The 52,338-nt window shown below is 73.1% G+C and carries 48 protein-coding genes (1 of these 48 cut by a window edge); 24 read left to right on the top strand and 24 right to left on the bottom strand.

From position 1 onward, the window contains the following. The coding region (locus tag ABD296_RS13125) for an integrase core domain-containing protein (RefSeq protein ID WP_344265628.1) at positions 1-283 on the top strand (283 nt) is incomplete at its 5' end. On the opposite strand, the gene ABD296_RS13120 is transcribed toward ABD296_RS13125, so the two are convergent. Continuing rightward, complete coding sequence (locus tag ABD296_RS13120) at positions 280-1,704, bottom strand: sugar porter family MFS transporter (protein WP_344265625.1); 1,425 nt, start codon at positions 1,702-1,704, stop codon at positions 280-282. The genes ABD296_RS13125 and ABD296_RS13120 overlap by 4 nt on opposite strands. Positions 1,705-1,793: 89 nt before the next feature. Then, positions 1,794-4,109: an ATP-binding protein gene (locus ABD296_RS13115; protein ID WP_344265622.1), complete on the bottom strand. Its 2,316-nt coding sequence runs from the start codon at positions 4,107-4,109 to the stop codon at positions 1,794-1,796. A 501-nt stretch (positions 4,110-4,610) separates the two neighbouring features. Between ABD296_RS13115 and ABD296_RS13110 the strand changes: the two genes are divergently transcribed. Further along, on the top strand, positions 4,611-5,417 hold the full coding sequence (locus ABD296_RS13110; protein ID WP_344265619.1) for a mycofactocin-coupled SDR family oxidoreductase: 807 nt from the start codon (positions 4,611-4,613) through the stop codon (positions 5,415-5,417). A gap of 2 nt (positions 5,418-5,419) precedes the next feature. On the opposite strand, the gene mftF is transcribed toward ABD296_RS13110, so the two are convergent. The 6 genes from mftF to mftA are packed head-to-tail and all read right to left on the bottom strand — an operon-like array spanning position 5,420 to position 10,591. Then, entirely contained in the window at positions 5,420-6,910 is a 1,491-nt protein-coding gene (gene mftF / locus ABD296_RS13105; protein WP_344265616.1) for a mycofactocin biosynthesis glycosyltransferase MftF, read from the bottom strand. Further along, positions 6,907-7,662: a mycofactocin biosynthesis peptidyl-dipeptidase MftE gene (mftE, locus tag ABD296_RS13100; protein ID WP_344265613.1), complete on the bottom strand. Its 756-nt coding sequence runs from the start codon at positions 7,660-7,662 to the stop codon at positions 6,907-6,909. Before mftE ends, mftF begins: the two co-directional genes overlap by 4 nt. A gap of 1 nt (position 7,663) precedes the next feature. Further along, positions 7,664-8,866: a pre-mycofactocin synthase MftD gene (gene mftD / locus ABD296_RS13095; RefSeq protein WP_344265610.1), complete on the bottom strand. Its 1,203-nt coding sequence runs from the start codon at positions 8,864-8,866 to the stop codon at positions 7,664-7,666. A 54-nt stretch (positions 8,867-8,920) separates the two neighbouring features. Continuing rightward, positions 8,921-10,174, bottom strand: a complete 1,254-nt coding sequence (gene mftC, locus ABD296_RS13090; RefSeq protein ID WP_344265607.1) for a mycofactocin radical SAM maturase — start codon at positions 10,172-10,174, stop codon at positions 8,921-8,923. Next, positions 10,171-10,458: a mycofactocin biosynthesis chaperone MftB gene (mftB, locus tag ABD296_RS13085; RefSeq protein WP_344265604.1), complete on the bottom strand. Its 288-nt coding sequence runs from the start codon at positions 10,456-10,458 to the stop codon at positions 10,171-10,173. The genes mftC and mftB overlap by 4 nt, the downstream gene beginning before the upstream one ends. Before the next feature lie 10 nt (positions 10,459-10,468). After that, positions 10,469-10,591: a mycofactocin precursor MftA gene (gene mftA / locus ABD296_RS13080; RefSeq protein ID WP_344265601.1), complete on the bottom strand. Its 123-nt coding sequence runs from the start codon at positions 10,589-10,591 to the stop codon at positions 10,469-10,471. Between the two features lie 114 nt (positions 10,592-10,705). On the opposite strand from mftA, the gene mftG reads away from it, so the two are divergent. After that, positions 10,706-12,247: a mycofactocin dehydrogenase MftG gene (mftG, locus tag ABD296_RS13075; RefSeq protein WP_344265598.1), complete on the top strand. Its 1,542-nt coding sequence runs from the start codon at positions 10,706-10,708 to the stop codon at positions 12,245-12,247. On the opposite strand, the gene mftR is transcribed toward mftG, so the two are convergent. Further along, positions 12,248-12,889: a mycofactocin system transcriptional regulator gene (mftR, locus tag ABD296_RS13070; RefSeq protein ID WP_344265595.1), complete on the bottom strand. Its 642-nt coding sequence runs from the start codon at positions 12,887-12,889 to the stop codon at positions 12,248-12,250. A 145-nt stretch (positions 12,890-13,034) separates the two neighbouring features. Here mftR and ABD296_RS13065 point away from each other — a divergent pair, with 145 nt between their 5' ends. The 3 genes from ABD296_RS13065 to ABD296_RS13055 all read left to right on the top strand — a co-directional run bounded on the left by ABD296_RS13065 (position 13,035) and on the right by ABD296_RS13055 (position 15,269). Further along, the gene (locus tag ABD296_RS13065) at positions 13,035-13,517 is read left to right on the top strand and encodes a DUF3237 domain-containing protein (RefSeq protein ID WP_344265592.1); all 483 of its coding nucleotides are present in this window, start codon (positions 13,035-13,037) and stop codon (positions 13,515-13,517) included. Positions 13,518-13,685: 168 nt separating this feature from the next. After that, positions 13,686-14,444 carry an SDR family oxidoreductase gene (locus tag ABD296_RS13060; protein ID WP_344265589.1) on the top strand — a complete coding sequence of 253 codons (759 nt, stop codon included), beginning with the start codon at positions 13,686-13,688 and terminating at the stop codon, positions 14,442-14,444. A gap of 54 nt (positions 14,445-14,498) precedes the next feature. Continuing rightward, complete coding sequence (locus ABD296_RS13055; RefSeq protein WP_344265586.1) at positions 14,499-15,269, top strand: class I SAM-dependent methyltransferase; 771 nt, start codon at positions 14,499-14,501, stop codon at positions 15,267-15,269. 10 nt (positions 15,270-15,279) lie between these two features. Here the strand turns inward: ABD296_RS13055 and ABD296_RS13050 are convergent, their stop codons facing one another. After that, positions 15,280-15,978, bottom strand: a complete 699-nt coding sequence (locus ABD296_RS13050; RefSeq protein WP_344265583.1) for a FadR/GntR family transcriptional regulator — start codon at positions 15,976-15,978, stop codon at positions 15,280-15,282. Between the two features lie 135 nt (positions 15,979-16,113). Between ABD296_RS13050 and ABD296_RS13045 the strand changes: the two genes are divergently transcribed. Genes ABD296_RS13045 through ABD296_RS13000 form a run of 10 tightly spaced genes read left to right on the top strand, consistent with a single transcriptional unit; the run spans position 16,114 to position 26,075 of the window. Then, positions 16,114-17,100, top strand: coding sequence for a substrate-binding domain-containing protein (locus ABD296_RS13045; RefSeq protein ID WP_344265580.1), 987 nt, complete (start codon positions 16,114-16,116; stop codon positions 17,098-17,100). Between the two features lie 19 nt (positions 17,101-17,119). Next, positions 17,120-18,616: a sugar ABC transporter ATP-binding protein gene (locus ABD296_RS13040; protein ID WP_344265577.1), complete on the top strand. Its 1,497-nt coding sequence runs from the start codon at positions 17,120-17,122 to the stop codon at positions 18,614-18,616. Positions 18,617-18,653: 37 nt separating this feature from the next. Continuing rightward, the gene (locus ABD296_RS13035) at positions 18,654-19,676 is read left to right on the top strand and encodes an ABC transporter permease (RefSeq protein ID WP_344265574.1); all 1,023 of its coding nucleotides are present in this window, start codon (positions 18,654-18,656) and stop codon (positions 19,674-19,676) included. A gap of 18 nt (positions 19,677-19,694) precedes the next feature. After that, positions 19,695-20,795, top strand: coding sequence for a zinc-dependent alcohol dehydrogenase family protein (locus ABD296_RS13030; RefSeq protein WP_344265571.1), 1,101 nt, complete (start codon positions 19,695-19,697; stop codon positions 20,793-20,795). Further along, the gene (locus tag ABD296_RS13025) at positions 20,792-21,760 is read left to right on the top strand and encodes a DUF4380 domain-containing protein (RefSeq protein ID WP_344265568.1); all 969 of its coding nucleotides are present in this window, start codon (positions 20,792-20,794) and stop codon (positions 21,758-21,760) included. The genes ABD296_RS13030 and ABD296_RS13025 overlap by 4 nt, the downstream gene beginning before the upstream one ends. Continuing rightward, on the top strand, positions 21,757-22,506 hold the full coding sequence (locus ABD296_RS13020; RefSeq protein WP_344265564.1) for an SDR family NAD(P)-dependent oxidoreductase: 750 nt from the start codon (positions 21,757-21,759) through the stop codon (positions 22,504-22,506). Before ABD296_RS13025 ends, ABD296_RS13020 begins: the two co-directional genes overlap by 4 nt. Next, positions 22,503-23,648, top strand: coding sequence for a galactonate dehydratase (dgoD, locus tag ABD296_RS13015; protein WP_344265557.1), 1,146 nt, complete (start codon positions 22,503-22,505; stop codon positions 23,646-23,648). The genes ABD296_RS13020 and dgoD overlap by 4 nt, the downstream gene beginning before the upstream one ends. Further along, on the top strand, positions 23,642-24,277 hold the full coding sequence (locus ABD296_RS13010; RefSeq protein ID WP_344265554.1) for a bifunctional 4-hydroxy-2-oxoglutarate aldolase/2-dehydro-3-deoxy-phosphogluconate aldolase: 636 nt from the start codon (positions 23,642-23,644) through the stop codon (positions 24,275-24,277). The genes dgoD and ABD296_RS13010 overlap by 7 nt, the downstream gene beginning before the upstream one ends. Further along, complete coding sequence (locus tag ABD296_RS13005; protein ID WP_344265552.1) at positions 24,274-25,212, top strand: sugar kinase; 939 nt, start codon at positions 24,274-24,276, stop codon at positions 25,210-25,212. Before ABD296_RS13010 ends, ABD296_RS13005 begins: the two co-directional genes overlap by 4 nt. Further along, positions 25,209-26,075, top strand: coding sequence for an SMP-30/gluconolactonase/LRE family protein (locus ABD296_RS13000; protein ID WP_344265550.1), 867 nt, complete (start codon positions 25,209-25,211; stop codon positions 26,073-26,075). Before ABD296_RS13005 ends, ABD296_RS13000 begins: the two co-directional genes overlap by 4 nt. Before the next feature lie 46 nt (positions 26,076-26,121). On the opposite strand, the gene ABD296_RS12995 is transcribed toward ABD296_RS13000, so the two are convergent. Both ABD296_RS12995 and ABD296_RS12990 read right to left on the bottom strand, forming a co-directional pair. Beyond that, on the bottom strand, positions 26,122-27,615 hold the full coding sequence (locus ABD296_RS12995; RefSeq protein WP_344265547.1) for a carboxylesterase/lipase family protein: 1,494 nt from the start codon (positions 27,613-27,615) through the stop codon (positions 26,122-26,124). Further along, positions 27,612-28,499, bottom strand: coding sequence for an MBL fold metallo-hydrolase (locus ABD296_RS12990; RefSeq protein WP_455363856.1), 888 nt, complete (start codon positions 28,497-28,499; stop codon positions 27,612-27,614). The genes ABD296_RS12995 and ABD296_RS12990 overlap by 4 nt, the downstream gene beginning before the upstream one ends. Before the next feature lie 271 nt (positions 28,500-28,770). Between ABD296_RS12990 and ABD296_RS12985 the strand changes: the two genes are divergently transcribed. Both ABD296_RS12985 and ABD296_RS12980 read left to right on the top strand, forming a co-directional pair. Continuing rightward, positions 28,771-31,485, top strand: a complete 2,715-nt coding sequence (locus ABD296_RS12985) for an ATP-binding protein (protein ID WP_344265542.1) — start codon at positions 28,771-28,773, stop codon at positions 31,483-31,485. A gap of 41 nt (positions 31,486-31,526) precedes the next feature. Then, positions 31,527-34,991, top strand: a complete 3,465-nt coding sequence (locus ABD296_RS12980; RefSeq protein ID WP_344265540.1) for a protein kinase domain-containing protein — start codon at positions 31,527-31,529, stop codon at positions 34,989-34,991. Between the two features lie 18 nt (positions 34,992-35,009). Here the strand turns inward: ABD296_RS12980 and ABD296_RS12975 are convergent, their stop codons facing one another. Beyond that, positions 35,010-35,612: a CGNR zinc finger domain-containing protein gene (locus ABD296_RS12975; RefSeq protein WP_344265537.1), complete on the bottom strand. Its 603-nt coding sequence runs from the start codon at positions 35,610-35,612 to the stop codon at positions 35,010-35,012. A 41-nt stretch (positions 35,613-35,653) separates the two neighbouring features. On the opposite strand from ABD296_RS12975, the gene ABD296_RS12970 reads away from it, so the two are divergent. Next, positions 35,654-36,043 (top strand): RidA family protein, encoded by a 390-nt coding sequence (locus ABD296_RS12970; RefSeq protein ID WP_344265534.1) that lies wholly within the window; start codon positions 35,654-35,656, stop codon positions 36,041-36,043. Between the two features lie 41 nt (positions 36,044-36,084). On the opposite strand, the gene ABD296_RS12965 is transcribed toward ABD296_RS12970, so the two are convergent. Further along, complete coding sequence (locus ABD296_RS12965) at positions 36,085-37,164, bottom strand: hypothetical protein (RefSeq protein ID WP_344265531.1); 1,080 nt, start codon at positions 37,162-37,164, stop codon at positions 36,085-36,087. 337 nt (positions 37,165-37,501) lie between these two features. On the opposite strand from ABD296_RS12965, the gene ABD296_RS12960 reads away from it, so the two are divergent. Continuing rightward, positions 37,502-37,708 (top strand): hypothetical protein, encoded by a 207-nt coding sequence (locus ABD296_RS12960; protein WP_344265528.1) that lies wholly within the window; start codon positions 37,502-37,504, stop codon positions 37,706-37,708. Positions 37,709-37,731: 23 nt separating this feature from the next. Here ABD296_RS12960 and ABD296_RS12955 read toward each other — a convergent pair whose 3' ends face one another. Together ABD296_RS12955 and ABD296_RS12950 are read right to left on the bottom strand one after the other, a co-directional pair. Then, a complete protein-coding gene (locus tag ABD296_RS12955) occupies positions 37,732-38,598 on the bottom strand; it encodes an SDR family NAD(P)-dependent oxidoreductase (protein ID WP_344265525.1) in 867 nt (288 codons plus the stop codon). Between the two features lie 22 nt (positions 38,599-38,620). Beyond that, the gene (locus tag ABD296_RS12950; RefSeq protein WP_344265522.1) at positions 38,621-39,268 is read right to left on the bottom strand and encodes a TetR/AcrR family transcriptional regulator; all 648 of its coding nucleotides are present in this window, start codon (positions 39,266-39,268) and stop codon (positions 38,621-38,623) included. 109 nt (positions 39,269-39,377) lie between these two features. Here ABD296_RS12950 and ABD296_RS12945 point away from each other — a divergent pair, with 109 nt between their 5' ends. From ABD296_RS12945 to ABD296_RS12935, 3 genes are read left to right on the top strand one after another with little or no spacing between them, the layout of a single operon-like run. Continuing rightward, positions 39,378-40,727, top strand: coding sequence for a hypothetical protein (locus ABD296_RS12945; RefSeq protein ID WP_344265519.1), 1,350 nt, complete (start codon positions 39,378-39,380; stop codon positions 40,725-40,727). Further along, positions 40,724-42,139, top strand: a complete 1,416-nt coding sequence (locus ABD296_RS12940) for an acyl-CoA reductase (protein WP_344265516.1) — start codon at positions 40,724-40,726, stop codon at positions 42,137-42,139. The genes ABD296_RS12945 and ABD296_RS12940 overlap by 4 nt, the downstream gene beginning before the upstream one ends. Before the next feature lie 31 nt (positions 42,140-42,170). Beyond that, positions 42,171-42,797 (top strand): nitroreductase family protein, encoded by a 627-nt coding sequence (locus ABD296_RS12935; protein WP_344265513.1) that lies wholly within the window; start codon positions 42,171-42,173, stop codon positions 42,795-42,797. A gap of 25 nt (positions 42,798-42,822) precedes the next feature. On the opposite strand, the gene ABD296_RS12930 is transcribed toward ABD296_RS12935, so the two are convergent. Beyond that, entirely contained in the window at positions 42,823-43,485 is a 663-nt protein-coding gene (locus ABD296_RS12930) for a TetR/AcrR family transcriptional regulator (RefSeq protein WP_344265510.1), read from the bottom strand. 120 nt (positions 43,486-43,605) lie between these two features. On the opposite strand from ABD296_RS12930, the gene ABD296_RS12925 reads away from it, so the two are divergent. Beyond that, positions 43,606-44,514, top strand: coding sequence for an alpha/beta hydrolase (locus ABD296_RS12925; RefSeq protein ID WP_344265507.1), 909 nt, complete (start codon positions 43,606-43,608; stop codon positions 44,512-44,514). A 40-nt stretch (positions 44,515-44,554) separates the two neighbouring features. Here ABD296_RS12925 and ABD296_RS12920 read toward each other — a convergent pair whose 3' ends face one another. The 7 genes from ABD296_RS12920 to ABD296_RS12890 all read right to left on the bottom strand — a co-directional run. Beyond that, positions 44,555-45,538 carry a TolB-like translocation protein gene (locus ABD296_RS12920; RefSeq protein WP_344265504.1) on the bottom strand — a complete coding sequence of 328 codons (984 nt, stop codon included), beginning with the start codon at positions 45,536-45,538 and terminating at the stop codon, positions 44,555-44,557. Then, entirely contained in the window at positions 45,535-46,830 is a 1,296-nt protein-coding gene (locus ABD296_RS12915) for an MFS transporter (RefSeq protein ID WP_344265502.1), read from the bottom strand. The genes ABD296_RS12920 and ABD296_RS12915 overlap by 4 nt, the downstream gene beginning before the upstream one ends. A gap of 71 nt (positions 46,831-46,901) precedes the next feature. Continuing rightward, positions 46,902-47,813, bottom strand: a complete 912-nt coding sequence (locus ABD296_RS12910; protein WP_344265500.1) for an alkaline phosphatase family protein — start codon at positions 47,811-47,813, stop codon at positions 46,902-46,904. Positions 47,814-48,044: 231 nt separating this feature from the next. Further along, on the bottom strand, positions 48,045-48,971 hold the full coding sequence (locus ABD296_RS12905) for a TIGR03564 family F420-dependent LLM class oxidoreductase (protein WP_344265497.1): 927 nt from the start codon (positions 48,969-48,971) through the stop codon (positions 48,045-48,047). 93 nt (positions 48,972-49,064) lie between these two features. Then, the gene (locus ABD296_RS12900) at positions 49,065-50,951 is read right to left on the bottom strand and encodes a PKD domain-containing protein (protein ID WP_344265494.1); all 1,887 of its coding nucleotides are present in this window, start codon (positions 50,949-50,951) and stop codon (positions 49,065-49,067) included. Between the two features lie 119 nt (positions 50,952-51,070). Next, the gene (locus ABD296_RS12895; RefSeq protein ID WP_344265491.1) at positions 51,071-51,652 is read right to left on the bottom strand and encodes a nuclear transport factor 2 family protein; all 582 of its coding nucleotides are present in this window, start codon (positions 51,650-51,652) and stop codon (positions 51,071-51,073) included. After that, a protein-coding gene (locus ABD296_RS12890; RefSeq protein WP_344265489.1) for a TauD/TfdA dioxygenase family protein crosses the window boundary here: on the bottom strand, positions 51,652-52,338 show its 3' portion. Its footprint extends 147 nt past the window's final position; the window shows 687 of its 834 coding nt (coding positions 148-834); the start codon falls outside the window, past its right edge; it ends in the stop codon at positions 51,652-51,654. Before ABD296_RS12890 ends, ABD296_RS12895 begins: the two co-directional genes overlap by 1 nt.

Raw genomic sequence — 52,338 nt, 5'->3', positions numbered from 1 at the left:
CTCCTGCTACCGCTCCAGACTCTGGCGCGACACCCTGCACGCGGCCGGCATCACCCACAAACGCACCCGCCCCTACCGGCCCCAAACCAACGGCAAAGTCGAACGCTACAACCGCACCCTGCTGGACGAATGGGCCTACAACCAGCCCTACCGATCAGAAGCCGAACGCCGCCGAGCACTCCCGCAATGGCTGCACACCTACAATCACCACCGCGGCCACACCGCACTCGGCGGCCAACCACCCACCACCCGCGTCCCCAACCTCACGGGACAGAACACCTAGCCGGTCCCGGCGGGGGCGCGCCGTCCGAACCGGGACCGCAGTTCGGCGTCGACCTCGGTGAAGTCGCGCTCCTTCGTCTCGGGGACGAACCGGCCCACGAAGACCCAGCCGAGCGCCGCGATCACGGCGAAGATCCAGAACGTCTCGCCCTGGCCGAGGGCGCCGGCGATCGGCAGGAAGATCAGGCTGACCACGAAGTTCGCCAGCCAGTTCACCGCGGTGGACGCGCTGGACCCGGCGGCGCGGGCGCGCGGCGGGAAGATCTCTCCGATCAGCGTCCAGAACACCGGTCCGGTGCCGACCGCGTAGCCGGCGATGTAGAGCACCATGAACACCAGCGACAGGCCGGACGACCAGCCCGCGACGAACGACAGGCCGAGCAGCGCCATCATGACGGCCATCGCGCCGAGCGAGAACAGCAGCAGCGGCCGGCGCCCGGCCCGGTCGATGACGCGGATCGCGACCAGCGTCATCACCAGGTTGATGACGCCGATGGCGATGGAGTAGACGATCGAGTTCGACGCGGTCAGCCCGGTCTCCTCGATGATCGTCGGAGCGTAGTAGATGATCGTGTTGATCCCGCCGAACTGCTGGACGGCCGCGAGCGTCAGCCCGACGACCAGCGCCGGGCGCACGCCGGCGCCGAGCAGCGTCCGCCAGCCGGCCCGCTCGTCCCCGTCGCCCGCGTCGCGCGCCCTGCCCTGGTCGTAGCGCTCCAGGAGCCGGTCGGCGGTCGCCTCGTTGGTGACCGAGGCGACCAGCCCGCGCGCCTCGTCCCGGCGGCCGCGCGCGACCAGCCACGCGGCCGACTCGGGCAGGACCCACAGCGACGCGGCGACGATCACCAGCGCGGGCACCGCGCCGACGCCGATCATGGCCCGCCAGTCCTCGGCGCCGGAGAACGCGAGGTTGGTCAGGTAGGCGGTGAGGATGCCGATGGTGATCATCAGCTGGTTGAGGGTCAGGGCACGGCCCCTGATCTCCTTGGGCGAGATCTCCGAGAGGTACACCGGGACGGTCGCCGACGCGCCGCCGACCGCGAGGCCCAGCACGAGCCGGCCGGCGACCAGCATCGCGTAGCCGGTGGACAGCACCGCGATCACCGTGCCGATCAGGAAGACCAGCCCCTCCAGGCCGAGGATCCGGCGGCGGCCGATCCGGTCGGCGATCCGCCCGGATCCGAGGGCGCCGGCCATGGCGCCGAGCACCAGCACGCTGACCACGCTCGACTGCTCGAACGAGTTCAGCCCGAAGTCGGTCTTGATGTACAGCAGCGCTCCGGAGATCACCCCGGTGTCGAACCCGAACAGGAACCCGCCGACCGCGATCAGGACCGCCCAGACCCAGATCCTGCGCAGCCCGTCCGGCGGCACCTCCGACAGCGGGCCCTCGTAGACCGTCGCGGTGGCGAACCCCTGCATCCCCGGTGCCTCCCCGATCGGCGTCGCGCGTGCAGATCCGGCCTTACCCTCTGTGATCGTCAGCACACGCACCGGGCTCGGAGGCGGGGTCAGGCGCCCTGTTCGGTGATCCAGACGGCGATCTGCGCGCGGGAGGAGAACCCGAGCTTGGCGAGGATGTGCTCGATGTGGGAGTCGGCGGTGCGCTTGGCGATGGTCAGCCGGCCGGCGATGTCGCGGTTGGACAGCCCCTCGGCCACCAGCGCCGCCACCTCCAGCTCGCGTTCGGTGAGCGGGGAGGCGTCCTGCCCGGACGCGCCCGCGGGCGCGCCGGACGCCGGGGGTTCGCCCAGCGCGTCCTGGATCGCGTGCGCCGGGGTCAGGCGCTCGCCCTCCTCGAAGGCCGCGCGGTACCGCCGCTCGCCCAGCGCCCGCACCGCCTCGCCGATGTGGGTCTCCCGCAGCATCGCGTGGTGCGGGCCGAACCAGGCCGTCTGGGTGGACTCGCGCATCCGGTCGGCGGCGCCGAGCAGCCGAGCGGCGCGGACGTACTCGCCGCCGCTGCACAGGCACCCGGCGATCGCCTCCAGCCCCAGCGTCATGCCCAGCTCGTCGGCGAGGTCGCGCTTGATCCGCAGCGACCGGCGGAGCCGTTCGAGGGCGGCCTCGAGGTCGCCGGCGAGCCACAGCGCGAGCCCGCAGACCAGCATGCCGTAGGAGCGCACCCACAGCTCGCCGTGCTCCTCGCCGGCCCGCGCGCCCCGTCCGGCGTGCTCGACGGCCGCCGGGTGGTCGCCCTTGAACAGGTGCGCGACGCCGCGGAACACCTCCACGAGCAGCAGGAGGACGTCGTCGGCGGCGTGCTCGCCCAACTCGTCGGCGGCGCCGAGCAGCCGCAGCGACCGGTCGACGTCGCCGGCGAACAGCGCCGTGACGCCCTCGCAGCAGGTGACCAGCGCGATCGCGTTCCGGTCGCCCTCCGCCCGCGCCTGCGCCGACGCCCGTTCCAGCAGCTCACCGGCGGCGCCGAGGTCGTCCTGCAGCGTCATCGTCAGGGCGGCGAGGCCGAGGAGGCACGCCCAGCCCTCGCCCGTCGTGTCGCGGGCCTCCAGCAGCCGGTCCATCCAGTGCCGACACTCGCCCGCCATGCCGTGCAGCATCCAGAGCCGGCCGAGGGCGTCCATCGCGTCCCGGGCGGTCGCCGTCTCGGCCGTGGTCATGACGTGGCCGAGCAGCGCCCGGATGTTGGCGCGCTCGCGGTCGAACCAGTCGAGCCACCGGGCCTGCTCCGCGCCCGCCAGCTCCGCCCGGGCGAGCCGCAGCCGCCCGGCGTACCAGTCGAAGCAGCGCCGCCTCAGCCGGGCCTCCCCGCCGCCCGCGGCGAGCCGTTCGACGCCGTACTCCCGCAGGCTGTCGAGCATCCGGTACCGGACCCGGCCGCCGCGGTCGGCGCGCTGCACGACGGACTTGTCGACCAGGCCGGTCAGCACGTCCACGACGTGCTCGGCGGGCAGGCCGTCGCCGGAGCAGACGTGCTCGGCGGCGTCGAGGTCGAAGTCGCCGGCGAACACCGACAGCCGCGCCCACAGCAGCCGCTCCTCGGCCGAGCACAGCGCGTGGCTCCAGTCGATCGCCGCGCGCAGCGTCTGGTGCCGCGGCACGCTGGTGCGCGCGCCGCGGGCCTGGAACAGCCGGGTGCCGAGCCGGCTCAGCACCTGGTCGGCCGAGAACGTCCGCAGCTGCACCGCGGCGAGCTCGATCGCCAGCGGGATCCCGTCGAGGCGGTGGCACAGCCGGGCGACGGCGTCCCGGTTGCCGTTGGTGAGCGTCCAGCCCTGGACGGCCGCGGCGGCGCGCTCGGCGAACAGCCGGACCGAGTCGCACTCCTCGCCGTCCGGGGCGTCCGGCCCGCCGGGCTCCGGCCGGCCCAGCGGGGCGACGCTGACCGTGTGCTCGCCCAGCACGTCGAGCGGCTGCCGGCTGGTCGCCAGCACGCGCAGCCCCGGGGCGCAGCGCAGCAGCGCCTCGGCCAGCGCCGCGCACGCGTCGAGCAGGTGCTCGCAGGTGTCGAGGACGAGCAGCACCCGCCGGTCGGCGAGATGGTCGGCGAGCCGGGAGGCGGCCGGCCCGCCGCCCTGCCCGGCGAGCCCGAGCGCGTCGCAGATCGCCTGCGCCAGGAGCGAGGGCTCGGTGAGGCTCGACAGGCCGACGAAGTACACGCCGCCGTCGAAGGCGTCGCGCGCCCGGGTCGCGGTGCGCACGGCGAGCCGGGTCTTGCCGACCCCGCCCGGCCCGGTCAGCGTGACCAGGCGGTGCCCGTCGATCAGCCTCCGGACCTGGTGCAGCTCCGTCTTCCGCCCGACGAAGCTGGTGAACTCCGCGGGCAGTCGTCCCGTCTGCCGCTCCAGCGTCATTTCCAGCGCCACGCCGTCTCCGAGTCAGCTCCCGCCGGACGTCCGGCGACCTGGGGTACGCCTGAATTGTAATTGCGGTGCTACGGAAGGCGACCGGAAATCGGTACGCGGATCGGTTCATCTACCGATGCCCGTCCCGTCCCGGCCCGGTGAGGATGGGCGTCGCGCGGCGGTGCCTCCGGCGGCCCGCCCGCACCGGCGTTCCCGCGCGGTCCGCCGGTCCGGCGGCCGGGGATCCGGGGGGAACCCCCGGCCGCCGGGGCCCTCGGTCCCCGCCGCCGTCACCGTGCTGTCGGCGCCGGTGGCGGCGGGGGGCTTCAGGGAGCCGGGCGAGCCGGATGAGCCGGGCGCAGGGGGACGAGCAGGGGGATGAGCAGGGTCTTGCTCCTTTTGGCACTGAGTGCCACTATGGCGGTGACCGCTTATCGGCCCGATGGCGGCGCAGCCGTCGTCCGGCCGAAAAGGCCCTCCGCCCTGCGCCGCCGGGTCTGACCAACGTGGAGGAAGAACCCCATGGCGCGTTTGACAGGCAAGGTCGCTTTCATCACCGGCGCGGCGCGCGGGCAGGGGCGCGCGGAGGCCGTCCGGCTGGCCTCCGAGGGCGCGGACGTCATCGCGGTGGACCTCGTCGGAGCGGTCAGCTCCTACGTCCCCTACGAGCCGCCCACCCAGGACGACCTCGACGAGACCGCCAAGCTGGTAGCCGAGCAGGGGCGCCGGATCGTGGCACGGAAGGCCGATGTCCGGGATCTGGCCGCGCTGCAGGCGGCCGTCCAGGAGGGCGTCGCCGAACTCGGCCGGCTCGACGTGGTGGTGGCCAACGCGGGGATCGTGAACTACGGCCGCACCTGGGAGCTCGACGAGGAGCAGTGGCAGGACGTCATCGACACCAACCTCACCGGGGTGTGGAAGACGGTCAAGGCCACCGTGCCGACGCTCATCGAGCAGGGCCAGGGCGGTTCGATCATCATCACCAGCTCGGTCGCGGGCCTGAAGGGGCTGCCCTTCCTCGCGCACTACGCCTCGTCGAAGCACGGCGTGGTCGGCCTGGCGAAGGTCCTCGCCAACGAGCTGGGCGAGCACGACATCCGGGTCAACACCGTCCACCCGCACGGGGTGCGGACGGGCATGACCAGCGGGACGATGACCGAGCTCCTGGAGCAGAGCCCGATGCTCGGGCCCATCTACATGCCGGCGCTGCCCTACGAGATGGTCGAGCCGGAGGACATCGCGAACATCGTCGCGTTCCTGGCCTCCGACGAGGGCAAGTACATCACCGGCGCCCAGCTGCCCGTCGACCTCGGTGCGCTGAACCGCTGACCTCAGCGCGGATCGCGGCCGGCCGCACGGACGGCCGCGGTCCACCGTCCGGCGGCGGTGCGGGCCCGCTCGCGGACGGAGGAGAACGACTCCGGGAAGCGGACGTCCGGGAGCAGGGGAGCGGCAGAGCGCGCGCGGGCCGACGCCGCCGTCACGCCGGACCCGTAGGCGACGTCCTCGGCGAGCCGCAGGACGGTGTAGCGCACGGGGTCGATGGACGGACGCTGCCGCAGCCATTCCAGCGCGACCGGCGCGAGCATGGCCACGGCCGCCGCGCGGGCGAGGCGGCTGCGGCGGCAGGCGGCGAGCGTGAGCAGGCCGAGCGGCCACCACTCGCGGCGCAGCGCGTGCCCGATCGCGGCGGCGTCGGCGACGGCGCCCTTGCCGACGATGGCGGCGGCCAGGCTCCAGTCGGCGGGCAGCTCGGACAGGCGCCGGGCCAGCAGCGCCGCCGTCACCCCCGCGACGCCGGCGGCCGCACCCGGACGGCCCCGGGCGAGCAGGCCGAGGACGGCGAGGTTCCACATCGACGGGCGGGCCGGCGCCAGCCTGCCGGGATGCCGCCGCGCCAGGTCGGCCGCGGACGTGCCGTACTCGTGGCGCCGCCGCGCCCACGCGACCGGATGCAAGCGGGGCGTGTGGGCGACCCGCGCGGCGGGCTCGTAGCGGACGTTCCACCCCTGGTCGCCCAGCCGCCAGACGAAGTCGACGTCCTCGCCGAGCCGCAGGTCCTCGTCGAACGGCGCGTCCGCCACGGCCGCGACCCGCACCAGCAGCGTCGCGGTCGGTACGAACCCGAGCCTGCCTCCCGGACGCACCAGCGCCGGCCGCATCCCCATGTCCAGGGCCGACCGGGCGGTCTCGTAGCGGGCCAGCAGCCCGGTGTCGTCCGACAGCGGGACGATCCGGGGGGCGACGGCGGCGACGCGCGGATCGTCGAAGTGCGGGACGAGGACGTCGAGCCAGCCCTCCATCGGGCGGCAGTCGGAGTCGACGAACGCGGCGAAGGACGTCTCCACCAGGCGCAGCCCGGTGTTGCGGGCCGCCGCGGGGCCCCGGTTGCGGGCATGCCGGACCAGCCGCGCGGCGTACGCCTCCGCGACCCGCCGCAGCGGTTCGGGGTCGGGCGACGCGTCGTCCACGACGATCACCGGCACGTCCCCGACCGCCGCCAGGGACCGTTCCAGCTCGCCGGCCCGCTCGTAGGCCGGGATCACGACGGTCACGTCGTGCGGTCCGGGACGCGGCGCCGGGAGCGGGTCGGCCATGCCGAGGTCGAGGAGCTTGCGGGCCAGCGCCCGGCCGACCGGCGAGGGATCGGCGAGACCGGCCGCGCCGGCCCGGCGCAGCGCCGCCAGGTGCGGGCGCGCCGCGTCCGCCAGACGCACCACCTTCCAGGGTGAGCCGCCGGTGGCCACGCGTCCGCCCGACCAGAGCGAGGTGTCCCGGGCGAGTGTGACGGGGAAGCCGTCGGGCAGCCGGAACCGGCTCATGACAGGGGAGCCGTCGTGTCGAGGAGCCGTCCGCGCTCGTCCGCGCTCCCGCCGCCGATCCGGCGGACGACCGACGCGACCATGGCGTCCACGATCTCGCGGCCCGCGTCCGCGGAGGCCCCGGACGGGTCGCCGAGCACCCCGGACGGCGAGACGGCGCGGACCCCGCCCGCGACCAGCTCCGGCATGATCGCGGCGAGCGGCCGGGTCTCCCCGGCGACCGCGCCGAACGGCCGGACCAGGCCGGGGGCCAGGTGGAGCATGGCGGAGGTCTCGGTGGACCCGGCGTGCGCGTCGCCGCCGGGAACGCCACAGCCGACCCAGGCGGCGTCGTGCCCTTCGGCCCGCATCCGGCCGGCGGCGGCGTCGAGCGTGGGCACGTTGCCGCCGTGCCCGTTGACGAAGACGACCCGACCCGCCCACAGCGCGAGCGAGCGCACGGTCTCCACGAGCACCGCGTTCAGCGCCTCGTGCCCGATCGAGACGGTGCCGGGAAAGCCCGCGTGCTCGCCGCTCGCGCCGAACGCGATCGCGGGGGTGACGAGCACCTGCCCCTCCATGTCCGGGCGCAGCGCGTCCGCCGCGCGCCCGGCGACGGCCTCGGCGATCACCGTGTCGGTGGACAGCGGCAGGTGCGGCCCGTGCTGCTCGCACGACCCCACCGGCACCAGGACCAGCGGGGCCGCCCGGACGTCCGTCCAGGCGGCCCCGGCGAGGTCACCGGAACCGATCGGGTCACCGGCAGCGGGCACGTCAGCCCGCCGGCGCGTCGGCGACCGAGCCGCCGCCGAGCGTCAGCGCGAAGCCGGGCGGGATGACGAGGTCCTCCGGGTTGAGCTCGCGGACGGAGGAGTGGCCCAGCCCAAGGACGGCGGAGTCGAGGCCGCCGCGCATGATGTCCAGGACGTTCTCCACCCCGGCCTGCCCGTTGGCCGCGAGGCCCCACAGGTAGGCGCGGCCGATGAGCACGGCCCGCGCGCCGAGCGCGAGGGCCTTGGCGACGTCGCCGCCGCGCCGCACGCCGCCGTCCAGCAGCACCTCGATCTGGTCGCCGACGGCCTCCGCGATCGCCGGCAGGACGCGGATCGTGGCGGGCGTGGTGTCGAGGTTGTTGCCGCCGTGGTTGGACACCGACAGCGCCGTCACGCCGGCGTCCACCGCGCGCTTGGCGTCGTCCACCCGGGTGACGCCCTTGAGCAGCAGCGGCCCGCCCCACTCCTCGCGCAGCCACTCGACGTCCTCCCAGGTGGGAGGCGGCGTCTGCATCCACTCGCCGTAGGCGCCGAAGAACGTCGGCGCGGGGCCGTTCGGCGGCTTGAGGTTCGGGGTGGTGAGGTCCGGGATCCGGCCCTCCTTGGCGAACTTCCACAGCCACCCCGGGTGGGGCAGCACGCCCGGCGCGAGCTTCGCCGCCGTCCTGAAGTCGATCTTCTCCGGGATCATGGGGCTGCCCCAGTCCCGGCCGTTGGAGAACGACCAGTCGAGCGTGGCGATCAGCGCCTTCGCCCCGGCCTTCTTCGCGCGGTCGAGGCGCTGGATCATCGCGTCGCGGTCGCCGCTCCAGTACATCTGGAAGAAGACGTTCGGGTTGGCCTCCGCGACCTCCTCCACGGGCTTGCTCGCGAACGAGCTGAGCCCCATGATGACGCCCCGGTTCGCGGCGGCGCGCGCCACCGCCACCTCCCCGTCGGGGTGCACGGCCTGCACGCCGGTGGGGGAGATCAGCACGGGCATGGAGGTCTCCACGCCCATCACGGTGGTGGACAGGTCGCGCTCCGCCTTGTGCCCGACGACGCGCGGCGCGAAGCCGAGGTCGCCGAACGCCTTCGTGTTGGCGTCGATCGTCCGGCCGCGCTCCGAGCCCGCGACCAGCGCCCCGTAGACCATGTGCGGCAGCCGCCGCTTGGCCCGGCGCTGCGCCTCGGCCACGGTCTCGAACCACGGGTTCTTGAACATCTCGATGTCTCCTGGATGGATGGGCGGGCCGCTGAGGGGCCTCTGGCGGAACCGCTAGGGGAGCCGCAGCCCGGCCAGCGGGTTCTCCTCGCAGGCGCTCACCGGCGGGCGCTCCGGCCGGCTGGTCATCAGCGTGACCGGCACCGGCTTGCGGCGCGGCGGCGAGGTGCGGTGGGAGTGGTCGGCGGACGGCTTGGGGAGTCCCGCCCGGTCCTCGGGACGCTGCGCGAGCAGCTTCTCGCCGTACCCCTGGACGCACTCGGGGTCGGGGCCGTCCAGCGGCAGGCCGGTGAAGAACTTGGCGGCCATGCAGCCGCCCTTGCACGTGTCGTAGAAGCCGCAGGACGCGCACGCCCCGCCGGTCTGCGGCTCGCGCAGGTTCCGGAACAGGTCCGACTCCCGCCAGACGCGGGCGAACCCGCCCGGCTGCCGGATGTTGCCCGCGAGGAACTCGTCGTGGATCGCGAACGGGCAGGCGAACACGTCGCCGACCGGGTCGATGAGGCACACCACGCGTCCGGCGCCGCACAGGTTCAGGCCCGGCAACGCCTTGCCGTAGGCGGACAGGTGGAAGAACGAGTCGCCGGTCAGGACGCTGTCGCCGTGCGCGACGAGCCAGTCGTACAGCTCGCGCTGCTGCTCCTGGCGCGGGTGCAGCTCGTCCCACACGTCGGCGCCGCGGCCGGACGGGCGCAGCCGGGTCAGCCGCAGCTGCGCGCCGTACTCGTCGGCGATCGCCTTGAACGCGTCCATCTGCGGGATGTTGTGCCGGGTGCACACCACCGACAGCTTGAAGTTCTTCATCCCCGCGTCGCGCAGGTTGCGCATCGCGCGCAGGGCGGTGTCGTAGGAGCCGGCGCCGCGCACCGCGTCGTTGACCTCGGGGGTCGCGCCGTCCAGCGAGATCTGCACGTCCACGTAGTCGTTGGCCGCGAGCCGCTCGGCGACCTCCGGGGTGATCCGGACGCCGTTGGTGGAGAACTTCACGCCCACGTGGTGGGCGGTGGCGTAGTCCAGCAGCTCCCAGAAGTCGGGCCGGACCGTCGGCTCGCCGCCGCCGATGTTGACGTAGAAGACCTGCATGGCCTCCAGCTCGTCGATGACGGCCTTGGCCTCAGCGGTGCTCAGCTCGCGCGGGTCGCGCCGTCCGGAACTGGACAGGCAGTGCGCGCACGACAGGTTGCAGGCGTAGGTGAGCTCCCAGGTCAGGCAGATCGGCGCGTCGAGCCCGTACTCGAACAGGTCGACCAGCCGCGTCCCCTGCCGTGCGGGGCTCTGCGGGCCGGGCCGGTTCGTCGTGATGGTCATGGGGTCCTTTCCACGAGCATGGAGGAGCCGGCGAGGGCGCCGAGCGCCGCGCCGAACCTCGGCAGGTCCGCCGCGGGCACGCCCGCCCGGGTGCACGCCTCCCTGGCGGTGGGCGCGTCCCCGAGGGAGCGCACGACGTCCAGCAGCCGGCGGTCCTTGAGGAACGACAGCTTGCGCGTCCCGAAGTGGTACAGGAGCGCGCCGAAGGGCTCGGGCCGCACCGAGACCTGCGGATGCAGGTCCCAGGCGCGGTCGAGGTCGAGGTCCGGCACGGGCTCGGTCATCGCGTGCGGCCTAGTAGACGCCGCACATGCCGTCGATCGAGACCTCCTCGATCAGCGACTCGGCGACGTCGACGTCCTGGGCCCGCTCGTCGGCCCGGTCCGCGTCCTGCTGCTGCGGAGCGTCGGTCTCCATGGGTCCTCCTTCCGGCGGCATGCCGCGCGGCTCGTACCATCGGTCCTGGACGGATACTAAATGCATCGAGTGCCAAAAAGGAAGGCTCCGCCCCATGATCCGCCGGAAACCCGCGTGATCACCCCCTCCGGGCGCCGCCCCGACGTCCTCGTGGTGGGCGCGGGCGGCAGCGGCGCCGTCCTGGCGGCCCGGCTCAGCGAGGACGCCGGATGCGAGGTGCTGCTCGCCGAGGCCGGGCCTGCGCCGCGGGCCCTGCCGGACTTCCCCGCCGGGCTGCTGGACGCGCGCCTCGTCCCGGGTGCGCAGCCGGGCCACGCCGCCGTCCGGACGTTCCCGGCCCTGCTCACGCCCGGACTGCCGTACGCGGCGGCGCGCGGGCGGTTCCTCGGCGGCTCGACCGCCGTCAACGGCGGCTACTTCGTCAGGGCGCGGCGCGCGGACTTCGACCGCTGGTCGGCCCACGGCGACATCTGGTCCTACGACCGGGTGCTGCCGGTCATGCGCGCGCTGGAGACCGACCTCGACCTCGGTGCGACGGCGCTGCACGGCGGCGACGGTCCCATTCCTGTCCAGCGGACGGATCTGGGCCATCCCGCCGCCGCCGCGTTCCAGGCCGCCGCCCGCTCGCTCGGATATTCGGACGATCCCGACAAGAACGACCAGGGGCGGCCCGGCTTCGGGCCGGTGCCGACGAACACGGCCGGCGGCCGGCGGATCAACACCGGGGTGGCCTACCTGCTCGGTGAGGCGGCCCAGCGGCCCAACCTCACCGTGCTGGGCGAGTGCGTGGTGCGGTCAATCGTCATCAGCCGCGGCAGGGCGACGGGTGTCGTGGTCGAACGCGGCGGGCGGCGGACGGTCCTGGACGCGGGCGAGATCATCCTGTGCGCGGGCTCGCTGTCGTCGCCGCACCTGCTGCACCTGTCGGGTGTCGGCCCCGCCGACGACCTGGCCCGGCACGGCATCGCGGTCGTCCACGACCTTCCCGCCGTCGGTGCCGCCCTCAGCGACCACCCGCAGACCGTTGTGGAGTGGACGCCGCGGCGGCCGATGCCCGTGCCGTCCGGCGGCTGGCTCGGCGGCGTCCTGCACCTGCCGTCCTCCTCCGGCGGCGACGCGGCGGGCGACCTGGAGATCCTCCAGTCCCTCGTGCCGACCATGGGCCTCGTCGGCGGGGAGGCGGCGGCGCCCGGCGCGCCGCTGCCGTTCCTGGTGTCGGTGCAGACGCCCCGGACGTCCGGGGGACTCCGCACCGTCTCCGCCGACCCGGACGTCCCGCCGCGCATCGCCTACGGCTACCTGGACACCGGCGCCGACCGGCGCCGGATGCGCGAGGCGGTGCGGGCGGCGGCGGCCGTCGTGGCGACCGGCGCCTTCGGCGAGGTCCGCGAAGGACTCGCCGATCCGGAGCCCGGGCTGCTGGACGACGACGGCCTGCTCGACGCGTGGATCCGCGCCCGGCTCGGCACGTCCCAGCACACCTGCGGCACCGTGCCGATGGGCGGCGCGGTCGACGGGCACGGCCGGGTGCACGGCCTGGAGGGTCTGCGCGTGGCCGACACGTCCATCCTGCCGACGGCCCCGCTGCGCGGCCCGGCCGCCACGGCCGTCCTCATCGGCGAGGTGATCGCCGGTGCCGTCCGCCGGGGCGGCTGATCAGCTCGGGACGGGGCCGGCGCCGTCCGGCACCGCCGACAGGCCGGTGCTCACCCGCCGGAGCGCCTCGTCCAGCACGTCGGCCAGCACCGTCTCCTCCCCGGACGCCAGCCACAGCTCGTACGCCGAGACCGCGGCGGCCAGCACGACGTTCCCGGTGAGCCGGGGGACCAGCGCGGACGCCGGTTCGCCGGTGCGCTCGGCCGCGAACGCTGTGATGACCGATCGCCAGGACGAGTACCGCAGCGTCGCGTCCGCCTGCAGGGTCGGCACCCCCAGGATGAGCTGCATGCGCTGCCGGTGCCACGGCACGTCCTGCGGGTCGAACCGGTTGAACTCGACCACGGCCCGGCGCACCGCGTCCATCATCGGCGTGTGCGGGTCCGTCTCGTCGAGCAGGGCGCGCAGCCTGCGCAGTTGGCCTTCGAAGTCGCCCCACACCAGGTCGTTCTTGGACGAGAAGTAGCGGAAGAACGTGCGCCGCGCGATCCCCGCGGCCCCCGCGATGTCGTCCACGGTGGTCTCGTCGAAGCCCTTGCGGGCGAACAGCTCGAACGCCAGCCGCTCCAGGACGGCCGGCGAGGTCGCGCGCGGCCTGCCCATGGCCCGCTGGGAAGCGGCCGTCCCACCTTCCGAGGTCACGGCTCAAGGTTCCCACGCCCCGCACGGCCCCGCACCCGGAAGGCGGGCACGCCGGCCGGCGCCGGCGACGGCGCGTTCCCGCGGATGTACAACAGTGATGTACAACGCTGTTGTATTTCCTCGCCTCCCTCGCTAGCCTGCCGCCATGCCCGAGACTCAGACCTCCGCGTTCACCCCGGCCCTGACCTTCGCCTTCGAGATCCGCGCCGACCTTTCCCCGAGCCTCCACGTCGGACACGGCGACGGCGAGAAGACCGAGTTCACCCCCATCACCGGCGGCACGGTGGAGGGCCCGCTGCTGCGCGGGACCGTCCTGCCGGGCGGCGGCGACTGGTCGAACACCCGGGGCCGCGTCTGCGAACTCGACGCGCGCTACCTCATCCAGGCCGAGGACGGCGCGGTCATCGACATCGTCAACCGCGGCTACTACCACGAGGAGGAGGCCAAGAGCCCCGAGCAGTACGACGGGGACCTCCAGGTGAGCTGGCCGGGCGTGTACTACCGCACCTCGCCCGCCTTCCGCACCGACGCGCCGGCGCACCGGTGGCTCGCGCAGACCGTCTTCGTCGGCCTGGCCCGCGGCGTGGCGGAGGACGCCGTCGCCATCCGCATGTACGCCCTGCTCTGAGCATCCCCGCAACGCCGCGCCGTCCGGCCCGGCCCGCCGCCTGACGCCGGAGGTCCGATAGGGCCGGTTTGGCGAATCTTTTGGCGGAGCTGTCACAGAACGGGAAGGAGCCCTGTCTTAGCCGGTGACCGGGCGGCAAGGGATGCCCAGAGGAGAAGGAGACCCCACATGAAGATCGTGGTCATCGGCGGTACCGGCCTGATCGGTTCGAAGGCCGTGGAAATGCTCCGGGAGCACGGGCACGAGGCGGTTCCGGCCGCGCCGAGCACCGGCGTCGACACCCTCACCGGCGAGGGACTGGCCGACGTCCTGGAGGGCGCGGACGTGGTGGTCGACGTGTCGAACTCCCCGTCCTTCGAGGACGCGGCGGTGCTGGAGTTCTTCCGGACCTCCACCGGCAACCTGCTGGCCGCCGAGCAGAAGGCCGGCGTGGGCCACCATGTCGCGCTGTCGATCGTGAACACCGACCGGCGGCCCGACATCGGCTACTTCCGGGCGAAGGTCGCGCAGGAGAGGCTGATCGAGGAGTCGCCGGTCCCGTTCTCGCTCGTGCACGCGACGCAGTTCTTCGAGTTCGGGCGCAGGATCGCCGACGAGGCCGCCGCCGGCGGGAACGCGGTGCCGATGCCGCCGGTGCTCTTCCAGCCCATCGCGGGCGAGGAGGTGTCCCGGACGGTCGCCAGGACCGCGGCGGGCGCGCCGCTGAACGGCCGGATCCAGATCGCCGGCCCCGAGCGCTTCGGGATGGACGAGTTCTTCCGCAAGGCCCTGGCAGCGTGGGGCGACCCGCGCGAGGTGGTCACCGACCCGCACGCGCACTACTTCGGCGCCGAGATGCACGAGCGCGACCTCGTCCCGGACGACGGCGCCGCGACCCTCGGCGCAATCAAGTACGCCGACTGGCTGGCGGCGAATCCCGTCAGGTGATCCGCCGTCCGCTCCGGTGAGCCGAGCGGCGCATTCGACCGTGGGGAGTCCGCCATGACCGAACCGGCGATGACCGCGGAGTTCGATGATGTCGCCGGGTGGACCGCCGACGCGGTCGAGCAGTTGGGGGAGGGGTACGCGATTCCGGCGGCCTGCCGGGGGAGTGCGAATCCGGCGGCGCTGGCGTGGTTGGCGGAGGCGTGCGAGCTGCGCGCCGGGACCAGGCTGCTGGATGTAGGCGCCGGCATCGGTGGTCCGGCGGCGTGGGCGGCCGAGCGGTTCGGGGTCCGGCCGGTCCTGTTGGAGCCGATGCCGGCCGCGTGCCGGGCCGCCGCCCGGTTGTTCGGACTGCCGGTGATCGCGGCGGACGGCCGCCGGATCCCGCTGCGGGCTGGTTCGGTCGACGCCGTCTGGTGCCTGGGGGTGCTGGACACCGTCGCGGACAAGGCCGCCCTGCTCCGCGAAATCCACCGGGTGTTGCGGCCCGGCGCACCCCTCGGGCTCCTGGCCGTCGTGGCCCGGAGCCCGCGGGCCTTGCCGGCTCCCGAGGGCAACCTCTTCCCCACCCGGCGGCGGCTCGCCTCGCTGCTCGACGGAACGGGATTCGACCTGGTCGAGCAGACCGGCCTGCCCGGCGGCGTGCCCCTGTCGTGGTCGCGGCGCGCCGAGCAGGTTGCCGCCGTCGTCGCGGCCGGGCACGCGGCCGACCGCGCGCACGCGCTGGCGGCCCGCCAGGCCGAGAGCCTCACCCGCCTGTTCGCCTCCGGGCAGATCTCCATGCGGCTCGTCCACGCGGCCAAACGCCCGGTCCCCTGCGCGCGGTGACGGCCGGTGGTCAGTCGGGGCCGATGTCGTCGAGGTCGCGCGCCGCCTTGGAGAGCAGGTCGTGCATGGCCTGCTCCGCCCGGTCCGGGTCGGCGTCGCGGACGGCGTCGAGGACGGCGCGGTGGCTCGGCACCGGGTCGTCGTGGGGGCGGACGCCGTGCACGAGGCGGTCGCGTTCGGCGAGGCCGACCTCGATCACGACCTCCATCCGCTCCAGCAGCTCGTTGTGGGTGGCGGTGAGCAGGCCCCGGTGGAAGTCCAGGTCGGCCTGGACGGCGCGGGATAGGTCGCCGTCAGCGGCCTTCATGGCGATGAGGGCGTCGTCCAGGGCGGCGAGGTCGTCGGGGGTGCGGCGCAGGGCCGCGTAGCGGGCCGCCTGGGGCTCGATGATGCCGCGCACCTCCGCCAGGTTCTGCAGGAACGCCTGGTCGTCGCGGTTGGCGAACTGCCAGCGGATCACGTCGGGGTCGAGCAGGCTCCAGTCGGAGCGGGGGCGCACGAACGTGCCGCGCTTCTGCCGCGAGGCGACCAGCCCCTTGGCGGCCAGCACCTTCAGCGCCTCGCGCAGCGCGGTCAGGCTGACCTCCAACTCGGCGCCGAGGGCCGCGACGTCGATGGTGTCGCCGGGGCTCAGCTCCCCGCCGAGGACGCGTCGCGCGATCTCCTGCACCGTCTGGCCGTGCAGCCCGCGCTCCGAGTAGCGCACCACGGATGGCCCCCTTCGCTCGTCCGCCGAGTAACCCTAGCCCTCACAGAGTAATCATAAATTAGGAATTAATATTGACAGCACCGGGTCGGGGGCATTAGACAAGGTCAGCAGGTTGCCGGAACGAGGAGTACGTCGATGAAGCAAGCCAAGCGCCGTCTGGTGGCCGTGCTCATGGCGGTCGCGGCGGTCCTGGCGGTCACCGCGGCCTGCGGCAGGGTGGGCGAGCACGGGCGCATCGGCGTCGTCTACCTGAACGCCGAGGGCTACTACGCGGGCGTGGAGCGCGGGCTGCGCTCGACGCTCGGCCATGGGGACGGCGATCCGCAGCTCGTCCAGACCAACATCCAGTCGGACCCCGCCAAGGAGAGCTCGTTCATCAACACGATGAGCTCGGCGAAGGTCGACGCGCTGATCGTGTCCCCGGCGTCGGCGACGGCGTCGATCCCGGCGCTGCGCCTCGCCAAGGAGAGCGGTGTCCCCGTGATCTGCTACAACACCTGCATCGAGGACGCGCAGGCGCGCAAGTACGTGCACTCGTTCGTGCTCGGCGACCCCGCCGAGTTCGGCCGGGTCAGCGGCGAGCAGATGGCCGCCTACTTCCTGGCCGCCGGCAAGCGCGCCCCGAAGGTCGGCGTGATCAACTGCGAGCAGTTCGAGGTCTGCATCCAGCGCCGCCAGGGCTTCGAGAAGGCGCTCAAGGCCAAGGTGCCCGGCGCCAAGATCGTGGCGAACCAGCAGGGCCTCGCGCTGGACGAGGCCGTCGAGCGGGGCGAGCAGCTGCTCACCGCCCATCCCGAGATCGACGCCTTCTACGGCGAGGCCGGGTCGCAGATGCTGGGCGCGGTCAAGGCCGTCGAGGCGCGCGGCAAGGCCGGCAAGATCGCCGTGTTCGGCGGCGACATGTCGGTCGAGGCCGCCAAGAAGCTCCAGGACGGACGGGTCCTGAAGGGCGTCGCCGACATCTCCGGCATCAAGGTCGGGCGGCTGGCGGGCCAGGCCGCGCGGGACGTGCTGGCGGGGCGGCCTACCGACAAGTTCGTCGTCCCCGCCCCGATCGACCGCTACCTCGGCGCCAAGGACGGTTCGCGGTGGCTCCAGGAGCACTCCGATGGCATCCCGTAACCCCGAGAAGAGGAGCCGCATGAGCACGCCGCTGGTACGCGTCGCCGACGTCACCAAGCACTACCCGGGCGTCCGGGCGCTGACGGGGGCGGACCTGGAGATCGCGGCGGGCGAGGTCCGCGCGCTGCTCGGCCGCAACGGCGCCGGGAAGTCCACCCTGATCAGGGTGCTGTCCGGCGTGGAGCGCGCCGACGCGGGCACCGTGGAGATCGGCGGCGCCCCGCTCGGCGACGGCGGCGTCCGCCGCGCGAACGAGCTCGGGGTGCGGACCGTCCACCAGGAGCTCAGCCTGGTGCCGGGGATGACGGCGGCGGAGAACCTGTTCCTCGGCGCGTGGCCGCGGTCGGCGGCGGGCCGGGTCGACCATCCCGCGATGCGCCGCGCGGCCCGGGAGATCTTCGACCGGCTCGGCCTCGATATCGCCCCGGACGCGCAGGTCGGCGCGCTGCCGCTGGCCGAGCAGCAGCTCGTGGAGATCTGCCGGGCGGTGCGCCGGGAGCCGCGGCTGGTGATCCTGGACGAGCCGACCAGCGCCCTCGCCGCGGCGGAGGTCGAGACGGTGCTGGAGGCGGTCCGGCGGATCGCGGAGAGCGGCGTCGCGGTGATCTACGTCAGCCACCGGCTCGACGAGATCCGGCGGATCGCGCGCACCGCGACCGTCATGCGGGACGGCGAGGTCGTCGGGACCGTCGACATGGCGACCACGTCCACCGAGGACGCCGTCGCGATGATGCTCGGCTCTGCGTACGAGGCGGCCGTCCGCCCGCGGGCCCGCACCGTGGACCGCGGCGGCACGCCGCTGCTGTCGGTGTCCGGGCTGAGCGTCCCGCCGAAGGTCGCCGACGTGTCCTTCGACCTGTACCCGGGCGAGATCCTCGGGCTGGCCGGGCTGATGGGGTCGGGCCGCACCGAGGTGCTGCGCGCGATCGCCGGGTTCGAGCCGGCCGCCGCCGGGACCGTCCGGGTCGACGGCCGCGAGGTGCCGCGGGTGACCGCGGCCGGGATGAAGCGCCGCGGTGTCGGGCTGACGCCGGAGGACCGCAAGAGCGAGGCGATCGTCCCGCTGCTCGGCGTCGGGGAGAACATGGTGATGTCGGACTTCGGGGCGGTGAGCAGCGGCACGTCCGTGGTGCCGGCGAAGGTCGACCGGGCCGCGCGCGGGCTGATCGAGCGGCTGTCGATCGCCACCGCGTCCACCCGCACCCCGATCGCCGCGCTGAGCGGCGGCAACCAGCAGAAGGCCGTGATCGGCCGGTGGCTGCACGCGGGCAGCCGGATCCTGCTGCTGGACGAGCCGACCCGCGGCGTGGACGTGGAGGCCAAGGAGGGCATCTACCGGCTGGTCAGGGAGCTGGCCGACCGGGGCGCCGCCGTGCTGTTCGTGTCCGGCGAGCTGGAGGAGCTGCCGCTGGTGTGCGACCGCGTCATCGCGCTGCGCGGCGGGACGGTCGCCGCCGAGTTCACCGGCGACGGGGTGACCGTCGACGCCGTCCTGTCCGCCGCGATGGCCGCCTGAGAAACCGCGATGGCCGCCTGAGAAACGAGGAGAGACCATGACCACCACTCGGACCGTCCCGCCGCCCGGCGGGACGCGCGGCGCCGGCGTGGCGGCGCGGCTGCTGAACGGCCGGTCGCACCAGCTGAACGAGATCGGCCTGCTGGTGGCGATCATCGCGCTGTACGTGGCGCTCGGCGCCTCGGCCGCCGGGTTCCTGTCGGTGCACAACCAGCTCGGCATCCTGCGGGACGCCGCCACCGTCGGCATCGCCGCCTGGGGCGTCACGCTGGTCATCATCGCCGGGGAGATCGACATCAGCATCGGCCCGGCGACGGCGTTCTCCTCGGTGCTGGTCGCCAAGGGCGCCACCGAATGGGGCCTCGGCGTCGGCGGCGCGATCGTCGTGACCCTGCTGCTCGGCGTGGTGTGGGGCGCGATCGCGGGATGGCTGCGCGCGATGTTCGACGTGCCGTCGTTCATCACGACGCTCGGCCTGTGGAGCATCCTCGGCGGACTCGGGCTCTACCTCACCGACGCGCTGCCGGTGACGCTGCCCGACAGCGGCGTGTTCGACGTGCTCGGCGGCGACGTCGCCGGCATCCCGACCTCGGCGATCGTGATGCTGGTGCTGTTCGCGGTGTTCGCCTACGTCGCCCGGTTCACCGCGTACGGGCGGTCGGTCTACACGATCGGCGGCAACGCGGGCGCGGCGCGGCTGGCGGGCATCAACCTCACCCGGATCCGGGTGCTGCTGTTCGCCACGACCGGGCTGCTGTCGGCGGTCACCGGAATCCTGCTGGCGGCGCGGCTCGGCTCCGGCAGCGGCGGCGCGGCGTCCGGGCTGGAGTTCGACGTGATCGCGGCGGTGGTGATCGGCGGGACGGCGCTGTCCGGGGGCCGCGGCGGGATGCTCGGCACCCTGCTCGGCGTCGTGTTCATCACCGTGATCGGCAACGGCCTGGTGCTGCTCGGCGTGGACTCCTTCCTGCAGAACGTGGTGCGCGGCGTGATCATCGTCGGCGCCGTACTGATCAACGTGGTGGTCGCGCGGCGCGGACGCGCCGGCGCGGCGGCCTGAGAGGGGGCGGTGGTGACCGTGACTTCGACGACGCGGCCGGCGGTTCCGGGCGGGAAGCCCGAGCGGATGGAGGGCGTGTTCCTGCCCGGGGACTCCACGGCGGTGCTGCGCGGGTTCCCCGTGCCGGAACCCGGCCACGGGCAGGTGCTGATCGAGGTCGGCGCGTCCGGGATCTGCGGCAGCGACATCGGCTACATCTACCGCGAATACAAGGGGTACCGCGGTGTGGACGGCCCCGCCTACCGGGGCGTGATCGCGGGGCACGAGCCGTCCGGCCGGATCGTGGCCGCCGGGCCGGGAGTGCGGCGGTTCGGCGTGGGCGACCGCGTCATCGTGTACCACATCGTGGGCTGCGGGCTGTGCGACAACTGCCGCCGCGGCCACTACATCAGCTGCAACTCCGGCCGCGAGTCCTACGGGTGGCAGCGCGACGGCGGGCACGCCCCGTTCCTGCTCGCCGAGGAGCGGACGTGCGTGCCGCTGCCGGACGAGCTGTCCTACGTCGACGGTGCGCTGATCGCCTGCGGGTTCGGCACGGCCTACGAGGGGTTGCGCCGCGCCGGGGTCAGCGGCGACACCGACCTGCTGGTGGTCGGGCTGGGCCCCGTCGGGCTCGCCGCCGGGATGATCGGACGCGGCATGGGGGCGCGGAAGGTCATCGGCGTCGAGCCGTCCGGGGCGCGCCGCGAATGGGCCGGGACGCTCGGCGTGTTCGACGCGACCCTGCCCGCGGGCGACGGCGCCGCCGAAGCGGTCGCGGACCTCACCGGACGCGGCGGCGCAGGCGTGACGATCGACTGCTCCGGGACGCGCCCCGGACGGAGCCTCGCCCTGGAGGCGGCTGCCGAATGGGGGCATGTCTCGCTGGTGGGCGAGGGCGGCGACCTGCGCACCGAGGTCTCCGACACGCTGCTGCACAAGCAGCTCACGATCCACGCGTCCTGGGTGACGTCGCTGCCCGCGATGAGCGAGCTGGCGCGCAACCTCGTCGACTGGGGACTGCGGCCGGAGAAGGCCGTCAGCGACGTCTTCCCGCTGTCGCGGGCGGACGAGGCGTACGCGCTGGCCGCCGGCACGAGCAAGGGCAAGGTCGTGCTCGTCCCGGACGCGGCACAGTGACGGCGAGTGCGGCAGGAGTCGTCCGCGTCGAGACCGACACCTCCGGCCCGTACGAGGTGGTGTGGCTCGGCAACGGGATGCTCCGGCTCGGGATCGTCCCGGCGCTGGGCGGGCGGCTGCTGAGCCTCGTCCACGACGGCGGGGAACTGCTGTGGCGCAACCCGGCGCTGCTGGACGACCGGCTGCACCCGGTCGGCGGGCACCGGCCGGAACGCACCTCGGGGCCGATGGCGAACTGGCACAACTACGGCGGCGACAAGACGTGGCCCGCGCCGCAGGGCTGGTCGTCGGCGGGGGAGTGGGCGGGGCCGCCCGACCCGGTGCTCGACTCGGGCCCGTACACGTGTGACCTGCATTCCGGGGATGCGGCGGTGGTCCTGGAGAGTGAGCACGATCCGCGCACCGGGCTGCGGCTGCGCCGCGAGATCCGGCTGCGTGCCGATGAGGCCGGGTACGACCTGCGGGTCTCGGCCGTCAACGCGTCGTCCGTGCCGGTGCGGTGGGCGGTGTGGAACGTCGCCCAGTACCCGGGCGGTGGAACGATCCACGTCGCGGTGGGGCCGGGCTTCCGCGAACCGGTGGAGCTCGCGGTCGGCACGGCCGCGCCCGCCTGGACGTGGCCACGCCCCGACACGGTCGAGGTCCCCGCGCAGGACGCCGTCGGCAAGCTCGGCTTCCCGCAAGCCGCCGGACGGCTGACCTACACGCGGGCCCGGCATCGCCTGACCATGGAGTTCGACGTCCACGACGACGCCCCGTACCCCGACGGCGGCTCGCGCGCCGAGGTGTGGATGGAGCATCCCCTCGACCATCCGTTGGAGCACCTCGGCGGGCTGGCTCCGCCCGCCCGGATCGTCGAGTGCGAGGCGCTCGGCCCGTGGGAGACACTCGCCCCGGGCGCGCAGACCGCCCTCGGCATCCGGGTGACGGTGGAGCGGGCCGGCGAAGGAGGTGGGACGCCGTGACCGCGAAACGACCCGTCGCCGTCGTCAGCGGCGCCGCGCAGGGCATCGGCGCGGCCACCGCCCGCCGGCTCGCCGCCGACGGATACGCGGTCGCGCTCCTCGACGTGTCCGCGCAGGTGGACGAGGTCGCCGAGGCACTGTCCGCAGACGGCGCGAAGGCGCTCGGGCTGCGATGCGACGTGAGCGACCCCGGCGACTGGGAACGCGCCGTCCGCGCCTGCCGCGCCGAACTCGGCCCGGTGGACGTCCTGGTGTCGAACGCGCTGCGCTACGACCCGGGCCCGGCGGACGAGATCTCGCTGGAGTCCTGGCGGGCCCAGCTCGACGTCAGCCTCACCGGGGCCTTCCTCGGCGTCCGCGCGACCCTCGACGACCTGCGCGCCAGCGACCGCGCCGCCATCGTGATCGTGTCGTCCGTGCACGCCGCGTTCGGGCTGCCGGGACGCCCGGCGTACGCGGCGGCGAAGGCGGGGCTGACCGGCCTGACCCGGCAGCTCGCCGCCGAGTACGGACCGGGCGTGCGGGTGAACGCCGTGCTGCCCGGCCCGGTCCTCACCGCGCAGTGGGACGGGATCGGCGAGGAGGACCGGCGGCGCAGCGCCGCCGAGACCGCGGCGGGACGCCTCGGCCGCCCGGAGGAGGTCGCGGCGGCGATCGCGTTCCTCGCCGGTCCGGACGCCTCGTTCGTCACCGGCGTCTCGCTGCGGGTGGACGGGGGCTGGAGCATCACCAAGGGATCCGCATGAAGATCACGAGAGTCGAGACGTTCCTCGTCCCGCCGCGCTGGCTGTTCTGCCGCGTCGAGACCGACGACGGCCTCGTCGGCTGGGGCGAGCCGGTCGTGGAGGGCCGGGCCGAGACGACCCGCGCCGCCGTGCACGAGCTGGCGGACCTGCTGCTCGGCGCCGACCCGCGCCGCGTCGAGGACCTGTGGCAGACCATGACCAAGGCGGCGTTCTACCGGGGCGGCCCGGTGCTGTCCAGCGCGGTCGCCGGGCTCGACCAGGCGCTGTGGGACATCCTCGGCCGCTCGCTCGGCGTCCCGGTGCACCAGCTGCTCGGCGGCGCGGTCCGCGACCGCGTCCGGGTGTACGGCTGGGTCGGCGGGGACGAGCCCGGCGAGGTCGGCGACGAGGCCGCCGCGCAGATCGCCGCAGGCCTGACCGCCGTGAAGATCAACGCCTCCGGGCGGGCCGCGGCGCTGCCGCCGGTCGCCCAGATCGACGCGATCGTGCGGCGGGCCGCGACCGTGCGGGAGGCGATCGGCGACGACGCGGACTTCGCCGTCGACTTCCACGGCCGGATCACGCTGCCCGCCGCGCGGCGGCTCATCCCGCTGCTGGAGCCGTACCGCCCGATGTTCGTGGAGGAGCCGGTACTGCCGGAGCTCACGCACCGGCTCGGCGACATCGTCGCGTCCACCACCACGCCGATCGCGTGCGGGGAGCGGCTGTTCTCCCGCGCCGAGTTCCTGCCCGCGCTGCGGGCAGGGGTCGCGGTCGTCCAGCCCGACCTGTCGCACGCCGGCGGGATCTCCGAGGTGCGGCGGATCGCGTCGCTGGCCGAGGTGTACGGGGCGCTGTTCGCCCCGCACTGCCCGCTCGGCCCGCTGTCGCTCGCCGCGAGCCTGCAGGTGGCGTTCGCGACGCCGAACTTCCTGATCCAGGAGCAGAGCATCGGCATCCACTACAACCACGGCGCCGAGGTGCTCGACTACCTGGCCGACCGGTCGCCGTTCGCGTTCGTGGACGGTTCGATCGAGCGCTGGGACGCGCCGGGCCTGGGCATAGAGATCGACGAGGACGAGGTGCGCCGCGCCGACCGGACCGGGCACCGGTGGCGCCCGCCGGTCTGGCGGCACCCGGACGGAGGGCACGCGGAATGGTGAACACGACGATCGCGGAGGAACTGGAGCGGCGCCGGCTGGTCGCCATCGTCCGGGGCCCGGACCCGGCGGCGGCCGCCCGCACCGTCCTCACCCTCGCCGAGGAGGGCGTCGCGCTGATCGAGGTGTCGCTGAGCGGCGCCGACGCCCTGCACGTCATCGAGGAGGTCGCGGGCAAGGCCGCCGGCTCCGCGCGGATCGGCGCCGGCACGGTGCTGACCGCGGACGATGCGCGCCGCGCCCGTGACGCGGGCGCCGAGTACGCCGTCACGCCGGCGCTCGGCGCGGGCGTCGACGAGGCGCTGCGGCTCGGCCTTCCCGTGCTCGCCGGGGCGGTCACCCCGACCGAGGTGGCCGCGGCCGTCGCCGCCGGCGCGACGGCCGTCAAGCTGTTCCCCGCGAGCGCTTACGGCCCCGGCTACCTCACCGCGCTGCGCGACCCGTTCCCGGGCGTCCCGTTCGTCCCGGTCGGCGGCGTGGGGGAGGCCGAGGCCGCCGAGTACCTGCGGCGCGGCGCCGTCGCGGTCGGCGTCGGCTCGCCGCTGTGCGGGGACGCGCCGCGCGGCGGCGACCTCGCCGGACTGCGGCGCCGCGCCCGCGCGTTCCTCGCCGTCTCGGGCGGGCCCGCGTGACCCGGGTGGACGTCCTGGCCGCCGGCGAGGCGATGATGGCGCTGCGGGCCACCGGCCCGGTGCGGCTCGGCTCCGGCTTCACCACCAGCATCGCCGGCGCCGAGAGCAACGTCGCGATCGGCCTCGCCCGTCTCGGCCACACCGCCGCCTGGGCGGGACGCGTCGGAGAGGACGAGGCCGGGCACCTCGTCACCCGCACGCTGCGCGCCGAGGGCGTGGACGTCTCGGCGGTCCGCCGCGACGGCACCGCGCCCACCGGCGTGATCATGTTCGAGCAGCGGCTGCCGGACGTCACCCGCGTCCACTACCTGCGCGCCGGGTCCGCCGGGTCCCGGCTGTGCGCCGAGGACGTCGAGGCGCTGCCGTTCGAACCGCGGATCGTGCACGTCACCGGGATCACCCCGGCACTCGGCGCGTCCTGCCGGGACGCCGTGACCGCGCTGTGCCGCCTCGCCCGGTCCCGGAACGCGCACATCAGCCTCGACCTCAACCACCGGCCGCGGCTGTGGAGCCGGGAGGCCGCCGCCGAGGCGCTCGCCCCGCTCGCCGCCGCCGCGGACCGCGTCATCGCGTCCCCCGACGAGCTCACCCTGCTCGGCGACGGCCCCCCGGACCGGATCGCCGCCCGACTGCTGGACGGCGGCGCCGCCGAGGTCGTCGTCAAGAACGGCGACGAGGCCCGCTCGTACACCGCGGACGGCACGCGTACCGTGCCCGCCCGCCGCGTCAGCCCCGTCGACTCGATCGGCGCGGGCGACGCGTTCGTCGCCGGGTACCTGTCCGGCCTGCTGGACGGCCTGGACGCCGAGGCCCGGCTCCGCCGCGCCCACACCGTCGGCGCGTTCGCGGTGCTGACCCGCGGCGACTGGGAGGGGCTGCCCCGCCGCGACGAACTCGACCTCATCGGCCTTCCCGAAGGAGTCGCGCTGCGATGACCTGGACCGTCCTGGAGAACGCCGGCCCGTGGGAGCTCGGCGAGGGGCTGCGCGCCACGGCCGACGGCTTCGTCGCCGTCGACCTCCTGGCCGGAAGGCTCTACCGCCTGGAGCCCACCACGCTCCTGGCATCGGTGCCGTTCCCGCTGGGCGCGGTCGCCCCGATCCAGGACTCGGACGCGTGGATCGCCGCCGCCGACACCGGCATAGCCCTCCTGAACGGCGACGGCACCGTCGACTGGCTCGCCCGCCCGGAGGACGGCGCGCCCACGCCCATGCGCATGAACGACGGCACGGCCGACCCGTCCGGACGCTTCTGGGCGGGCTCGATGGCCTACGACGGCACACCGGGAACGGGCTCCCTATACCGGGTGGACCACGACGGCACCGTCCATACCGCCATGGACGGCCTGAACATCCCCAACGGCCCGGTCTTCACCCCCGACGGCCGGACCATGTACCTGGCCGACAGCGCCCAGGGCGTCATCTACCGCGTCCCGGTCGACCCGTCCTCCGGCGAGCCGGGCGAGCGCGAGGTGTTCGCCCGAGTGCCAGACGGATCGCCGGACGGCATGGCCGTCGACACCGAGGGGTGCCTGTGGTCGGCGGTCTGGGGCGCGTCCGCCGTGCACCGCTACGCCCCGTCCGGCGACCTGCTGACGGTTTTCCCCCTCCCCGCAAGCCAGCCCACCAGCGTGTGCCTCTCGCCGGAACCGCCGTACCGGGTCCTGGTGACCACCGCCACTCATGGCCTGAAAGCCCCCGCCCCGGCCGACGGCCGCGTCCTCACCACCGAGACGACCGTCGCCGGCTACCCGGCGGCTCCTTTCCGCCTGGCCGCGGACGACCACGGCGAAACCTGACGTAGCAGCCGACCCCGCATGACCGCAGGCCGGTGAGGCGCCGGGTTCAGAACCAAGCCTGGAGTTCCTCGCCATGCGGGTCGTCCACCAGACTCCATTCGCCGTCGATGCGCATGGTGGCGCGGCGGCCGGTGTCGTAGCGGTCCCAGCCGGGGTCGCCGGTCGCGGCGAAGGACACCCAGGCCGCGTGCGTCCGGGCGGCCAGGTCCGCCGGCGGCTCGTCCGGTCCGAGGATGGCGGCGGGACCGTGCAGGCCGGGCAGCCCGGCGACGTCGAAGACGAACGGCAACTCCACGGCGTGCGTGGCGCCCAGTTCGCCGCCCAGCGCGTTCGAGCGCCACGCGAACGAGTAGCGGTAGGTGGCGGCGGCGGCGCGTGCGGCGTGCGCGTCGGCCAGTCGCCGGCTCCCCGCGCCGAACAGGGCGTCGCCCATGATGGCCGAACGCAACTCCCCGAAGGACGCCTGCGGTCTCGCCTTCCGGTAAGTCTCGACGAGGTGGGCGGGGTGCGGGTGCGAGCGGGCCGCGGCGGCGTCCACGTCCGCCGCCGTCGAGGTGGACAGGTTCCCGAACGGCGCGAGGTAGAGGTTGCCCTCCTCGGTGTTGGTGCCCACCAGCAGGTCCACGCCCGCGCCGCGGCCCGCCGCGACGGCCTCGGCCGGCTGCCGGTCGAGCACGATGCTGAACGGGCTGAGCCCGATGAGCGGGTCGGTCGCGGTCTCCGTCCGCAGGTCGATGCCCGACAGTTCGGGCATGATCTCGACGAGCCGCTCGTCGGGGACGCCCGCGAAGGCATCGGCGTGCGGCGCGACGCCCAGGGCGCGGGCCGCGGCGCGGGTGACGCGGGCGGCCTGCTCGGGCGTGAAGGCGCCCAGGCCGCTGCCGCTCTGGACGATCGCGCGCCGGAACAGCCCCTCGGCCTCGGGCGCGGCCAGGACGCCGCCCACGATCGTGGCGCCCGCGGACTGGCCGGACAGCGTGACGCGGCCGGGGTCGCCGCCGAACGCGCCGATGTTCTCCCGCACCCAGCGCAGGGCGGCGATCACGTCGAGCAGGCCCCGGTTGGCGGGCGCGCCCGGCAGGTCGAGGAAACCGGTGACGCCCAGCCGGTAGTTCAGCGTCACGAGGACGACCCCGTCGCGGGCGAAGGCGGCGCCGTCGGCAATCTCCGACCGGGTGGATCCCGCCACGAACCCGCCGCCGTGCACGAACACCAGCACGGGCAGCTTCGCGCCGCCGCCGGTCTCCGGCGTCCACACGTTGACGGTCAGGAAGTCCTCGCCGGGGACCCAGCCCGGCCCGAAGTAGGGGGTCATGTCCACGCTGCCGAGCCGGCGTTCGGGCTGCGGCGCGGTCGGGCCCGGCACGGTGGCGTCCCGCACGCCGTCCCAAGGGGCGTGCGGCTGCGGGGCGGCGAACCGTGCGGCGCCGACCGGCGGAGCGGCGTACGGGATGTTCAGGAAAACGGATGTCCCGTCGCGGCGCAGGCCGCGCACGGCGCCCTGCGCGGTGACGACGGTGTCCGCCGCGTGCCGGCTCATCGGGCGTCCTCCGAGGTCTCGGTGTGCGGTGCGAACGGCGCCCAGCTCTTGACGGCGAACCCGCTCCCTTCGCGGATCACCTCTGCGGCTCCGTGCCCGCCGAGGTGCGCGGGGATGACCAGGGCGTTCTCGTCGGCGGCGCGCCCGAGGACCCTGCGGCGGGTGGCGCGAGCCCCGGCCGGGTCCTCGCAGAAGCAGCTGTTGGCGTCCGGCTCGACGAACTGCGCGGGGGTGTGCAGCATGTCGCCGACGAACACCGCGCGGTCCGCGCCCGATTCGAGGACGACCACGGACGACCCGGGGGTGTGGCCGGGCGCGGGCTCCAGGCGCAGGCCGGCGTCGATCGTGTACGCGTCCTCCCACAGCCGCGTCAGGCCCGCCGCGTGGACGGGGGCGACGCTGTCCTCGAACACGTTCTGGTTGCCCCGCCCCAGCCGCGGCTTGTGCCCGTTGTCGGGGTTCCAGAAGTCGAAGTCGGCCTTGTGGACGAGGTAGGTGGCGTTGGGGAAGGCCGGCACCCAGGCGCGGCCGTCCAGGCGGGTGTTCCAGCCGACGTGGTCCACGTGGAGGTGGGTGTTCACCACGATGTCCACGTCCTCGGGCCGCACGCCGGCGCGGGCCAGGTTGCCGAGGAAGTCGGTGTCGAGGCGGCTCCAGACGGGCGAGTAGGGCCGCTCCTTGTGGTTGCCGACCCCGGTATCGATGAGGATGTTCTTGCCCTCGCTGCGCAGCAGCCAGGTCTGGATCGCGGAGTTGACGACCCGCGTCCCGGGGTCGACGAAGTGCGGTTCGAGCCAGGAGGAGTGCTCCTCCCACGTGCGCGGGGAGCACTCAGGGAAGAACGTCTCGGCCGTTATGCCGACGGGCCCGTAGTACTCCCACACTCTCGTGATCGTTACATCACCCAGAGTGATCTGATCGGAAAGCGACGAGGTATCAGTGCGCATACGCGCTCCTTGTGGTTGTTAACGATGATGAGTGCGGTGCGATGGGAAGCGCCGCACGTCCATCGTGCGCCGCCGACCAGGCGAGCGGTATGCGTCAGGTGACTGCATCCGCCCGATCCGGACCCCGCTGCTACGGTGCGAGGAAAGCGGCACGGACCTGTGGCGACGTCGCGTCCTGGCCGAAGCGGGCAGCTGTTCGGGAGGGGCCGTGGACGAGCGGGCGCCCCGTTCGCGCGCCACCGGGGAACCGCCCGCTCCGATCATCGGGCGGGACGCCGAGATCGAGCGGCTCTCCGCCCTGGTGACGGACCCGCCCGGACGGGTCCTGGTCGTCTCCGGCGCCCCCGGAACGGGCAAGAGCGCCCTGCTGGACGACGCGGCCCGCCGCGCCGGAGCGGCGGGCCGCCGGGTCCTGCGCGCGGCGGGCCGCGAGTCCGAGCGCGACCTGGCCTTCGCGGGCCTCCACCAGCTCCTGCGTCCGGTGCTGGACGAGGCCGCCGGCCTTCCGGACAGGCCGCGCCGGTCGCTGCTCGGAGCCTTCGGCCTCGTGCCCGACGCCGCCGACCCCCTGCTGACGGGCGTCGCGGTGCTGACCCTGCTGTCGCAGGTCGGCGAGCAGGCGCCGCTTCTGGTCGTCCTGGACGACGCCCAGTGGATCGACTCCGCGTCCGCCGACGTCCTCGCCTTCGCCGCCCGGCGGCTGGACGGCGACCCGGTCACCGTGCTGGCCGCCGTGCGCGACGGCGATCCCGGCCTCGACCCGGCGTTCCCGACGCTCGCGCTGGGCCCGCTCGACCGCGCGGCGTCCCGGCGGCTGCTCGACCTGCGCTCGCCCGGCCTGGCGGCGGGGACGCGGGAACGCGTCCTCGACCAGGCCGAGGGCAACCCGCTGGCGCTGCTCGAGCTCGCCGGGGCCGCCCGCGCGCATCCCACCGGCGACGATCATGGTCCGCTGCCGGCCGGTGCGCGGCTGGAAGCCCGCTACGCCGCCCGGCTGGCGGAACTGCCGGAGGCCGGCCGGCGCGCCCTGCTGCTGCTCGCCGCCGCCGACGTGGAGGACCCGCCCGACGCCGTCCTGGCGCTGCTGCCCGACCCCGACGACAAGGCGTGGCCGGCCGCCGAGGAGGCCGGACTGGTCCGCCGGACGGGCCGTCACGTGCGCTTCAGGCACCCCCTGATCCGCTCCGCCGTCTACCACGCCGCTCCGTTCGACGCCCGCCTGGAAGCCCACCGCGCGCTGGCCGGCGCCCTGCGCGACGAACCGGACCGCCGCGCCTGGCACCTCGCCGCCGCGACCCTTCGTCCGGACGCGGAGGTGTCGGCCGCCCTGGAGCGGACCGCCGGTCGGGCCCGCAGGCGGGGCGGCCACGCGGCGGCGGCCAAGGCCCTGGCCCGCGCGGCCGAGCTGCACCCCGCGCGCGACGCCGGAGCCCGGCTGCTGGCGGACGCGGCCGGCCTGGCCGTCTTCACCGGTGATCTGCCGTGGGTCGAGGATCTGGCCGCCCGGGCCCGCGCCCGGACCGGCGACCCCGCCCTCCTCGCGGCCGCCTCACTGCACGTCGGACGGCTGGCCGCGCTGACCGGGCGGCACGCCGCCGCCTTCGCCGGCCTCGCCGCGATCGCGCGGGACCTGGCGGACGCACGCCCGGACATCGCGCTGGACGCCCTCACCACCGCCGCCGTACTGCGCTTCTACTCGGGCGAGGAGTCCCAGCGGCGGGAGATCGACCGGATCCTGCCGCGGCTGCCCGCCGGACCGTCGCGTGACTGGGCCCGGATCGTGTCGGACCCGTTCGGCGGCGGACGCGACCTCGCACCCGCGCTGCCGGGCCTCATCGCCGCGGCCGAGGGCCGTCCCGAACGGCTGACCGCGCTCGCCATCGCGGCCTGGGTGCTGGACGAGACCCCGCTGGCCGTCCGCACGTTCGACGAGTCCGTCCAGTCGTGGCGCGCCGCGGGACCGCTTCCCCACGGGCTCGGCGGCGTCGTCGCGCTCGCCTACTTCGAGCACGGCCGCTGGGGCGACGCCAGGACGGCCTGCGCCGACCTCCGCGCCCTGCCCACCGCGACGCGGCTGGACCACGCCGTCGCCTGCGCGCACGCCGTCGAGGCCATGGTCCTGGCCGCCCAAGGGGACGCGGCGGGCGCACGCGCGCGCGCCGACGAGGCACTACGCCTGGTCGATCCGCTGGAAAACCGATCCGTCGCCGTGTACGCGCGCCGCGCCCTGACCGCCGCCGCCATGGTCGAAGGCGACTACGAGACCGCCTACGAGCACGCCCGGATGGTCTTCGACACGAACGGCGACCCCGTCCACTACCACGCCTCCTACCCGGCGCTGCCGGAGCTCGCCGAGTCCGCCGCCCGCAGCGGCCACCGCGACGACGCGTCCGCGATCGTCGAACGCTCCGCGCGCGCTCTCGCCGGCGGCGGCTCGTCCCGGCTGCGGGCCCTCGTCCACCGCAGCCGCGCACTGCTCGCCGAACCCGAGCACGCCGACTTCCTCCCGGCCCTTGCCGACCCGGCGCTGGAACGCCGGCCGTTCGAACACGCGCAGACGCAGCTGGAGTACGCGGAATGGCTGCGGCGCCGCCGCCGGATCGCCGAAGCCCGTCCCTTCCTCACCGCGGCCCACGGCACCTTCCACCGGCTGGGCGCCCGGCCGTGGACCGAACGCGCGCAGGCCGAGATGCGCGCGGCCGGCCTGGCCGTCGAACCGGCGTCCCCGAGCGCCTTCGCCGGGCTCTCCCCGCAACAGCAGCAGATCGTCCGGCTGGCCGCGCGCGGGCTGACCAACCGCGAGATCGGCGAACGGCTCTTCCTGTCGCCCCGCACCGTCGGCTCCCACCTCTACCGCACCTTCCCCAAACTGGGCGTCACCGCCCGCTCGCAACTGCGCGACCTCCTGGACGCCGCCGAATGACCTCACGAGACACGCCGCCCCGTGAATGGCGCCCGGGAGACGTGATCCTGGATCTGTACGAGGTCCGGGACGTGATCCGTACGGGCGGCATGGGCCTGGTCTACCGAGTACGGCACCGTGGATGGGACCTGGATCTGGCGGTCAAGGTGCCTCGGCCCGGCCTGGTGGCCGACAGGCAGGGGCTCGAAGACTTCGAGACGGAAGCGGCGACCTGGGTAGGGCTCGGCGAGCATCCCCACACGGTGACCTGCCTGTATGTGCGCAGGCTGGACGGCCTGCCCAGGGTGTTCGCGGAATGGCTGGACGGCGGAAGCCTGGCCGATGCCGTGCGCACCGGCCGCCTCTACACCGGTGGACCCGAGGCGAACCTGCGCCGCATTCTGGACGTGGCCGTGCAGACCGCGTGGGGCGTGCAGCATGCGCACCGGAACGGCCTCATCCACCAGGACCTGAAGCCCGCCAACGTGCTGCTCACCCGCGACGGCACGGCCAAGCTGACCGATTTCGGACTGGCTCGGGCGCGCGCCGCGGCCGGGGAGGTCGGCCCCGTGCCGCCGGGCGCAAGCCTGCTCGCGGGATACGCCGGGATGACACCGGCCTACTGCTCGCCCGAGCAGGCCGAAGCCGCCGCATGGACGGGGGAAGGCGAAGGCCCGAGACCCCGGCTGACCCGAGCGACCGACACATGGTCGTGGGCACTGACCGTCCTGGAGATGCTCGTAGGGCATCCGCCGTGCCGGTTCGGCCAGGCCGGTGCCGAGGTCTTCGCCGAGTTCGTCAGGCAAGGAGCAAAGACCTGGGACGGAGCCGATGTCGCGGTCATGCCGCAGGGCCTGGTGGGGCTGCTCCAACGGTGCTTTGCCAGGGAACCGTCACAGCGTCCGAAGGACATGGGCCAAGTGGCCGGGGAACTGGCCGAGATCTACGCCGAGGTCGCCGGCGAGCCCTATCCCAGACCCGTGCCCCAGATGGCGGTACGGCTCGCGGACGAGCTGTCCAACCAGGCCCTGTCGCTGCTGGACCTGGGAAAGGCCGAGCAGGCCGAGACGTTGTGGCGGCGGGCCGCCGAGATCGATCCCCGCAATCCGCATGTGATCTACAACCGCGGCCTCCACCAGTGGCGCGCCGGACGAGTGACCGACGTCCAACTCGTCGCTGACCTGGAGGCGGTCTGCGCCACTGACGACTGGAGAGGCGAGTATCTCCTGGGCTTGGTGCATCTCGAACGCGGCGACGCGCAACGCACACCCGAACCCTCGCCACCGGTGGTCCTAGGCGACGGCCTCGGCCGGGTGTGCGCCGTGGCCATGACCCAGGACGGCAGCACCGGGCTCTCCGCTACAGACAAATCGATCCAAGTGTGGGACCTGATTGGCCGCCGCTCCGTACTGGAGATCAGCACCGCCGACCACACGACCGACCACGTGCACCCCATCGTGGACCTGGCGATCGACGCGCAGGGTACCCGGGCGATCTCCGCCAAGGAGGGCGGCCCCGCACGGATCTGGGATCTCACGACCGGCCGCCTCGTCACCGACCTTGCCGGAGGGGAGATCCAGAGCTTCCCCGGCGGGGTCTTCACCTCGAACGGTCTGGTCGCCATGAGTGCGGACGGCCGGGTCGCCATGTCCCTGCACGATGACGGAGCCGTCCGGGCCTGGGACGCCGCGACCGGCCAGTGCCTGTACGTCCTGCGGGACGGCCCGGATGGCAAGGGCTACTTCCGCTCGGTGGGGATCAGCGCGGACGGTCGCAGCGCGCTCGGGCTGGGCAAGGTGGACGGCGCCGTGCAGGCATTCGGGGACTCCGGCGTGGTGCAGGTCTGGGACGCCCGAACCGGTCGCATCCTGCGGGAGTTCGGCACCGGGTGCGTCATGGCGTGGCTCAGCGCCGACGGCCGCACGGTCGTCGCGCAGGAGGGACGCTATGCGGAGGCCCGCGTCCGGGTCTGGGACGCGGAGACGGGCTGGGAACGCTGCGTCGTCGACCGTCCCGGAGGAAGGGGCTGGAGCTTCGCCGTGAGCGGCGACGGCCGCTACGCCCTGTCCGCGAGGGGGAACGACATCCAGTACTGGGAGCTGACCACGGGACGATGCCTGCAGACGTGGCCGACGGCGACGCCGTGGCCGGACTGGCAGGAGGAGGTGGTCGCCCTGAACTTTGACGGCCGGTTCGCGCTCCTGGGCGACGCGTCCGGCACCGTGACACTGCGGGAGGTGACGGGCGCTGGACCGGCCGCCGCATGGAGCTACGCGCTCCCGAGTGCGGCGACCGAGCGGCTTCGCGGAAGTGAGGAGATAAGCCGCGTCCTCGCCCACACGACGGAATTGATGGCCGAAGGCGGATTCCGGCTTGCGGCCGAGGAGATACGCCGGGCACGGACCGTCCCCGGATACCGGCGGCATCTCGCCCTGCTCGACCGCTGGCAGGACATCGCCAGGGCCGGGCGACGCACCGCATTGGTCGATGCGTGGTCGCGCGAGGTCCTCCCCACCGTGGGCCAGTTCCGATCCATGGTCTGCGGGACGACGATGACCCCCGACGGCTCATCGGCGTTCATCGGCAACGAGCGCGGCACGATCAGGATCTGGGACCTGAGCGGCGGAGGGCGGCACCGCATCCTGGAGGGACATACCGGGCAGGTCCCGGCCCTCGCCGTCAGCGCTGACGGCCGGATCGCCGTGTCGGCCGGAGCGGACGGCACCGTGCGGGTCTGGGACGCGGAGTCAGGAGACTGCCGGCACGTACTACACGGCCACATCGCCAAAGTAAGAGATGTAGCGGTCAGCGCAGACGGCCGTATGGGTGTGTCCGCTGGAGACGACGCCACCATCCGAGTCTGGGACCTGGTCTCCGGCGAATGCCGCCGAGAGCTCACCGGCCACGCCGCCGCCATCGACACGCTGCTGATGGACGCCGACGGATGCCACGCTGTCACGTCCCCGATGCCTGACGAGGAAAGCGCCCGGATCTGGGACCTGCGGACCGGTCACTGCCTGCGTGAGCTGCCGCAAGGCCATCGCCACGGCTCGCTCGCCCTGAGCCGTGCCGGTGACGTGCTGTTGGCAGGTCACCGGGACGGCACCGTCCAGGTATGGGACGTCTCGACCGGCCGCTGCCGCCGCACGGTGTCCGGCCGGCCCGGCCCGGGTGTCGCCATTTCGGCGGACGGCAGGACGGTCGTCTCGACGGGCAGGCTGGAGGACGAAACGACGATGCTGGCCTGGGACCTGCACACCGGACGGACCAACCACGTCGGCACCTACAGGGGCCCGACCGCACCCGCGCTCAGCGCGGACGGCCGGTTCGCGGTCACCGGCGGCTGGGACGGCCGGATACGACTATGGGACCTCGCCCGAGGCGGCTGCCTCCGTGTCCTGAAGGGGCATGACGACACCATCGCAGGCCTCAGAATCAGCGATAACGGCCACATCGTCACGAGCTTCGACCAGTCCGGCGTCACACGCGCCTGGGAACTGGACTGGGAGTACGACTTCCCGTCGTAAGCGCTGACCCCCCCGCCGTCACGGATCGGTGGCCCTCCGGGCGCGGAGGGCCCGGAGCTTGTGGCGGTTGCCGCAGCGCTCCATCGAGCACCAGCGCCGCGCGCCGGGGCGGGACGAGTCCACGAACACCAGCGGGCAGTCGTCGCTCGCGCACTCGCGGATGCGTCCCGACAGCGGCCCGGACAGCAGCTCGACCATCTCCCGCGCCAGCGTCGACAGCGCCTGCGTCGCCCGCACCGGCGGCGCCCACCCCGTGGTCGTCCCGTCGGCGGCCAGCTCCGGGACCAGCGGCGCCGCGGACGCCGCGCCGTTGATGGCCGCCACCGCCGCGGCGGAAAGCTGGCGACGCTCCGCCCGCGCGTGCGCCGCGTCCCAGATCGCCTGCCGCAGGGCCTTGGCCGCGGTCAGCTCGCGGGCCGTCACCGGGACCGTCATGACCGCGGCCAGCGGCGGCTGTGCCAGCCATTCGCCCAGGTCATCAGGCTCGTGGAGGGTCTCGAACACCGCGTACCGGCCCTCGCCGCCGGTGTGCGCGAAGTCCAGGCAGACGGCGCCGGCATCGAACCAGAACGACCCTCCCTTGGGGTCGTGCACCACCCGTCCGGTTGTGTGCGCTCGCATGAAACCACTATAACTGGTGTCTTCATCACGGGAGGCAGCGCATGGACGTCCGGCACATCAACCCCGAGGGACTGCACCGCAGCCCCGCCTTCAGTCAGGCCGTCGTGGTCGAACAGCCGACGAAGACGATCTACATCGGCGGGCAGAACGGCGTGGGCGCCGACGGCGAGGTCGTCGGTCCCACGGTCGGGGAGCAGACCGTCCAGGCGCTGCGCAACCTCGCGACCATCCTGGAGAGCGAGGGCGCGAGCCTGGCGAACATCGTGCACTGGTCCATCGCCGTGGTGGACGGCCACACGTTCGACGAGGGCGCCGCCGCCTTCCAGCAGGTCTGGAACCCGGCCGACCCGCCCCCGGCCATCACCGTCCACGTCGTCGCCGGCCTGGGCCCCGGATTCCTCGTCGAGATCGACGCCATCGCCGCCGTGTGACGCCAAGGCGCGCGCCGTGCGTGCCTGCGACGGCCGTCCGGTCAGGTGAGTCGGTCCCGGTTGGCGTTGGCCTCCGCGCGCACTTCGTCGGCGAAATCGTTGTCGCCTTCTGAGGCGTCTTCCTGGTAGATGAGCCAGCAGCCGCGGATGCCGTCGAGGATGTCCTCAAGGAGGTCCTGCGCGGGGCGTTTGGGGTCGAGCGGAGTGGTGCGGAGTTCCTTGAGCAGTGCGCTGCGGAGCCGTGGATCCTCCTGCCGGCGGGCGAGTACCTCGACCTCGGTGACGTGCTCAAGGATTTCGTCGAGGTCGGGGATCCGGCCCTCGGCGACGGTCATCGCGCCGCGGATCAGGGCGGTGACCGTTTCGTACGGGCTGAGGCCGAGTTCGAGTTGTTCGAGCACGAGCGTCGGGGTCTCGTGTGCGAGGGCCTCGATGTCGTCCGCTTCCTCGATGATCTCGGTGGGGGCGTAGCCGGTCGTCTCGGCTGTGACGTCGGCGGCGGCCTGGAGCCAGTGCGCCGCCGCGATGGCGGCGGCCACGGGTTCGATCTCCGTGAACAGCCCCGGGCTGCCGAGCGGGTCCCTGTTGAGGATCTTGTCGGCGGCCTGGACCTGGACGGGTGATGCGTCGGCGCGCGTGAGAGCCAGGGCTTGGCGGGCGCGGCCGGTGAGATCGCCGAGTTCCGCCTGTTCGATGGCACCCAGCTCGGCCTGCACTTCGGCGCCGACCCGCTTGCTCAAGTCCGCATTGCTGATGCCGTGCAGGGCACGGCCCACGCGGTGGCCGCACTCCTCGATGGGGTTGTACGACACCGCCAGCACGCCGTCAGAGGGCAGGTTCGGCCGGGTCAGAGCCTCCGCCACTGTCGCGAATGCTTCTCGGTGTTGTGCCCGCCGCCAGCCCTCGGTGTTCACCTCTTGCTCGTCCGCGGCGGAGGCCGGGTGGGTGTGGGTGCGCCACGCCTGGGCGGACAACTGGGTCAGAGCCTGAGCGAGGTGCTGGACTGCATCAGCGGGGACATCACGAGGTACATCGGCCAAGGTGGAGGCAGTCCAGCTCGAGCCGGTCTCCCAGAACGCGACGATCACGCGACGGTCCTCGTCGAAGGCGTATGTAGTCACAGCTCCCCTTCCTTGGTGACGTCTACGGTGCCATCGGGTGAAGCGGAGCGTGACGCGAACCACGGCCCAAATCGCGACACCACCCCAAGATCGCACCAACGAGGAAGCGGCGGCCGAGGTGGCAAGTCTCCTGCTGGGGTGGCGTCCGCGCCTGTAAGTGCCGCCTTCTCCTGCCTTGCCACGCTGGCCGCCCCTCGTTCTTAGGCGGCAGGTTCCGGCTGCCGCCATTCTCGACGCCTCGGGTCGGGGGAGCCCCGTGCGCTTCCAGTGCAAGGCTCGACTTTCCCTAGTGGCGATGTCTTGTGCACGGTGACCGGCGCTGGCTACCGTCCCGCTCATGAACGCCTCGATCGCGGCAATGTGGTTCGTTGTTGGTGCCCTCTGCCTCGTCGGTGGTTGCCTGGCATGGCTCCGTATGTTCAACCTGTTGACCGGCCGCGCAGCTCATGGCATTCCGCGCTGGCTGGCCGGAATCGCAGTGCTCCCGTTGACACTGCCCGGCGTGGCCGGACTCTGGCTCGGTGTGGGCCTCCTCGCCGACTGAACGTCCGGGCGCGGTTGCGTGTGTTAGAAGCCGAGTTCGGCGAGGAGGCGTTCGGTCTCGGTCCAGAGGCGTGCGGCGGCTGCGTCGTCGCGGGCGGCTTCGGAAGGGTTCTCCTCGGCCTTTCCGTGGAAGTAGCGGCCGCCGTCGCGGCCGCCTTCGGGATCGGTGGCCAGCCAGACCAGCGTCTCGGCCGGCTCGTCGGGTGGGACGGTGTCGGCCGCCGCCATGTGCTCCCGCATGGCGGCGTCTCCGTGGGAGGCGAAGTTGGTGGCGACCTTGCCTGGGTGCATGGCGTGCGCGGTGATTCTGTCCGGAGCTGTCCGCCGGGCCAGCTCGCGGGTGAAGAGGATGTTGGCGAGCTTCGCCTGGCCGTAGGCGGCCGCCGTATGGAATCTGCGCAGGCTCTGGAGGTCGTCCCATCGCAGTCCCTTGCTGATCCGGTGGGCGCTGGAGGAGACGGCGATCACGCGTGCCGATCCGGGCGGCAGGGCGGCCGCGCTCGTGCGCAGCGCCGGCAGCAGTTCCCGGGTCAGCAGGAACGGGGCGAGGTGGTTGGCGGCGAAGGTCGCCTCGGTGCCCTCCGCGGTGACGATCCGCCGGTCCCGCACGCCGCCCGCGTTGTTGATGAGCACGTCGAGACGCGGGATACGGCCTCCGATCGCGTCGGCCACGCGCTTGACCTCGGCCATCAGGGTGAAGTCTCCGCGCAGCATGGCGAAGCCGCCACCGACGGCCGCGAGTTCCCTTTCGGCTTCGGCGCAGCGTCGCGGATCCCGGCCGACGCCGAGCACCTGCCAGCCGCGTTCCATCAGCTTGCGCGCGGTCGATCTGCCGATCCCGGAACTGGCCCCGGTGACGACCGCGACGGGCCGGTTCGCGTCGAAGGTCAACGGTTCCGCCTTTCTGTCGTGTTCAGCGCGGCCGGAGGCCGTCCAGCAGCAGGCGGACGGTGAACCCGACCCGTTTCTCGATCTGTTCCGGTGTCGGCGGACGGCCGGCCACGATGGCGCGCACCTGGCCGCCGACCACCATGCTCATGAAGGCGCGGGCGGCCTGGTCGGAGTCGGTCGGCGCGATGCGTCCCCGCGCGGCGGCACGGTCGAGGACGCCGGCGACGAACTCGACGACCCGCGCGGTGCTCAGCTCGTACCCGGCGACGAAGATCTCCGGGAAGCGGTAGCCCTCGGTGTTGATGATCCGTTGCAGGCGGAGGCCGTCCGGTGTCATGACCTGGTCGATCCGCAGCCGTGCGACGGCCTCCAGCGTGCCGGCGAGGTCGCCGTCGTCGAGTGCTTCCAGCGCCTCCCGCGGCAGGGCCTGCCGCTCGATGGCGCGCAGCACGGCGGCGAGGAACAGCGAGGCCTTGTCGGAGTGGCGGGCGTAGATCGTCCGCTTGGTCATGCCGACCCGGGCGGCGATCATCTCCATCGTCACCGTCTCGTAGCCGTGCTCCAGAAAGAGGTCCAGCGCGGTGTCGAGCAGCTCTTCGTTGCGTGCCTCCGCCTGCTCGCGGGTGGGCCGCCCGGCTCCGCGGCGGACCGACGGGCCGGCGCCGGTCATGCCGGCCTCCCGGAAACCAGCTCTTGCATCTTCGCTCCCCTCGGACATAATGATACGCACCAGGTGCCATTTCGGCGAGCCTGGCGACGACACAGGGAAGGATGCCCTGGTGAGTTCCGCGACAGAAAGGCTCACGCGGCTGGTCGACGCACCGGACCGCTTCGACCACTCCCACGCCGAGCTGCGCGAGACGCAGACGGCCGCCCTCGACGAGCGGTTCCAGGAGCGCAAGGGGCGCATCAAGCTGCTCGGCCACCGGGCCGACGAGTCCGGCGTCACCGAGATCCGCGGTCGCGCGGACGTGGTGCCGCTGCTGTTCCCGCACACCGCCTACAAGAGCTACCCGGAGAGCTTCCTGCTCGAAGAGAGGTGGGACCGGCTCGCCAAATGGCTGGGCACCGTCTCGCCGTACCCGATCGCTTCCATCGAGACCTCCGGCATCGGCGGCATCGACGACTGGATCACGCGGCTGCAGGCCAAGGGCCACTACGTGTCGTGCTCCAGCGGAACGACCGGAAAGTCGGCGATGCTGCTCGCGTCTGGCCGCGACATGGACTGGACGCGCAAGGACACCGTCAACGTCTTCTCCTGGGGCTCGGGCGTGCGGCCCGCCCGGGACCGCCGGATCATCGGCACCGGTGCCGCCGCCGCGGTCCCGAAGAACCTGATCACCGCCGAGGCCCAGCGGGAGGCCTTCGGCGACCCGGCCAAAGAGGCCTTCCGGCCGCCGGTCCCGCCGATCACCGTAGGCTCGCTGACCGCGATGGTGGTGCTGCGCAAGAAGATCGCCGATGGCAGCGCGCTGCCAGAGGAACTCGCCGACTTCGAGCGGACCTCGCAGGAGCGGCAGGAGTTGATGCGGCGGTCGGTCGGCGCCGTGGCTGAAGCCCTCGTCAAGTACCGCGCGGACAAGCTCTACATCGCCGGAATGTGGAACTCGCTGTACCAGGTGGCCGAAGCCGTCCGCGAGATGGGTTATTCGGCCAAGGACTTCCACCCCGACAACTGCCTCTACGTCGGTGGCGGACTCAAGCGCGCGAAGCTGCCCGCGGACTACCAGGAGTTCGTCCACCGGACGTTCAACATTCCGGCCGACAGGGACTTCCAGAACTACTCCATGCAGGAGCTCAATTCCGGTATGCCCAAGTGCCGGAAGGGAGATCGCTACCACGTGCCGCCGTGGATCGTCCCCTTCGTCCTGGACGAGACGGGTGACACCCTGCTGCCGCACGAGGACGGCGAGAACGAGGGCCGCGCCGCCTTCTTCGACCTCTCCCTCGACGGACGCTGGGGCGGGGTCATCACCGGAGACAGGATCGCGCTCGACTTCGGCCCCTGCGCCTGCGGGAACAAGGGCCCGTCGGTGCGCAATGACATCGTCCGCTACGCGGACCTCGCCGGCGACGACAAGATCGGTTGCGCCGGCACCGTGGACGCCTACGTGCGAGGCCTGTCATGACCGTGACCCAGACCGCCGATGAGGCCGCCGTGTCCGCGCCGTTCTTCCAGCGCGGCGAGCTGGCCGAGGGCGCCGATACCCTCCACAGGTCGCGGGACCTGGGCGTCACCTTCGCGACGCCGCGCCTCGCCCTGGACCGGGTGGTGCATCCGCGCGGCGAGGTGCCGCCGCTGCTGAACGTCCCGCTCACGGAGATCATCGACTTCCTCGTCGAGACCGGCGAGCGGATCCGCGACCCCCGCAACCCCCTCATGCGCGAGTGCGTCGACCGCATGTCGGCCACTCACGTGCTGCCGCGCGCGGTGCTGGAGTCGCAGGTCACCGGCGCGGCCGCCTACCTCGACAGGCGGCTGCTGCAGACCGTGGTCGAGCAGAACTTCCCCGACCCGAGGGCCCTGGACGAGTGGATCCCGAAGCAGGACTTCACCGGCCGCAAGAGCTTCGTGCGGGCGTTCGCGCCCCGGCTCGTCCACGTGCTGCCGGGGAACTCCCCGGGCGTGGCCGTGAAGTCCATCGCCCAAGGCGCGATGGTCAAGGCCGTCAACCTGTTCAAGATGTCGTCCAGCGACCCGTTCACCACGGTCGCGATCCTGCGGACCATGGCCGAGATCGACCCCGGCCACCCCATCGTCCGGTCGATGTCGGCGGTCTACTGGCGCGGTGGCGACGACGCGGTCGAGCGCATCCTGTACCGGCCCCAGTACTTCGACAAGATCGTCGCCTGGGGCGGCGGTGACGCCATCGACAACGTGGTCAAGTACCTCGGCCCCGGCCTGCAGCTGGTGTCGTTCGACCCCAAGACCTCGATCTCGATGGTCGGCCGGGAGGCGTTCGCCTCCGAGGAGACCCTCGACCTGGCCGCCGCGCTCACCGCATCCGACGTCATGGTCCTCAACCAGGAGGCATGCGTCGCGAGCCGCTTCGTCTACATCGAGGCGGACCACGCGGACGCCGACCGCTTCTGCGCGCGGCTGCATGACCACATCTCGGCGAAGGCGGCGGCCTCCGGCGACGCCCGGCCGCTCGACCGGGACCTGCGCGAGGAGATCGACACGCTGAAGATGCTCGACGATGAGTTCCAGGTCTGGGGGAGGACCGACGGCACGGGCCTGGTGATCCGCTCCGACGAGCCCGTGGGCTTTCATCCGCTCAACAAGACCGCCAACGTGGTTCGCGTCGACTCGCTCGACCAAGCCGTGAAATACGTCAACGTGGCGACGCAGACGATCGGCTTCTACCCTTTCGAAAGAATGGCCGACTATCGCGACCGCCTCGCCAGTGGCGGCGCGCAACGCGTCGTCCGCCTCGGCGAAGCCGGTCCCAGTACCATCGGCAACCCGCACGATGCCATGTATCCGCTGCACCGTTTCGTCCACTGGATGGCCCACGAAGACGGCACCATGACGGCTTAAGCGGCGGCGGGGCGGGAGAACGGGAGCAGGAATGACGCGGACAGCCACTGACGTGTGGACGGTGATGTCGACGGCGCGGACGATCCGCCGTTTCACCGACGAGCCGGTCGACGAGGCGACGTTGAACCGCTGCCTGCAGGCGGCGGCATGGGCGCCGTCCGGTGCGAACGCGCAGGAACGGCGGTTCATCGTGCTCCGGTCGCCGGAGTCGCGAGCCGTGGTCGCGAAGGCGGCGGAACAGTCGTTGCGCGTGATCGAACCGGCCTACGGGATGACCCGTCCTGATGATGACGACCACAGCCGCCGCGCACGAACCGCCCGGGCGACGTACGAGCTGCACGATCGCGCGGGTGAGTTCACGTCGGTGCTGTTCAGCCAGAAACGCTTTCCCACGGCCTCCGAGTTGCTGCTCGGCGGGTCGATATTTCCGGCGATGCAGAATTTCCTGCTGGCGGCGCGCGCTCAAGGACTGGGGGCCTGCATGACCAGCTGGGCCGCGTACGGAGGCGAGCCGCTCCTGCGCGAAGCCGTCGGAGTGCCCGACGACTGGATGCTCGCCGGGCACATCGTCGTCGGCTGGCCTCGAGGCAAACACGGCCCGGTGCGCCGCCGTCCCATGGCAGAGGTCGTCTACAAGGACCAGTGGGAGAGCTCCTGAGGCCCGGTGCCGCACGGCTCGCGCCCTAGACGCTCAGGTGGACCATGGCCGCGTAGAGCTGTTCGCCGGTCAGCGGGGGTTCCGGCAGCTCGTGCCGGTTCGTGGCCCGGAACGCGTCGATCATGAGGTGCAGATTGCGCCGCCAGGCTTGCGGCGCGGTGTGGCTGGTGGCTTCGAGGATGCGACCGTTCGCCCAGACCAGGGTGATGATGTCGGCCACGGTGAGGTCCGTGCGCACGTCGCCGTGCTGCTGGGCGCGGCGCAGGTTCGCCTCGATGAGGTGGTACAGCCGCTCGTGCATGGCCTCGGTGCGCTCGCTGGCCGGGAAGCGCATCGAAACGAGGTCGTTGAACCCGCGGTCGCCGGCCTGCATCCCGAACAGCGATTCGAGGAAGGCGCAGAAGCCCTCCCACGGATCGTCCATGGCCAGGGCGCGTTCGGCGGTCGTGACGAACTCCTCCAGCTTCGGCTCGAAGGCGGCCATCAGCAGATCGATGCGGGTCGGGAAGTGCCGGTAGAGCGTGCCGATCGCCAGGCCGACGTCGCGGGCTATCTGTTCGAGCGAGGCATCGACGCCGTGCTCGGCGAACGCGGTCTGGGCGGCGGCGATGAAGCGCTCGCGGTTGCGCTGTGCGTCGCGACGCCGCGGTCGGGCGGGAGCACCAGAGGACTCGGCGGGCGGCAGCATGCTCCGAGAATACCTACGTGAGGCATGCCTCACGTTCGTGGTACGGTCGGACGAACCGGAGGGGTGCCTCACCATAGGTGGGCCGCTCGACCACCGGAGGACGGGAGCACGCGGATGTCCGTGAATCGAGAGAAGGTCCGCTTCGCCAGTGGCGACGCCGAGTGCGGGGCCTGGCACTATCCGGGCACGAACGGCGGCTGTGTGATCATGGCGGGCGGGTTCGCGGTGACCAAGGAGCCGGGCACCGATCCGTTCGCGCACCGTTTCGCCGATGCGGGGTTCACCGTCCTGGCCTTCGACCATCGCCGTCTCGGGGACAGCGGGGGCCGGCCGCGCCAGGTGGTGCGCATCAAGGACGAGCTCGCCGACTGGAACGCCGCGATCGGGTTCGCGGCGACGCTGCCGGGAGTCGACCCGGCCAAGGTGGCGCTCTGGGGTTTCTCCCTGTCGGGCGGCCATGTCTTGCACGTGGCGGCGCGCGACCGGCGGGTCGCTGCAGCGATCGCGCAGACGCCGAACGCCGATTGCCAGGCCATCGTCCGCAACGCCGCGCGCTACCAGACGCCGCTGGCGATGTTGCGCCTGACGGGCCGGGGCGTCATCGACGCCCTCGGCGGTCTGGTCGGCCGGCCACCGCTGCTGGTTCCCCTCAACGGCGAGCGAGGGACCGTCGCGTTCCTCACCACGCCCGACGCGCTTGAGACCGACAAAGCGCTCAACCCCGGCAACCGGTACCCGGACTGGCAGCAGGAGGCCGCTGCCCGCTTCGCGCTGAGCCTCGGCTTCTACAGGCCCGGCCGCGACGCGTCCCGGATCACCTGTCCGCTGCTGGTCCTGGTCTGCGACCAGGACCGGTCGGCGCTCGTCGCACCGTCCGTCGCCGTGGCCGACAGTGTCGCCCGCGCGGAGCTAATCCGCTTGCCCGGTGGGCACTACCAGCCGTTCCTGAGCGGGCACGAGCAGGCCGTCGCGGCCGAATTGTCCTTCCTGCGCCGCCACCTTCTGGATCAGCCGCCGGCCGATTCCTGAGGCATGGCGGCTGCCGCGTCTCCGCTGCTCGGACGCGGGGTCAGAAGACGGGGTTGAGGGCGGCGGTCATGAACCGGTGGGGGGTGCCGGAGCCGTCGGCGGGGACGGTCCACAGGTCGGAGCCGTAGTCGCCGGGCAGCGAGTAGGCCACCTGCGTGGCGCCGACCCAGACGGCCTGGTCGTCGACGCTCCTGGTTTCGGCCAGCGGGGTCTCGCGCATGGTCCGCAGGTCGAGGACGGTGAGGCGCCACGGGTTCCCGCCCGCGGCGGACCGGACCCGCTTCTTGTAGGCGGCGCGGGTGCCGTCGGGCGACAGCGACGGGCACTCCACGTTCTGGTGCAGCGTCCTGACCTGGCGTTTCACCGTGTCGCCCGCGACGAGCCAGGTCCTGCCGCGGGTCGCGAGGGTCGCATAGAAGTGCTGGTCGTCGGCGAAGGTCACGCCCCAGAAGTTGACGTCCGCGGACCGGTAGGGCGCGCCGTCCTTGATCACGCCGTACTCCTCCAGGGACGGGACGAGGCGTCCGGTGCGGGTGTCGAGGAGGCTGGTGCGCGTGGAGAAGTTGGTGCCGCCGTAGGAGTCGCCGCTGACGAACACCGTCCACGCGGCCATGCGTCCGCTGGGCGAGACGCGGGTGCGGGAGGGGATTCCGGTGCCGTCGTACCGGCGGTGTTCGCGGAGCGACGCGTCCACCACCACGGCCTCGTAGGAAGGCGTCAGCCCGGCGCGGTTGCGCAGGCAGAGTCCCGTGCCCGCGGCGGCGTGGAAGCGGGCGCAGACCAGGCCGCTGTCGGCGCGCGGGCCGCCCGGTGACGCCGACGCGACGCCGGCCAGATGGTCCTTGCCGGGCCCCATCCGCATGTCGCGGAAGACGATCTGCCCGGGCGTGCCGAGGACGATCCGCGCGCCCGCACCGGTGTGCGCGGGGCGGCGGGCGGCGGCGTGCAGGGTGTAGCCGGTCGCGGCGACAGCGAGCAGGACGGCGGCGCCGAGCACGATGAGCAGGCGGGTCCGCAGCGTCACGCGTCCGCCTCCAGCCGGTTCCGCGCGGCCGGTCGCCGGGCGCTGAGCAGGGCGGCTGCGCACGCCCCGGCCGTCGCCAGCGACACCGCGCCCGCCCACAGCGCGGTGTGCGGACCCCACCACGTCCAGGCGGCACCGAACGCCAGCGAGCCCCCGAACCGGGCCAGCGCCTGTCCCGTCTGCAGGACCGCCAGCCCGCCGGCGCGGGTGCCCTCTGGCAGCAGCGGTCCCGCTATCGCCATGAGGACGCCGTCGGTCGCCGCGTAGAACGCCCCGTGCAGGGCCAGGCAGCCCGCCACCAGCGCCGCGCCGCCGAGCGGGGAGAGCAGCAGCCCGTAGACCAGCAGCAGGAAGGCGTGCCCGGCGAGGAAGACGCGGCCGCGCCCGGCCCGGTCGGCGACCACGCCCAGCGGGACGGCGAGCAGCAGGTACGTCGCCGCCGTGCCGACCGGCAGCAGCGGGAAGTAGCGGACCGGCAGGTCGACCGCCCGCTGCAACAGAAGGTAGATGAACGCGTCGCTCACCGTGGAGACGCCGAGCAGGGCCGCCGCGGCGCACAGCCGCGCGAACCGCGCCCGGCGCAGCACTCTCAGCGTGGCCCGCACCGACCCGCCCGCCGCCCCGTCCCGGTCGCGGACGAACAGCCACAGCACCAGCAGGCCGAGGACCGCGAAGCAGGAGCTCGCCACGAACACCGGGTCGTAGTCCTGGTGGGCGGCGCTGAGCACGGCGAAGGCGACCAGCGGGCCGAGCAGCGCGCCGGTGGTGTCCATGGCGCGGTGCAGCCCGAACGCGCGGCCCTGCGCGCCCGGCGGGCTGGACAGCGAGATGAGCGCGTCGCGGGGCGCCGTCCGCACGCCCTTGCCGACCCGGTCGGCGACCAGCACCGCCGCGACCGCGGGCACCGACGCCGCCGCCATCAGCGCCGGCTTGGACACGGCCGACAGCGCGTACCCGGCGCCCGCGACGAGCTTGTGCCGGGCGCGGCGGTCCGCCAGGTGCCCGCCGGCGAGCCGGACGAGCGCGCCGGCGCCGCCGTACAGGCCGTCCACGAACCCGAACGCCAGCGGCGACAGGCCGAGCCCGGCCACGAGATAGAGGGGCAGGACGGCGGTCACCATCTCCGCCGACACGTCGGTGATCAGGCTGACGGCGCCGAGCGCGACGACGTTGGGGGCCACGAGCCGCAGCGCGCGCCGTCCAGCGCCGCGCCGTCCCGCGCCGCGCCGTGCCGCGTCCCGCCGTGCGGTGCCTCCCGCCGCGTCGGCGACACGGCCTGCGGACAGGTACATGCGAACCCTCCTCGCGGGGAGCCGCGGTCCCGGGGCCGTGCGCGGTCGCGACGCCCCCGGGACCGTGGTCGTCACTGCCAGATCGCGGTGATGGGAGAGGCCGACGCCGCGTTCCCGGCGTGGGTGGTGCCGTACATGTCCTCGATGGTGCGCAGCAGGTTGTAGTGGTTGTACTGGGTGGCGTCCGCGCCGGTCTTGACGTGGGCGCCGTACACGACCGCCGGGATCCGGTTGCCGGCGAGCCCGTTGTCCTCGTCGAAGGTGACGATGAGGACGCTGTTGTGGGTCTTGGCCCACTGGGCGTAGCCGTCGAGCTTGCTCTTCAGCCACGTGTCACCGGTGCTGACCGAGCAGTCGTGCATGTCGTTGCACAGGTTCGGCACGACGAACGACACCGTCGGCAGCGTGGTGTAGTCGGTGGGCCACTGCGCGAACGTGTGGCCCGTGGACGCCGGCAGGTTGCTGAAGGAGAACCACGGGTTGTGCTTGCGGGCGTACTTGCCCGAGCCGCTGCTGCACGCCGTGGACCCCTCGGACGGCAGGCCCTCGTTGTAGCTGCCGAACGTCCGGCCGGCGGTGCGGACCTCGGCGCCGAGGTTCGCCTTGCTGTAGGGGGACCCGGGCGGCGGGCAGGTGTCGTCGGTGATGCCCTGCGTGCTGCCGGAGAACAGCGCGAAGTAGTTCGGCTGGCTTGGATGCGTCTCCGCGTAGAAGTTGGTGAGGTTGGCGCCGCCGTTCGCCAGCGAGGTGAAGTAGGGCGCGCTGGAGGAGCCGATGACCTGCGAGTACGAGTGGTTCTCGAAGATCGCCACGACGACGTGGTCGGGGGTGGGCACGGTGGCGGCGTGCGCCTCGCGCCGCGCGCTCGTGGCGGTCAGCGCGATCGCGCACGCCAGCGCGGCGAGCGCGGCGGCGAGGACGATCGGCAGCGGCCGGCGCGACGCCGGCCATGGGGCAGGGAAGTGGGCGTTTCGTTCGGGCACGGGGGCCTCCTGCGAATGCGTCCGCTGCCGGGCGACGGGGGTGAGCCCGGCGACCGAAAGATGTCACCGGCGCTCCTCGGTGCCGGGACGATAGCGGGACGCCCCGAAGGCGCCTTCCTCAACGCTCGATGAACGCCCCGCCGTTTCGGCCGTCCGTTCCGCACCCCTCGCCCGACCGCCACCCCCCGAACCCGACCCGCCGCTTGGGGGCGGGTCGCTGTGCGTGGCCGTTTATGGGTGGCGTTCGGTGGCGAGTTCGCTGAGGAGGGCTCGGGTGCGGCGGGCCGAGGCGGCGGGGTCGGGGCCGGCGCGGACGATGTTCGCCCAGATGTCCGTGGCTCCGGCGTCCAGGAGGGACCGCAGTTGGGCGCGTACCGAGGACTCGTTGCCGACGATGGCGGCGTCGGCGGGGGACGCGGCGCCGCCGAGTTCGAGGATGCGCTGGTAGTTGGGCATGCCGGCGTAGGAACCGGCCGTCGCGGCGACCGCGTTGCGGGCTTCGGTGACGTCGTCGTGGACGGCGATGGGGAGCCCGGCGACGATGCGGGGCGCGGGTCGTCCCGCCTCGGCGGCCGCCGCGTGGATGCGGGGCGCGATGTGGCCGTCGATCGCCTTGGCCGGAGCCATCCACAGCACGGTGCCGTCGGCGTACTGGCCCGCGACGCGCAGCAGCCTGGGGGAGAGGGCCGACAGCAGGACGGGGACCGGGTGGGGGAGAGGGACCATGCTGCCGGCGCTGTGGGCCGTCCAGTCCTCACCGTCGAAGTCCACGTCCTGGCCATGGAGAAGGGCCGCAAGGATCTGGATGTACTCCTCGGCATTTCGGCCCGGACGGTCGTAGGACATGCCGTACACGCCGCGGACAACGGACTCGTGGGAGGGGCCGATGCCGAGCGTCAGCCCTGGACGGCCCATCGTGGCTGCGGCCGAGGCGGCGCGGTTCGCCTGCAGCAGCGGATGGCAGGGATAGGTCTGCAGGACGGCGGTGCCGAGTTCGATCGTCGAGGTCTCGCGTCCGGCGAGCGCCATGGGGGTCAGCGGGTCGCCGGTCACGATGCTGGCGTACCAGAGCGAGGAGAAGCCGTCGGCCTCGGCTCGCTTCGCCTGCTGGACGATCTTGTCGGGGGTCGACGCGCCGCCGGTCAGGCCGATGCGCATGGGAGTCCTCCCTTGCCGGTGCGCCCCGTACGGAAGGTTTCGGCCGGGCGGGGCGAAGCACTCGTGGTCATCGCGGGGCTCTGGACGCGTCGGTCAGTGGACGACGACGCGTACGCGTCCGAGGTTGGGGATCGTGGCGAACGGGGTGGCGGTGTCGCCGTCGCGTTGGGCGGTCGCGCGCAGGGCCGAGTAGTAGGTGCCGGGTTTGCGATAGGTGTAGGTCTGCCGGACGCGCACGTCGGTGCGGGGACGCCCGAAGGCCGAGGACGTGAACGTCCCGGTGCCGGTGAAGTCCCATCCGGTGGAGACGATCTTCCCGGTTCCGGGCGCGGCCTGGATGGTGGCGGTGAAGGTGACCGGCTTTCCGGCGGGGACGTCGATCCGGCGACGGCCGTTGGCGGTCAGATCGACGACGGGCTGGATGCCGTGCCGCTGCGCCGCGGTCGCCGGGACGGTGACCTGGCCGCCGGCAACGCTGTAGCGGGTCGAGCGAGGGGGCGGTACGCCCTTTTCGGCCCATGCGCTGACGTCGCGGAGCGCCTGCTGGAGGATGCCGGTGTAGTCGAGCAGGTTGGTCTCGTGGGCGCCGATGTGGTCGGCGTTGTCGTTGTACCAGACGCGGAACTCGTCGTCATAGCGGCTTCCCAGGGCCTGTTTCACCTGCTGGGCGTACCAGTCGGCGTCCCAGGGGAAGGCGTCGGTGTCGAGGAGGTTCGCGACCTCGATGACCTTGCCGGTGATCTTGCCGGTGTGCGTGCCGCCGCCGCTGACCTCGCCGGAGATGACGGGCCCGACCTCGATGGCGCGCTGCGGATAGATCGGTTCGCCGGCGGAGTCGCGGAACTGGTCCCAGGCCGAGAAGCCGGGCCGCGCCGGGACCTGGTGGCGGTGGTAGGTCAGCAGCGCCAGGTTCCACCGGTTGTCGATGCGCAGCTTGCCGCCCGCGCTGACGGCGTCGAGCGTCTCGGACGAGTTGCCTGCGCCGATGGTGAAGGTCTTGGTGGCGGGATCGAGTGAACCGGTGAGTGCGCCGATCGCCGACCCGTCGGCGCGGTAGGCGGTGAAGTCGAAGCCGGTCTTGTTCGGGTCCGCGGGTGCGCTGCTGAGGGTGAGCTTGGTCGGGACGTCGTGGGCGTCCCGCTCTACTGCGGTGATGCCGGTGGTCTGGTCGGTCCGAGCGGCGCGGATCAGGTCGCCCAGGGGTGATCGCTCGGTGCCGAGGTATCCGGGCTTGCTCCAGAAGTCGTCGGCGTAGGTCGGGTCCATGGCGCGGACGGTGCCGGCGAAGCCGAGCAGCCCTTGCGCATCGTCCAGCCCGAGCACGTAGGAGTAGTTCTCCCAGGCCCGCAGCGGGATGCCCATCCGGGTGACCTCGCGCAGCACCGCCTTCTGCGTGCCGGTGAGACCGGCGTACGGGTTTCCGGATCCGCCGGGGCGCACCGCGTCGGCGATCTGCGGTGCCTTGCCGAGCAGCACCAGCCGGGCGAAGGCGCGGACGAAGAAGTTGTTCGGGATCGAGGTCGGCACTCCGGGGATGAACGGCACCGCGCCGTCCCACACGCCGGTGGTGTTCTCCATCGCGCCGATCGTCATGTACGAGCCGCCGCTGCCGCCGTAGATGTAGCCGTGGATCCGGCGGGACGAGCGGTAGTACTTCGCGGCGACGGTGCGGGAGAACTTGGCGGCGGCCGCGTCGGCGCGGTAGCCCTCGGTGCCCGAGGTCTGCACGGTGTAGGCGCCGCTGTCGGCCCCGAAGGCGATGGACGGGGAGTCGGCGTTCTCGTTCTGCAGCGGGTAGACGAGCTGGAAGAACCTGCCGTCCCAGCGGCTCGCCTGCGGGAGGTAGAGGTTGAACTTGACGCTGGTGCCCTCGAAGTGCCCGGACACCTGGTGGTGGGGCACCGGGGTGGTCAGGTCCTTCTCGCCGTCGATGACCGGGTGCGCGTAGAGCGGGTCGACGCAGTCGGCGGTGACCTGCACGGGGCCATTGGGCTGCGGCTGGGCGCACTGCGGAGGTGGTGCGGCTGTCGCCGGCGTGCCGGACGCCATTACCGCGCAGAGAAGGACGGAACCGCCTACGGCGAGTGCGCGAAGCTCGATCATCGGGAGCTCGTCGGGGCCGTGGACGACCAGCGGGATCCGGGCTGTTCCAGGGTCAGGGGCCGCTGGTAGGACAGGTCGCCGGTGTCGCGCGTCCCCTTCAGGTAGCCCTGGTCGGTGAAGAACGGGGATTTCAGGACGGACGCGTCGGCGGTGAACATGGCTTCGACGGTGGAGCGGCGCAGCGCGATGCGCCAGCGGCCGTCGCGGCGTTCGAGGCGGTCGAGATAGCGCCCGTTGATGATCTGGGCGGTGCGTCCGTCCTTGCCGAGCAGGACGACGAGCGAGTAGCTCTCGCAGTGAGCGGTGTCGCCGTCGATGTCGCACGAGTGCGTGGTGATGTTGTGCAGGTGGGTCCGCGAGGTCGCGGCGTGCGCCGGGTTGACCCAGGTCGCGTAGTCGGCGCCGGAGTTGGTGGTGAAGCCGTGCTCGTCGGTGGCGTCGGGGTGGTAGGCGCTGGTGATGAGGTCGTCGTCGTGACGGTCGCATCCGCGCGCGTGGCGGGCGATGCAGTCGAGGATCTCGGCGCGGTCCTTGAGGTACCGCACGTCGCGCCGCAGCGCTTCCAAGTCGTCGGTCATCAGGCGACCGCCTCTTCGCCGACGAGGGTGGTGCGGTGCATCAGCCGCCGGGATGTGGGCTCGAACGGCAGGGCGCGGTGCAGCATTCCGGTGTTGTCCCAGATGACCAGGTCGCCGCGCCGCCACTGATGGCGTATGACGAACCGCGGTTGGGTCGCCCACTCCAGCAGCCGTTCCAGCAGTGCCCGGCCTTCCTCTCCGGGAAGCTCCACGACCTCGCCTGCGGTGGCTCCCACGAGCAGGGACTTGCGCCCGTTGCCGCGCGTCCAGACGAGCGGGTGGGTGCGGGACGGCACTCGTCCCCAGGCGGCGCGTTCCTTTTCGGACGGGTCGGGGTTGGCCCGCAGCTGCGCGGCGGCGAAGCTGTGCACCACCGTGAGCCCGTCGAGGCGTGCCTTCTCCGCCTCGGGCAGAGCCTGGTAGGCGAGGAAGGTGCTGGCGAACTCGGTGTCGCCGCCGGCCGGGTCGACCTCCCGGGCGGTGAGCAGCGTGGCCTTCTGCGGGATCTGGATGGTGGCGCCGTCGATGTGCCAGTGGAAGTTCCCGCGCCGGTAGACCGCCAGGGCGGCATTGGTCTTCGCCGGATCGAGCGTGATCGTGTCGATCTCGGGGTGGCGGTGCTCGCTGGTCTTGGCGATCTCGGGCTCGCCCAGGAGGCGGGTGAACGCGACGAGGTCGTCGTCGCC

Source organism: Actinomadura napierensis (assembly GCF_039529375.1).
In the GTDB taxonomy this organism is placed as follows: domain Bacteria; phylum Actinomycetota; class Actinomycetes; order Streptosporangiales; family Streptosporangiaceae; genus Spirillospora; species Spirillospora napierensis.
The sequence above is the reverse complement of the archived record's forward strand: the minus strand, read 5'-3'. Positions and strand labels throughout refer to the sequence as shown.

Coding starts and splice junctions, on each gene's coding strand:
- ABD296_RS13120 (WP_344265625.1), bottom strand. CDS start 1,704: ATGCAGGGGTTCGCCACCGCGACGGTCTACGAGGGCCCGCTGTCGGAG.
- ABD296_RS13110 (WP_344265619.1), top strand. CDS start 4,611: ATGGCGCGTTTGACAGGCAAGGTCGCTTTCATCACCGGCGCGGCGCGC.
- mftF (WP_344265616.1), bottom strand. CDS start 6,910: ATGAGCCGGTTCCGGCTGCCCGACGGCTTCCCCGTCACACTCGCCCGG.
- mftD (WP_344265610.1), bottom strand. CDS start 8,866: ATGTTCAAGAACCCGTGGTTCGAGACCGTGGCCGAGGCGCAGCGCCGG.
- mftC (WP_344265607.1), bottom strand. CDS start 10,174: ATGACCATCACGACGAACCGGCCCGGCCCGCAGAGCCCCGCACGGCAG.
- mftB (WP_344265604.1), bottom strand. CDS start 10,458: ATGACCGAGCCCGTGCCGGACCTCGACCTCGACCGCGCCTGGGACCTG.
- mftA (WP_344265601.1), bottom strand. CDS start 10,591: ATGGAGACCGACGCTCCGCAGCAGCAGGACGCGGACCGGGCCGACGAG.
- ABD296_RS13065 (WP_344265592.1), top strand. CDS start 13,035: ATGCCCGAGACTCAGACCTCCGCGTTCACCCCGGCCCTGACCTTCGCC.
- ABD296_RS13060 (WP_344265589.1), top strand. CDS start 13,686: ATGAAGATCGTGGTCATCGGCGGTACCGGCCTGATCGGTTCGAAGGCC.
- ABD296_RS13055 (WP_344265586.1), top strand. CDS start 14,499: ATGACCGAACCGGCGATGACCGCGGAGTTCGATGATGTCGCCGGGTGG.
- ABD296_RS13045 (WP_344265580.1), top strand. CDS start 16,114: ATGAAGCAAGCCAAGCGCCGTCTGGTGGCCGTGCTCATGGCGGTCGCG.
- ABD296_RS13040 (WP_344265577.1), top strand. CDS start 17,120: ATGAGCACGCCGCTGGTACGCGTCGCCGACGTCACCAAGCACTACCCG.
- ABD296_RS13035 (WP_344265574.1), top strand. CDS start 18,654: ATGACCACCACTCGGACCGTCCCGCCGCCCGGCGGGACGCGCGGCGCC.
- dgoD (WP_344265557.1), top strand. CDS start 22,503: ATGAAGATCACGAGAGTCGAGACGTTCCTCGTCCCGCCGCGCTGGCTG.
- ABD296_RS13010 (WP_344265554.1), top strand. CDS start 23,642: ATGGTGAACACGACGATCGCGGAGGAACTGGAGCGGCGCCGGCTGGTC.
- ABD296_RS13000 (WP_344265550.1), top strand. CDS start 25,209: ATGACCTGGACCGTCCTGGAGAACGCCGGCCCGTGGGAGCTCGGCGAG.
- ABD296_RS12995 (WP_344265547.1), bottom strand. CDS start 27,615: ATGAGCCGGCACGCGGCGGACACCGTCGTCACCGCGCAGGGCGCCGTG.
- ABD296_RS12975 (WP_344265537.1), bottom strand. CDS start 35,612: ATGCGAGCGCACACAACCGGACGGGTGGTGCACGACCCCAAGGGAGGG.
- ABD296_RS12970 (WP_344265534.1), top strand. CDS start 35,654: ATGGACGTCCGGCACATCAACCCCGAGGGACTGCACCGCAGCCCCGCC.
- ABD296_RS12960 (WP_344265528.1), top strand. CDS start 37,502: ATGAACGCCTCGATCGCGGCAATGTGGTTCGTTGTTGGTGCCCTCTGC.
- ABD296_RS12950 (WP_344265522.1), bottom strand. CDS start 39,268: ATGACCGGCGCCGGCCCGTCGGTCCGCCGCGGAGCCGGGCGGCCCACC.
- ABD296_RS12940 (WP_344265516.1), top strand. CDS start 40,724: ATGACCGTGACCCAGACCGCCGATGAGGCCGCCGTGTCCGCGCCGTTC.
- ABD296_RS12935 (WP_344265513.1), top strand. CDS start 42,171: ATGACGCGGACAGCCACTGACGTGTGGACGGTGATGTCGACGGCGCGG.
- ABD296_RS12930 (WP_344265510.1), bottom strand. CDS start 43,485: ATGCTGCCGCCCGCCGAGTCCTCTGGTGCTCCCGCCCGACCGCGGCGT.
- ABD296_RS12915 (WP_344265502.1), bottom strand. CDS start 46,830: ATGTACCTGTCCGCAGGCCGTGTCGCCGACGCGGCGGGAGGCACCGCA.
- ABD296_RS12905 (WP_344265497.1), bottom strand. CDS start 48,971: ATGCGCATCGGCCTGACCGGCGGCGCGTCGACCCCCGACAAGATCGTC.
- ABD296_RS12895 (WP_344265491.1), bottom strand. CDS start 51,652: ATGACCGACGACTTGGAAGCGCTGCGGCGCGACGTGCGGTACCTCAAG.